This is a genomic window from Candidatus Methanoperedens sp. BLZ2, from assembly GCF_002487355.1.
Lineage (GTDB): Archaea > Halobacteriota > Methanosarcinia > Methanosarcinales > Methanoperedenaceae > Methanoperedens.
The window spans coordinates 1-57,671 of record NZ_NTMG01000068.1 but is presented as its reverse complement, the minus strand read 5'-3'; the positions used below and the strand labels follow the sequence as shown (position 1 = coordinate 57,671).

Annotated in this window: 60 protein-coding genes (1 of these 60 running past the window's edge); 31 read left to right on the top strand and 29 right to left on the bottom strand. The window is 40.9% G+C overall.

Annotated features, from left to right (window positions below; all coding sequences use genetic code 11):
* From CL181_RS13925 to CL181_RS13915, 3 genes are all read right to left on the bottom strand, one after another.
* On the bottom strand, positions 1-38 hold the beginning of the coding sequence (locus CL181_RS13925) for a hypothetical protein (protein ID WP_097299922.1). The gene continues 148 nt to the left of window position 1, outside the view; the window shows 38 of its 186 coding nt (coding positions 1-38); it begins with the start codon at positions 36-38; its stop codon lies off the left edge, out of view.
* 129 nt (positions 39-167) lie between these two features.
* The gene (locus CL181_RS13920; RefSeq protein ID WP_097299921.1) at positions 168-914 is read right to left on the bottom strand and encodes a dihydroorotate dehydrogenase electron transfer subunit; all 747 of its coding nucleotides are present in this window, start codon (positions 912-914) and stop codon (positions 168-170) included.
* Positions 911-1,801: a dihydroorotate dehydrogenase gene (locus CL181_RS13915; protein WP_097299920.1), complete on the bottom strand. Its 891-nt coding sequence runs from the start codon at positions 1,799-1,801 to the stop codon at positions 911-913. Before CL181_RS13915 ends, CL181_RS13920 begins: the two co-directional genes overlap by 4 nt.
* A gap of 110 nt (positions 1,802-1,911) precedes the next feature.
* Here CL181_RS13915 and CL181_RS13910 point away from each other — a divergent pair, with 110 nt between their 5' ends.
* A complete protein-coding gene (locus tag CL181_RS13910; RefSeq protein ID WP_097299919.1) occupies positions 1,912-2,703 on the top strand; it encodes a carboxypeptidase-like regulatory domain-containing protein in 792 nt (263 codons plus the stop codon).
* A gap of 44 nt (positions 2,704-2,747) precedes the next feature.
* Here CL181_RS13910 and CL181_RS13905 read toward each other — a convergent pair whose 3' ends face one another.
* Positions 2,748-2,954: a 4Fe-4S binding protein gene (locus CL181_RS13905; RefSeq protein ID WP_255251577.1), complete on the bottom strand. Its 207-nt coding sequence runs from the start codon at positions 2,952-2,954 to the stop codon at positions 2,748-2,750.
* A 44-nt stretch (positions 2,955-2,998) separates the two neighbouring features.
* Between CL181_RS13905 and aroC the strand changes: the two genes are divergently transcribed.
* The 5 genes from aroC to CL181_RS13875 all read left to right on the top strand — a co-directional run bounded on the left by aroC (position 2,999) and on the right by CL181_RS13875 (position 7,713).
* The gene (gene aroC / locus CL181_RS13900) at positions 2,999-4,099 is read left to right on the top strand and encodes a chorismate synthase (protein ID WP_097299918.1); all 1,101 of its coding nucleotides are present in this window, start codon (positions 2,999-3,001) and stop codon (positions 4,097-4,099) included.
* 287 nt (positions 4,100-4,386) lie between these two features.
* The gene (sepS, locus tag CL181_RS13890) at positions 4,387-6,003 is read left to right on the top strand and encodes an O-phosphoserine--tRNA ligase (protein ID WP_097299916.1); all 1,617 of its coding nucleotides are present in this window, start codon (positions 4,387-4,389) and stop codon (positions 6,001-6,003) included.
* Positions 6,000-6,590: a hypothetical protein gene (locus tag CL181_RS13885; RefSeq protein ID WP_097299915.1), complete on the top strand. Its 591-nt coding sequence runs from the start codon at positions 6,000-6,002 to the stop codon at positions 6,588-6,590. Before sepS ends, CL181_RS13885 begins: the two co-directional genes overlap by 4 nt.
* A complete protein-coding gene (locus tag CL181_RS13880) occupies positions 6,587-7,438 on the top strand; it encodes a shikimate kinase (RefSeq protein WP_097299914.1) in 852 nt (283 codons plus the stop codon). The genes CL181_RS13885 and CL181_RS13880 overlap by 4 nt, the downstream gene beginning before the upstream one ends.
* Positions 7,429-7,713: a chorismate mutase gene (locus CL181_RS13875; protein WP_097299913.1), complete on the top strand. Its 285-nt coding sequence runs from the start codon at positions 7,429-7,431 to the stop codon at positions 7,711-7,713. The genes CL181_RS13880 and CL181_RS13875 overlap by 10 nt, the downstream gene beginning before the upstream one ends.
* On the opposite strand, the gene CL181_RS13870 is transcribed toward CL181_RS13875, so the two are convergent.
* Positions 7,710-9,068, bottom strand: a complete 1,359-nt coding sequence (locus CL181_RS13870) for a PFL family protein (RefSeq protein WP_097299912.1) — start codon at positions 9,066-9,068, stop codon at positions 7,710-7,712. The genes CL181_RS13875 and CL181_RS13870 overlap by 4 nt on opposite strands.
* A gap of 175 nt (positions 9,069-9,243) precedes the next feature.
* Here CL181_RS13870 and CL181_RS13865 point away from each other — a divergent pair, with 175 nt between their 5' ends.
* The gene (locus tag CL181_RS13865) at positions 9,244-10,011 is read left to right on the top strand and encodes a hypothetical protein (protein ID WP_097299911.1); all 768 of its coding nucleotides are present in this window, start codon (positions 9,244-9,246) and stop codon (positions 10,009-10,011) included.
* Between the two features lie 181 nt (positions 10,012-10,192).
* Positions 10,193-10,507: a transposase gene (locus CL181_RS13860; RefSeq protein ID WP_255251576.1), complete on the top strand. Its 315-nt coding sequence runs from the start codon at positions 10,193-10,195 to the stop codon at positions 10,505-10,507.
* Between the two features lie 6 nt (positions 10,508-10,513).
* Here CL181_RS13860 and CL181_RS13855 read toward each other — a convergent pair whose 3' ends face one another.
* Positions 10,514-10,792 carry an ACT domain-containing protein gene (locus CL181_RS13855; protein WP_097299909.1) on the bottom strand — a complete coding sequence of 93 codons (279 nt, stop codon included), beginning with the start codon at positions 10,790-10,792 and terminating at the stop codon, positions 10,514-10,516.
* Between the two features lie 75 nt (positions 10,793-10,867).
* On the opposite strand from CL181_RS13855, the gene CL181_RS13850 reads away from it, so the two are divergent.
* Positions 10,868-11,104: a hypothetical protein gene (locus CL181_RS13850; RefSeq protein WP_097299908.1), complete on the top strand. Its 237-nt coding sequence runs from the start codon at positions 10,868-10,870 to the stop codon at positions 11,102-11,104.
* 2 nt (positions 11,105-11,106) lie between these two features.
* Here CL181_RS13850 and cfbB read toward each other — a convergent pair whose 3' ends face one another.
* The 3 genes from cfbB to cfbD form a co-directional block, all read right to left on the bottom strand.
* On the bottom strand, positions 11,107-12,534 hold the full coding sequence (gene cfbB, locus CL181_RS13845; protein ID WP_097299907.1) for a Ni-sirohydrochlorin a,c-diamide synthase: 1,428 nt from the start codon (positions 12,532-12,534) through the stop codon (positions 11,107-11,109).
* A gap of 536 nt (positions 12,535-13,070) precedes the next feature.
* On the bottom strand, positions 13,071-13,862 hold the full coding sequence (cfbC, locus tag CL181_RS13840) for a Ni-sirohydrochlorin a,c-diamide reductive cyclase ATP-dependent reductase subunit (RefSeq protein ID WP_097299906.1): 792 nt from the start codon (positions 13,860-13,862) through the stop codon (positions 13,071-13,073).
* Entirely contained in the window at positions 13,855-14,976 is a 1,122-nt protein-coding gene (gene cfbD / locus CL181_RS13835) for a Ni-sirohydrochlorin a,c-diamide reductive cyclase catalytic subunit (RefSeq protein WP_097299905.1), read from the bottom strand. The genes cfbC and cfbD overlap by 8 nt, the downstream gene beginning before the upstream one ends.
* Positions 14,977-15,674: 698 nt before the next feature.
* On the opposite strand from cfbD, the gene CL181_RS13830 reads away from it, so the two are divergent.
* The 8 genes from CL181_RS13830 to CL181_RS13795 all read left to right on the top strand — a co-directional run bounded on the left by CL181_RS13830 (position 15,675) and on the right by CL181_RS13795 (position 22,081).
* Positions 15,675-16,175 (top strand): hypothetical protein, encoded by a 501-nt coding sequence (locus tag CL181_RS13830; protein WP_141398918.1) that lies wholly within the window; start codon positions 15,675-15,677, stop codon positions 16,173-16,175.
* Between the two features lies 1 nt (position 16,176).
* Positions 16,177-16,869 (top strand): hypothetical protein, encoded by a 693-nt coding sequence (locus tag CL181_RS13825; RefSeq protein ID WP_097299903.1) that lies wholly within the window; start codon positions 16,177-16,179, stop codon positions 16,867-16,869.
* A gap of 446 nt (positions 16,870-17,315) precedes the next feature.
* Complete coding sequence (locus tag CL181_RS13820) at positions 17,316-19,385, top strand: helix-hairpin-helix domain-containing protein (protein ID WP_097299902.1); 2,070 nt, start codon at positions 17,316-17,318, stop codon at positions 19,383-19,385.
* Positions 19,386-19,502: 117 nt separating this feature from the next.
* Complete coding sequence (locus CL181_RS13815; protein ID WP_097299901.1) at positions 19,503-20,045, top strand: hypothetical protein; 543 nt, start codon at positions 19,503-19,505, stop codon at positions 20,043-20,045.
* Between the two features lie 10 nt (positions 20,046-20,055).
* Entirely contained in the window at positions 20,056-20,961 is a 906-nt protein-coding gene (locus tag CL181_RS13810) for a hypothetical protein (protein ID WP_097299900.1), read from the top strand.
* Positions 20,958-21,392: a hypothetical protein gene (locus CL181_RS13805; RefSeq protein ID WP_097299899.1), complete on the top strand. Its 435-nt coding sequence runs from the start codon at positions 20,958-20,960 to the stop codon at positions 21,390-21,392. The genes CL181_RS13810 and CL181_RS13805 overlap by 4 nt, the downstream gene beginning before the upstream one ends.
* 20 nt (positions 21,393-21,412) lie before the next feature.
* The gene (locus tag CL181_RS13800) at positions 21,413-21,664 is read left to right on the top strand and encodes a hypothetical protein (RefSeq protein ID WP_097299898.1); all 252 of its coding nucleotides are present in this window, start codon (positions 21,413-21,415) and stop codon (positions 21,662-21,664) included.
* Positions 21,665-21,760: 96 nt separating this feature from the next.
* Positions 21,761-22,081 carry a hypothetical protein gene (locus CL181_RS13795; RefSeq protein WP_097299897.1) on the top strand — a complete coding sequence of 107 codons (321 nt, stop codon included), beginning with the start codon at positions 21,761-21,763 and terminating at the stop codon, positions 22,079-22,081.
* A gap of 18 nt (positions 22,082-22,099) precedes the next feature.
* Here CL181_RS13795 and CL181_RS13790 read toward each other — a convergent pair whose 3' ends face one another.
* Both CL181_RS13790 and CL181_RS13785 read right to left on the bottom strand, forming a co-directional pair.
* A complete protein-coding gene (locus tag CL181_RS13790) occupies positions 22,100-22,303 on the bottom strand; it encodes a hypothetical protein (RefSeq protein ID WP_097299896.1) in 204 nt (67 codons plus the stop codon).
* A complete protein-coding gene (locus CL181_RS13785; RefSeq protein WP_097299895.1) occupies positions 22,300-22,863 on the bottom strand; it encodes a hypothetical protein in 564 nt (187 codons plus the stop codon). The genes CL181_RS13790 and CL181_RS13785 overlap by 4 nt, the downstream gene beginning before the upstream one ends.
* 271 nt (positions 22,864-23,134) lie before the next feature.
* On the opposite strand from CL181_RS13785, the gene CL181_RS13780 reads away from it, so the two are divergent.
* Positions 23,135-24,244: a TIGR04013 family B12-binding domain/radical SAM domain-containing protein gene (locus tag CL181_RS13780; protein ID WP_097299894.1), complete on the top strand. Its 1,110-nt coding sequence runs from the start codon at positions 23,135-23,137 to the stop codon at positions 24,242-24,244.
* Here CL181_RS13780 and CL181_RS13775 read toward each other — a convergent pair.
* From CL181_RS13775 to CL181_RS13760, 4 genes are read right to left on the bottom strand one after another with little or no spacing between them, the layout of a single operon-like run.
* The gene (locus tag CL181_RS13775) at positions 24,225-25,268 is read right to left on the bottom strand and encodes a coiled-coil protein (RefSeq protein ID WP_097299893.1); all 1,044 of its coding nucleotides are present in this window, start codon (positions 25,266-25,268) and stop codon (positions 24,225-24,227) included. The genes CL181_RS13780 and CL181_RS13775 overlap by 20 nt on opposite strands.
* Positions 25,261-25,920, bottom strand: coding sequence for a hypothetical protein (locus CL181_RS13770; protein WP_097299892.1), 660 nt, complete (start codon positions 25,918-25,920; stop codon positions 25,261-25,263). The genes CL181_RS13775 and CL181_RS13770 overlap by 8 nt, the downstream gene beginning before the upstream one ends.
* Positions 25,917-26,201: a DUF424 domain-containing protein gene (locus CL181_RS13765; protein WP_255251575.1), complete on the bottom strand. Its 285-nt coding sequence runs from the start codon at positions 26,199-26,201 to the stop codon at positions 25,917-25,919. The genes CL181_RS13770 and CL181_RS13765 overlap by 4 nt, the downstream gene beginning before the upstream one ends.
* Before the next feature lie 8 nt (positions 26,202-26,209).
* On the bottom strand, positions 26,210-28,291 hold the full coding sequence (locus tag CL181_RS13760) for a minichromosome maintenance protein MCM (protein ID WP_097299890.1): 2,082 nt from the start codon (positions 28,289-28,291) through the stop codon (positions 26,210-26,212).
* A gap of 88 nt (positions 28,292-28,379) precedes the next feature.
* On the opposite strand from CL181_RS13760, the gene cyaB reads away from it, so the two are divergent.
* The 4 genes from cyaB (at position 28,380) to CL181_RS13740 (ending at position 35,135) form a co-directional block, all read left to right on the top strand.
* Entirely contained in the window at positions 28,380-28,940 is a 561-nt protein-coding gene (gene cyaB, locus CL181_RS13755) for a class IV adenylate cyclase (protein ID WP_097299889.1), read from the top strand.
* A 32-nt stretch (positions 28,941-28,972) separates the two neighbouring features.
* A complete protein-coding gene (locus CL181_RS13750) occupies positions 28,973-31,804 on the top strand; it encodes a DEAD/DEAH box helicase (RefSeq protein WP_097299888.1) in 2,832 nt (943 codons plus the stop codon).
* 272 nt (positions 31,805-32,076) lie between these two features.
* Entirely contained in the window at positions 32,077-33,531 is a 1,455-nt protein-coding gene (proS, locus tag CL181_RS13745; protein ID WP_097299887.1) for a proline--tRNA ligase, read from the top strand.
* 374 nt (positions 33,532-33,905) lie between these two features.
* Positions 33,906-35,135: an oligosaccharide flippase family protein gene (locus CL181_RS13740; RefSeq protein WP_217993177.1), complete on the top strand. Its 1,230-nt coding sequence runs from the start codon at positions 33,906-33,908 to the stop codon at positions 35,133-35,135.
* Between the two features lies 1 nt (position 35,136).
* Here CL181_RS13740 and CL181_RS13735 read toward each other — a convergent pair whose 3' ends face one another.
* The 5 genes from CL181_RS13735 to CL181_RS13725 all read right to left on the bottom strand — a co-directional run bounded on the left by CL181_RS13735 (position 35,137) and on the right by CL181_RS13725 (position 38,814).
* Positions 35,137-37,302: a hypothetical protein gene (locus CL181_RS13735; protein WP_097299885.1), complete on the bottom strand. Its 2,166-nt coding sequence runs from the start codon at positions 37,300-37,302 to the stop codon at positions 35,137-35,139.
* A gap of 70 nt (positions 37,303-37,372) precedes the next feature.
* Positions 37,373-37,474, bottom strand: coding sequence for a type II toxin-antitoxin system HicB family antitoxin (locus CL181_RS19815; protein ID WP_141398917.1), 102 nt, complete (start codon positions 37,472-37,474; stop codon positions 37,373-37,375).
* A 35-nt stretch (positions 37,475-37,509) separates the two neighbouring features.
* Entirely contained in the window at positions 37,510-37,698 is a 189-nt protein-coding gene (locus tag CL181_RS21565; RefSeq protein ID WP_141398924.1) for an aldehyde dehydrogenase family protein, read from the bottom strand.
* Between the two features lie 190 nt (positions 37,699-37,888).
* Positions 37,889-38,506 (bottom strand): transposase, encoded by a 618-nt coding sequence (locus CL181_RS13730; protein ID WP_338140455.1) that lies wholly within the window; start codon positions 38,504-38,506, stop codon positions 37,889-37,891.
* Between the two features lie 56 nt (positions 38,507-38,562).
* Positions 38,563-38,814 (bottom strand): hypothetical protein, encoded by a 252-nt coding sequence (locus tag CL181_RS13725; RefSeq protein WP_097299883.1) that lies wholly within the window; start codon positions 38,812-38,814, stop codon positions 38,563-38,565.
* Between the two features lie 248 nt (positions 38,815-39,062).
* Between CL181_RS13725 and CL181_RS13720 the strand changes: the two genes are divergently transcribed.
* Positions 39,063-39,791 carry a Nif3-like dinuclear metal center hexameric protein gene (locus tag CL181_RS13720; protein WP_097300006.1) on the top strand — a complete coding sequence of 243 codons (729 nt, stop codon included), beginning with the start codon at positions 39,063-39,065 and terminating at the stop codon, positions 39,789-39,791.
* A gap of 42 nt (positions 39,792-39,833) precedes the next feature.
* Here CL181_RS13720 and CL181_RS13715 read toward each other — a convergent pair whose 3' ends face one another.
* The 7 genes from CL181_RS13715 to CL181_RS13685 form a co-directional block, all read right to left on the bottom strand.
* Complete coding sequence (locus CL181_RS13715; protein WP_176505231.1) at positions 39,834-41,402, bottom strand: ATP-binding protein; 1,569 nt, start codon at positions 41,400-41,402, stop codon at positions 39,834-39,836.
* Entirely contained in the window at positions 41,399-41,914 is a 516-nt protein-coding gene (locus tag CL181_RS13710; RefSeq protein WP_097299881.1) for a hypothetical protein, read from the bottom strand. The genes CL181_RS13715 and CL181_RS13710 overlap by 4 nt, the downstream gene beginning before the upstream one ends.
* A 9-nt stretch (positions 41,915-41,923) precedes the next feature.
* Positions 41,924-42,328 carry a type II toxin-antitoxin system VapC family toxin gene (locus tag CL181_RS13705; protein ID WP_097299880.1) on the bottom strand — a complete coding sequence of 135 codons (405 nt, stop codon included), beginning with the start codon at positions 42,326-42,328 and terminating at the stop codon, positions 41,924-41,926.
* Entirely contained in the window at positions 42,325-42,588 is a 264-nt protein-coding gene (locus tag CL181_RS13700) for a hypothetical protein (RefSeq protein ID WP_141398916.1), read from the bottom strand. Before CL181_RS13700 ends, CL181_RS13705 begins: the two co-directional genes overlap by 4 nt.
* Positions 42,589-42,649: 61 nt before the next feature.
* Positions 42,650-43,792 (bottom strand): DNA double-strand break repair nuclease NurA, encoded by a 1,143-nt coding sequence (locus tag CL181_RS13695; RefSeq protein ID WP_097299878.1) that lies wholly within the window; start codon positions 43,790-43,792, stop codon positions 42,650-42,652.
* Entirely contained in the window at positions 43,786-47,304 is a 3,519-nt protein-coding gene (locus CL181_RS13690; RefSeq protein ID WP_097299877.1) for an AAA family ATPase, read from the bottom strand. Before CL181_RS13690 ends, CL181_RS13695 begins: the two co-directional genes overlap by 7 nt.
* Complete coding sequence (locus CL181_RS13685) at positions 47,304-48,599, bottom strand: exonuclease SbcCD subunit D (protein WP_097299876.1); 1,296 nt, start codon at positions 48,597-48,599, stop codon at positions 47,304-47,306. The genes CL181_RS13690 and CL181_RS13685 overlap by 1 nt, the downstream gene beginning before the upstream one ends.
* A 164-nt stretch (positions 48,600-48,763) precedes the next feature.
* Here CL181_RS13685 and CL181_RS13680 point away from each other — a divergent pair, with 164 nt between their 5' ends.
* The 5 genes from CL181_RS13680 (at position 48,764) to CL181_RS13660 (ending at position 53,728) form a co-directional block, all read left to right on the top strand.
* The gene (locus tag CL181_RS13680; RefSeq protein WP_097299875.1) at positions 48,764-49,291 is read left to right on the top strand and encodes a DUF4382 domain-containing protein; all 528 of its coding nucleotides are present in this window, start codon (positions 48,764-48,766) and stop codon (positions 49,289-49,291) included.
* 66 nt (positions 49,292-49,357) lie between these two features.
* Positions 49,358-49,936: a DUF998 domain-containing protein gene (locus CL181_RS13675; protein WP_097299874.1), complete on the top strand. Its 579-nt coding sequence runs from the start codon at positions 49,358-49,360 to the stop codon at positions 49,934-49,936.
* 55 nt (positions 49,937-49,991) lie between these two features.
* Complete coding sequence (ala, locus tag CL181_RS13670; RefSeq protein ID WP_097299873.1) at positions 49,992-50,978, top strand: alanine dehydrogenase; 987 nt, start codon at positions 49,992-49,994, stop codon at positions 50,976-50,978.
* Positions 50,979-51,095: 117 nt separating this feature from the next.
* Positions 51,096-53,165, top strand: a complete 2,070-nt coding sequence (locus CL181_RS13665; RefSeq protein ID WP_097299872.1) for a NosD domain-containing protein — start codon at positions 51,096-51,098, stop codon at positions 53,163-53,165.
* Between the two features lie 329 nt (positions 53,166-53,494).
* Entirely contained in the window at positions 53,495-53,728 is a 234-nt protein-coding gene (locus tag CL181_RS13660; protein WP_097299871.1) for a hypothetical protein, read from the top strand.
* A gap of 64 nt (positions 53,729-53,792) precedes the next feature.
* Here the strand turns inward: CL181_RS13660 and CL181_RS13655 are convergent, their stop codons facing one another.
* Positions 53,793-54,053, bottom strand: coding sequence for a hypothetical protein (locus CL181_RS13655; protein ID WP_141398915.1), 261 nt, complete (start codon positions 54,051-54,053; stop codon positions 53,793-53,795).
* Positions 54,054-54,444: 391 nt separating this feature from the next.
* On the opposite strand from CL181_RS13655, the gene CL181_RS13650 reads away from it, so the two are divergent.
* Positions 54,445-54,657 (top strand): ferredoxin family protein, encoded by a 213-nt coding sequence (locus tag CL181_RS13650; RefSeq protein ID WP_097300005.1) that lies wholly within the window; start codon positions 54,445-54,447, stop codon positions 54,655-54,657.
* Here CL181_RS13650 and CL181_RS13645 read toward each other — a convergent pair.
* The gene (locus CL181_RS13645; RefSeq protein ID WP_176505230.1) at positions 54,654-55,358 is read right to left on the bottom strand and encodes a metallophosphoesterase; all 705 of its coding nucleotides are present in this window, start codon (positions 55,356-55,358) and stop codon (positions 54,654-54,656) included. The two genes, CL181_RS13650 and CL181_RS13645, sit on opposite strands and share 4 nt — an antisense overlap.
* Here CL181_RS13645 and CL181_RS13640 point away from each other — a divergent pair.
* Positions 55,347-56,363: a radical SAM protein gene (locus CL181_RS13640; RefSeq protein WP_176505229.1), complete on the top strand. Its 1,017-nt coding sequence runs from the start codon at positions 55,347-55,349 to the stop codon at positions 56,361-56,363. The two genes, CL181_RS13645 and CL181_RS13640, sit on opposite strands and share 12 nt — an antisense overlap.
* Positions 56,364-56,420: 57 nt before the next feature.
* Positions 56,421-57,524, top strand: a complete 1,104-nt coding sequence (locus CL181_RS13635) for a Glu/Leu/Phe/Val dehydrogenase (protein ID WP_097299867.1) — start codon at positions 56,421-56,423, stop codon at positions 57,522-57,524.
* Positions 57,525-57,671: the final 147 nt, after the last annotated feature.

The window sequence follows — 57,671 nt, the reverse complement described above, 5'->3', positions numbered from 1 at the left end:
CTTTTATCAAGCATTGTTCCATATATCTGTGCAGACATTTCTACCTCTTGGAAGAGATTTAGACTCTCAACCAATATATACATTTTCTAAGCAACTTCAGGATAGAAGGCATGATGTGTTGAAATCTTCAAATGTACCTTTCAATCATTCATCTGAGGTTCTTATTCTTAAACCCTCACCCTCTCCCCACACTCATTTCTCCTGTAAACCCCGAACTCGCTGTTCTTTAAAACCTCTCCACCAAACACAGGCCCATCCTTGCATACGCGCAGGCCATCCACGCAGCATGCCCCGCAAATCCCGATGCCGCATTTGATATAGCGGTGAAGGCTGAATTGTGCTTTTCCAGGGTCGACTTTATCAAGGACTTTCTTCATCATAATTTCAGGGCCGCAGCAATATATCCGGTCATAATTTTCCTGCTCAGGAATCAATTGGGTCACATATCCGTGTATTCCTTCTGATCCGTCATCTGTCGCGACCATCACCGATCCTGCGGCTTCAAAACGTTCCCTGAATACAAGTTCTTCCTTTGTCTTTGCGCCAAGAAGCGTTGTGACTTTTAGTCCTTCTGAACTCGCTTTTTCAGCAAGAGGCGAAAGCGGAGCTGCCCCGACCCCGCCTGCAATCAGCAAAATATGATCTCCTTTCAATTGGAACCCGTTACCAAAAGGTCCGCGGATGCCAATTGAGTCGCCTTCGCCAAGTTTGAACAATGCTGATGTTGCAGTCCCTACTTTCTGGACAGTTATCGCATTATTATATGAGAGCGCCATCGGGATCTCATCAACGCCGCGTATCCACGCCATCACGAACTGGCCAGGCTCCGGATTAAAAGAGGTATCAAAGAAAAAAGTCCTTACCGTTGGCGTTTCTTCCACTACCTTTGTTATTACGGCATTCACAGGTTTCATATTTTATGCGCCATCCCATAAATTTCATTGAATGTCCATTCTTTTTTTGCCAGGAATGTTTCCATACCCTTTGATATGTCGTTGAAAATATTGATGTTATTCCCCACAGCAGAGCCGATTTCGACTGCAAGGGCCCCTGCCATTATGAACTCTACCGCATCCTTCCAGTCCGAAATCCCGCCAACGCCAATCACGGGTATATCAAGAGCATCATAAAGATCATAAACACACTTTATTGCAGCTGGCTTTATTGCGCGCCCGGAAAGACCCCCAAACCTGTTTCCCAGTAGAGGATAACCGCTTTCGATATCTATTGCCATCCCCCTCACAGTATTTATCGCAACAACTGCATCAGCCCCTCCCCGCTGGGCTGCCAGTCCAATACTTTTTATATCTGTGACATTGGGCGTTAATTTTACCCAGACCGGCGCATCAGTTGCGGTTTTTACTGCCACCGTGATATCTTCCACAAGATTTGGGTCTGTACCGATATCTGCGCCATAACCGTGAGCATGCGGACAGCTTACATTCAGCTCAAACGCATCAGCATCCAGTGTTCCTGCGATTTGCGAAAAATCAAGAGCGCATCCCCCGAAAATACTTGCGATCACAGGCACACCCGAATCCTGCGCAATATCAATTTCCTGCTGGAAATTCTTATAAGAAGGATTTGGAAGACCCATTGCATTCAGGTAACCGCAATCCACTTCAATCATGCTTGGATTAGCGTGCCCGGTTTTTGGCTCGATCCCCAGGGATTTTGTGATGACCGCAGCTGCTCCATTATCCGCAATCCGCTTGAGTGAGCCGCCTGTTGTCCCCATGACCCCTGCTGCAAGAAGTAGCGGATTTTTTAGTTTCAGTCCTGTTAGAGTTAGTGAGAGCATCAGGGCTAACCATGTTAAGACCGTACTTAGCTTTTTTTATTTGGGAACTTTGACTCACAGATATTTTAAGGCCATGAAATTGATACCTATGTTCATTAAAATCATACAGTATGAAAAACAATACCAAATACATAATAATTTTATTCTCATTAACATTTATCACTAACCAGGTATCTGCCGCTGAAGTAAAAATCAGTCCAGTAAACCAGACAGTAACTCAAGGTGACATATTTAATCTGAATGTATCTATTGATCCATCAGGTACAGAAACTGCAGGTGTACAGTTGAATGTCGAATTTAACAATTCCATGCTTTCCTTAAATAATGTTATCGAAGGGGAATTTTTTAAACAAACAGGAGCCAGTACATTATTCAACAAGGTTATATTAAATAATTCAGGCGTTACATCAATAAGTGTTTACAGCGCTATTCTTGGTCCTTATAAAGTATCCACTCCCGGAACATTTTTGACTATCAACGTTACCGCTACAGGTTCGCAAGGACAGGCCGGAATATATCTTTCCAATGTAAATATTGTTGATCCGGCCGGGAATTACATAACTGTTAATGTAATTAATGGAAGTGTAAATATCGATAGATTTTCCAGTACACTTCCATTGGTAAGATATATCAATGGTACAGTACTTGACAGCGTCACTAAAGCAAGTATCATCGGTGTGAACATATTCACCAACACCAGCATTTCAACAACGACTGATGCATCAGGGTTCTATTCACTGGCTGTTCCTTATGGCACATATGATCTTACGGCTGAATTCGATCCGAAGTATTATTCGAATAGTACAACAATCTCAACAACTTCAAGCGCTGTTGTAATGCAGGATATTGAACTCGTTAAGAAGCCGACAGGAACTATAACCGGAATTGTTACACACAATTAACGATGGAACGGAACAAGAGCCTGGGTACGATTTGATGTTGATGTTTACCATCCTCGCTCAAGCCGGATCGCCTTTGGCATGCAGTATGTTAAGCATATTGTGCATCCGATACAGAAACTTTTGTCCACGATTTCTGCCACAGTCTTACCATTTTTCTCAACAAGCCTGTAAATCCTTGGCCCTTTCGGGCAAACTCTTATACATTCCCCGCATCCTGTGCATTTTTCATCATCAATGAATATATCTATCATGTTTTCCAAACACATATATAAACAATAATGCTAAATTAAAGCGCATGTCTGGAAATACTTTTGGTACACTTTTTCGGATGACAACATGGGGTGAGAGCCACGGCCCTGCAGTAGGTGTTGTCGTTGACGGCTGCCCCGCCGGCCTTTTACTTGATGATTCTGATATCCAGAAGGAATTAAATCGCAGGCGTCCGGGGCAAAGCGGTATAACAACCCCGCGCAAGGAAGACGATAAAGCAGAGATATTATCAGGAATATTTCTGGGGCATACCACAGGCGCGCCGATATCGATACTGGTGCGAAATAATGATGTCGATTCAAGCAAATATGAGGCTCTTCGTGACACTGTGCGCCCGGGACATGCGGATCTTACTTATGAATTAAAGTATGGATCCCGCGATTGGCGGGGAGGAGGAAGGTCATCAGCGCGTGAAACAGCTGGACGTGTTGCAGCCGGCGCAATTGCAAAGAAAATTCTTGGTATGAATGGCGTTGAAGTGTTAGGTCATGTAGTTGAAATCGGGGGTATTCGCGCAAAGACTGTGGATGTTGAACATATCCGTGAAAATACGGAGAAAAACCCTGTCAGATGCGCGGATATGGATGCTGCATTGCAAATGGAAGCAATGATCCATGCTGCCAGAAGCGAAGGCGATAGTGTAGGCGGGATCGTTGAAATTATTGGCCTTGGGGTCCCTGCCGGCGTGGGTGAGCCGGTATTTGATAAGCTGGGCGCTGAACTTGCAAAGGGATTAATGAGCATAGGCGCTGTGAAAGGCATAGAAATAGGCATGGGATTTAAGAGTTCAATTATGAGAGGCAGCCAGATGAATGATCCGATCGGGATGCAGGAGGGTAAGCCAAAGCCCCTTACAAATAATGCAGGAGGGATCCTTGGGGGCATCAGCAACGGTGAACCAATAGTTTGCAGGATCGCAGTGAAGCCAACACCATCGATTTCAAAAGAACAGTGCACAGTAGACCTTAAGGCTCTGAAGGATACCCGGATAAAGATAACAGGCCGCCATGACCCATCCATCCCGCCGCGCATCGTGCCAGTTGCGGAAGCGATGATGGCGCTTGTGCTTGTTGATATGATGATGAGAGGCGGGTTCATAAGAACATCAATTATAGGATCAGTATGAAAAAAATTAACAATGAACTCGGACAAACTCAAAACGAACTCATGCCATCTGAGTTCGTTCCAGTTTGTTTTAGTTCTTTGTTTTTTTCATGTTCATTTATGAACCACAATTCATGGCCGACTTTGCGTACATTGTGGTGTTTGATTTTATTAAAAAACAAACCGCAGATTCCGAGTCGCGCCTCGGAGGGACGCAGATGAACGCAGATTTGCTATATCGGATTTGGAAAATATTAACATTTTGCGTTATTTACGGTGTTCAGATTGTTATTTAGGAGAAAGCTATTCATGAAATTCAATCCCGATGAGATAAAAGAAGCAACAAAAGGAGATTTCGATGCTGCCTGGAACGAAGGCAAAAAGTACGTTCCAAACCCCGGCATCAATGAAAAATACCCGCGCATATCATTGAAATACGGCAAACCACACCCGGTTTTTGATACCATACAGAAACTACGTGAAGCATATATGAGAATGGGTTTTGAAGAATTCATGAACCCTATCATAGTGGAAGACAGGGATATCCACAAACAGTTCGGATATGAGGCGCTTGCAGTTCTTGATCGCTGCTTTTACATAGGCGGCCTCCCAAGACCAAACGTGGGAATATCGGATGAAAGAATAATCCAGATAAAAAATATCCTCGGAGACATTGGTGATGAGGGTGTGGAAAAGATAAGGCTGATCCTTCATTCATACAAGAAAGGTGAGATAGAGGGAGATGACCTTGTCCCCGAAATGGCCTCAGGATTAAAAGTCGCGGATTCCAAAGTTGCCATAATGATAGACCATGTATTCCCTGAATTCAAGTCACTTGTTCCCGTATCTTCACAGAATACACTTCGAAGCCACATGACATCAGGATGGTTCATAAGTCTTGGCGAAATGTGTGAGTACCGGAAAGTGCCGCTTCGCCTTTTTTCCGTGGACAGGGTATTCAGGCGCGAGCAGGCCGAAGATGCAACGCGCCTTATGGCGTATTATTCAGCATCATGCGTCATAATGGATGAGAACGTGAGCGTTGAGGATGGAAAGGCTGTGGCTGCGGGGCTTCTTTCGCAATTTGGTTTTTCTAATTTCACTTTCAGGCCCGATGAAAAGCGAAGTAAATATTATGTGCCTGATACCCAGACCGAAGTTTTTGCCTATCATCCGAAACTTGTAGGTTCAAAGACAAAATACAAGGATGGCTGGGTTGAAGTCGCAACATTCGGGATTTATTCGCCATCCGCCCTCTCACAGTACAATATACCATATCCTGTGATGAACTTAGGGATGGGGGTTGAGCGCCTCGCAATGATACTGCATGATTCTACGGATGTCCGCGCTTTGACATATCCGCAGTTCCAGTACAAAACCAATTGGGTCATGTCAGATAGCGAAATAGCATCAATGATATTTGTCGAAGATGTGCCTGTTACGGAAACAGGAAAAGAGATACAGGCTGCGATCGTCAGGACCTGTGAGCAGTATGGGAATACCGTAAGCCCCTGTGAATTCACAGCATGGGAAGGGGAGTTGTCAGGGAAAAATATCCTGGTCAAGGTCATTGAGCCCGAGGAAAATACAAAGCTTTGCGGACCTGCTGCGATGAACGAGGTCATTTCTTACAGGAACGACATTCTTGGACTCCCAAGGACTTCAAAGTGGGATGAGGCATTCAAGAACGGTGTCAGTTCAGGCATAAGATATATTGATGCATTCGCGGCACGCTGCGCAAAAGAGATAGAGGAAGCTGCAAAGAATGGAAGCGGCTGCGAAATAAGAGCCAGGATCATCAAAGTGCCCTCGGAGATCAATATCATGATAGACCCCATAGTACAGCGGTATATCACAGGATTACAGAAAAAAATAGATACAAGAGGACCTGTATTTACAACGGTCAGGATGGAGATCGTATCTTGAAATTACGAGCTGAACCTTTTACTTTAGAATGGCGGCCTGATAATAAGGAATCTGAACGAAATTTGCGTAATAATTTAAATCTTGAATGGTGCGATGCCGTACTATTTAATGTTAATGCAATAAAAAAAGGAACTGGAAAAGAATATGATGCAATTTTGTTGAGTGAAAATAAAGAGGCGATTTTATTTTTTGAGTATAAAGATTCTCCAACAACATATCGGAATTATAAAGGAAAAAAAGCTCAGCAAAAAAATAGTTATGCAAAAAATATAGCAAAAGCTTTTGGTTTCCGTTGGTATAATTTTATCGTAGTGGTTAATAAGAAAGGACAAAGTAATAGTAAAAAAGGAGATTCTAGAGTTATTCTAATGGATGAACTCAAAAATTATGTATTGCATAAAGAAGATGAAAAAGTTGTTTTTAGTAATGAAGAATATGAGATTGAATTACTCCAAACAAATGATGTACTTAATTCTATAGATAAGGTTATTAATAGATATAAAAATGAAAAAGGTTCAGTCGAATCAAATGAAGTATTTGAAGATTTGGTAAAAGTTAAAAGACAAATCGAACAGGTGAATAAATGAAGCAAGCTGGATACGCCATTGCATACGGCGCAGGAACAATAATCAACGCGATTTCCACGTGGAAAGGCGCTGCATTTGGTATTGACTTAAAAACACAAGCTGAGGTCATACTTACAGACAATAAGGAAATAATCGGCTATATGGAAGAAGGCGGTGACACAACCCTTATCGAACGCAGTGTTGAACTCACACTTTCACGCTTTGGCTCTAAAACCGGTGCCAAAGTGGCAACAAAATCCCAGATTCCCATAGCAAGCGGGCTTAAGAGCTCAAGTGCTGCCGCAAATGCGACTGTTCTTGCTACACTTGATGCGCTTGGCGAAAAGCTTGAACCTCTCGAAGTGATTAAAATTGGTGTCCAGGCAGCGCTTGATGCTAAAGTCACGATAACAGGGGCTTTTGACGATGCCTGCGCCTCTATGCTCGGGGGATTTGTGATAACCGACAATAAGAAGAAAGAGCTCATCAAAAGAGAAGAGCGGGATTCACAGGTGCTGATACTGGCCCCCGGAAAAAGAGTATTAAGCTCCGGGACAAATGTACTGCGTTCACGGCTTATTGGCAAGTGGGTGGAAATGGCATATAAGGAAGCAATTGCGGGAAATTACGAGAAGGCTATGACCCTGAACGGTTTCCTGTACTGCGCAGCCCTGGGCTTTAGCACAGATCCCATGATGATGGCGCTTGAATTGGGTATCGATGGAGTAAGTTTATCAGGGACAGGGCCCGCCTACACCGCGCTTGGAAGTCCTGAGTTGCTTGATAAGCTTGAACCCGTATGGGAGCGATTTGGCGGAAAAGTGATAAGGACAAAAGTCAATAATAGCGGTGGAAAAGCATGCCTCTGAAAGAAATAAGGGCAAAGATAGAAAGAATCGATGCACAGATACTGAGTCTTATCGACCAGCGAACTGCCCTTGCAAAGGATGTGCTTGATGCAAAAAAGGCAGAGTCTAAGCCGATCAATGATGTTGATCAAAACAAAGTGGTGCTGGAAAGAGTTGCGAACCTGGCAACTGAGAGGGGATTGGATGGGGAAGAAGTAAAGAAGATATTTGAGATATTGATCCGTATGAATATCGAGCGCCAGCATGAGATGAGAGGGGAAGGGAATTTGCCTTAATTCCTCATGCTCGTTACAGGGCCTGGCATCCTTCCGCCCCTTAAAATAAAATCATGCGAACTGAAAGTGCTAATGTTCATCACATAGGTCTCACCCAGGAGCCCGCCAAAATTAACATAATCTCCTGCTCTCTTTCCCGGAACCGGAATTAACCTTACCCCGGTCGTTTTATTATTGACCACTCCTATGGCAAGCTCATCTGCAATAATTGCTGATATTGTCTCTGCATTTGTATCCCCTGGAATTGCGATCATATCAAGCCCGACTGAGCAAACTGCTGTCAGCGCCTCAAGCTTCTCGATTGAAAGCGCGCCAACCCTTACTGCCTCGTTCATGCACGAATCCTCGCTGACCGGGATGAACGTGCCGCTTAACCCGCCAACGTTTCCTGATGCCATAGCGCCGCCTTTTTTCACGGCATCGATAAGAAGGGCAAGTGCAGCAGTGCTTCCTGGCGCTCCCATTTTCTCAATGCCCATCATCTCAACGATCCCGGCGACAGAATCGCCTACCTTTGTAGTTGAGGCAAGCGAGATATCAACGATCCCAAAAGGCACTGAAAGATTATGTGCAAGCTCTCTTCCGATTAGCTCCCCGGCTCTTGTTATCTTAAATGTTGTGCGCTTTATGACCTCAGAAAGCTCGGTGAGGCCGCAGTCCCTGTTCTTTTCAACAACACTTCGGACAACCCCGGGGCCGCTTATCCCGATGTTTAGCGAAAAATCAGGCTCTCCCACTCCATGGAAAGCCCCTGCCATGAAAGGATTATCCTCAGGCGCGTTCGCAAAAACCACGAATTTGGCGCATCCGATGCCGTTCTCTGTCCTGTTTGCTATCTCTTTCAAGGTTTTCCCGAGCCTTATCACAGCATCCATATTCATACCTGAAACAGTTGAAGCCACATTCAGGAAAGCACATACCCTTTCCGTACTTGAGAGGACCTGGGGAAGCGAGTTTATAAGCCTTTCATCAGCCTGTGTCATACCTTTCTGGACAAGTGCGCCGAAGCCACCGATAAAATCAATACCAACATCCTTTGATGCCTTATCAAGGATCTTTGCGATCTGGTAAGGTGCATCAGGCTCGGCGCATGCTTCGATGATAAGTGAGACCGGAGTTACCGATATCCTTTTATTGATAATGGGAATGCCGTATTTATCTTCAAGTTTCTGTGCTTCAAGGATAAGTCTTCGTCCATAGCAAGACACCCTGTCATATACGTTTTCCTTGAAAATATCAAGGTCTGAATTGATACAATCCTTAAGGTTTATTCCCAGGGTCACAGTCCTTATATCAAAATTATGATAAAGGGTCATCTGGACTGTTTCAATTACTTCATCAAGTGAATATTCCATGTATTACACCTTAGTATCATGGGGTGGAGAAATCTCCGCGCCTTCAAGAAGGGGATGAATCGTTCCTATTGAATGAGGACGATACTCACCCAAAAAAGCATTTGCTGAAACGGATTTTGGGGTGAGCATAAAATATATATGGTTTCCACAACAAATAAATCTTTGCTGAAACGGTATGAACAAGAATGAAACTATCAAAGCTACTTTGAAAGCTACTAAGAAAAAGAGAAAGAACCAGACGTGCAGAGTGTATGAGCTAAAGATAGACCAATCACATCTCAATAGTGAATCTAAAAAGAAATTACATGGATTATTCTTGGAAGCCAAATGGCTGTACAATCATATTCTTTCACAGGATAATGTTTTTGATCTGGATTTTGATGATAAGATTCAGGAAGTGCCGGTGAAGGTTAAAACGGATTTTGAGCTTCGTCCTCTTTACTATTTATCTTCTCAGATGAAACAAAGTTTAATCCTAAGAACCCAGGATAATATCAGAGGACTTCATAAACTCAAATTGAAAGGCAACAAAGTAGGAAAATTGCAATACAAAAGTTTAGTACAATCAATTCCCTTGAAACAGTATGGGAATACCTACAAGATGCTTGATAAGAACCATGTCAGAGTACAGGGAATCAAGCAAAAGATAAGAGTGAGGGGTTTAAAACAAATTCCTGCCAAATCCGATATTGCCAATGGTACTCTTATCTGCAAGAATGGCGAATATTACTTATCGATAACTACATATCAGGCCAAGAACGAAAAGGTCATTCCTAAAGGGGAGCTAGGTATTGATTTTGGTCTTGGTAAACAATTGATATTAACGAATGGCATAGCTATTAACTATTCTTATCACATCGAAACTCAGACGACTATGCAGACAGCTAAGCAAGCAGGAAGAGCACAGCAAGAACTGGTACAAGACCATAATCAAGATCAATAAAGAATATTCCAAAATTAATAATGTCAAAAAAGATATCAAATGCAAGATAGTTTCTCATCTAAAAGATAATAATAGAATAATATGTTTCCAGGATGAAAATGTAAAAGCATGGCAGAGGATATGGGGAAGGAAAATCCTATCAACATCAATTGGAGGGATAATCAGCACACTCAAGCAAAAGGTGCAAACTCCGGTTGAAATAAATAGAATGTACCCATCAACCAAAACATGCTCCGATTGTGGAAACATTCAGGATATAGCACTTGATCAACGAGTATATATCTGCAATAAATGTGCTAAAGTTATGGATAGAGACCACAATTCAAGCATGAATATCTTGAATGAAGGACTAAAACAAATAGGTACGGTGCGTACCGAATTAACGCCTGTGGATATTGAATCCTCTACTCTAATGTCCCTGAGATACCTAAACAGTATCCCATATGTTAAAGCAAGTTTGGTCTACGAATCAGGAAGCTTCACAGCTTTAGCGTGAGGTAGTTCACACCCTGTGCATGGTCTTAAAGATATTCTCATGCTGGACCTGGATCTTTAAGTCCATCTCATTTTCTATTACTGAAAGCTCTTTTTTCAATTGGGTTATGGTGATAGAAGAATCAGTGATATCGGCAAGCAGCGTCATCACAAAATATCCGCCCATTATTTTCTGATTTAAATCTTCGATATTGATATTATGAGCGAAAACAGCATTTGAGATCCTTGCGATTATTCCTTTCTGGTCTTTTCCGATCACTGTTATAAATACCTGTTCTTTTGTCATTGGAGCCTCATTCGGGATTGTTATCTTCTTCACACTTCTATTTATATTAATGTGAATCCTTATTATTTGACTGGAATGAATACAAAGAACGTAAAGCTACCTGATAATTCAAGAGAACTCCAGAATATCCAGCATTTCGTAGGCGGAACCCACAACATTTTATTGGTGTTAGTCGGCGTGTATTTCGGAAAAGACGATACCACGCTGGGTATTATAATAGCCCTTCTCACGTTCCTTGTTTCACGATTATCATCTGAAATATCATATCAAACATCTATAAAGGTTGTAGAAGAATATGGTAATTCCAGATAGGATCAGGATCCGCAAAACTCCACGAACGCCCCTGCAAAACCCGTATAAGAAGCTGCATGCAGGTGCGCATAGGCTGCCATTGTATTGTTGACAAGTATCCCGTCATACTCACCTTTTATTCCGATCCCGCGCTCAAGCTTAATTGCAAATTCAGTATTATCCGGCAGGTCAATTATCTCAGAATGATGGAATTCATGACCGATAAAAGAAGCCTGGGCTTTTCCGATCACATTATCTTTAATGAAACTGCCGATATTATAACTTACGACTCTTTTATGCCCCATCAGTGTCTTTCCGGGAAGCGCACCTACCATTTTGAAAGTCCCGCCTTTCATTTCTGCCATATTATAATTTCCGCTTCCGGAAACATTTGTTGTGATCTCCTGCGTCAGGTACATCAGTCCGCCGCATTCTGCATAAATCGGAAGACCGTCTTTTGAAGCTTGTTTTATAGCTTCACGCATGGAAATATTATCTTCGAGTTCATTTGTGAATAATTCCGGATAACCGCCCCCGATATACAACCCATCCACTTCAGGCAGAGTCCTGTCATTCACAGGACTGAAATATACAAGTTCGGCTCCTGCAAGTTCAAGCAATTCAAGGTTATCACGATAATAAAAATTAAATGCTTCATCAAGCGCCACTCCGATCTTTATCTTGTTTTTTTGAGGATGCGGCCTGAATATTTTCTCTGCTGGTTTTTCAAGCGTCCGGGCAGAATTAGCGATCGAAATAAATCTATCGATGTCGATTCCTTCTTTTATGATCTCCTTTATCCTTCCCAGGTTCGCATCAAAATCCGCTACTCTTCGCCGTCCTTCCATAGCAGGGATCAAACCAAGATGCCTCATGGAGATCTTCATCGAGTCATTGCGGGGTATTACTCCGATGACCGGGGTATTCGTGTAAGTCTCAATCGCGATCTTTGCTTTCTCGGCATGTCGCTGGCTTCCGATGTTATTCAGGATCACACCAACAATATCAACTTCAGGGTCAAACGACTTATAACCCGATACAAGCGCTGCGGTACTTCTGGTAATGCTTCTTGCATTGATCGTAAGAATTACAGGGCATTTTAATATTTTGGCGATCTGTGCTGTGCTTCCGATATCACTTGTTGCTTCAAGCCCTTCAAAAAGGCCACGTACACCTTCAATAATAGCAATATCTGCTCCACTCGTTGCATGGGAAAAAACCTCACAAACTGCTTCCTCTGACATTAAATAACCATCAAGGTTTCTTGAGAATCGGCCTGTCACTTCCGTATGGTAGCTTGGGTCTATGAAATCAAGACCCACCTTATAAGGCTGGACATTATAGCCCATATCCTTAAGAACCGACATTATGCCGATCGATATAGTTGTTTTTCCGGCTGATGAGCGGTCGCCTGCGATAAGAATTCTGGGGATATCAAGATTTTCGGTCATATTTTTTTAACTCTTTAGATGGTTGTATTGTAAGAATTCAATTGATGGTAAAAGTCAAAGCTTTTTATGCTCGTCTTTGCGGCCTCTGCGGTGGATTTAGTGCCTATCCGAAAAATCAATAAATAGTATATTTTCGAATGAACCACAGAGAGCACAGAGAACACAGAGACGTGTTTAAAAAATCTCTGTGCTCTCTGTGACCTCTGTGGTTTTGGCTTTTCGGATAGGTTCTTAGCCAAACACCGCAAAGAACGCAAAGCGTTCGATAGATATATTTCTAATATCAGGCGCTTGACTGTAAGATGAAAATTAAACCGCAGATAAACGCAGATAAACGCAGATGGATAACAATGGAACACGGATTGCACGGATAACGCGGATACGCACGGATCCGTGGAAATCCGCCCAATCCGTATCATCCGTGTTCTAAGTCGCTGTATGCTTCTGTACCATGCCGCCATGATTACTGATCCAATTTAACAAATCTGCGTTCATCTGCGTTTATCTGCGGTTCCATTACTAACTACCTCCAAAAATCAAATCCGTGTCAATTCCCTCAACCTGCTATCATCAAGCGGCACAGGGATTTTTCCTTCTCTTTTACCCATAATGCTTTTTGCGAGCTTACGGTACACCGCTGCGATCTGCGAATCGGGAGCTTTCTCAATAACCGAATAACCATCTCTTTCGCAGGTCTGCACCAGGACATCTTTTGGAATAAAAGCAAGAAGCTGGCTTCCGACCTCTTTTGCAAACTCGCTGACGATCTTTTCCTCATTCAAAGCGCCGCGCGAGTTGCATATCACACCATTAAGCGTCATTTCAAGGCGGGAAAGTCCTTTACAGATGTTGTTCGCAGCATACAGGGGCATGTATTCGCCTGAAGTGAGCACATATGCCTCGTTCACAAGCCCTTTCTTGACAGGCGCAACAAAACCACCGCATACGATATCGCCGGGCACATCATAAATAACAAGATCCGTGTCCTCGATGGCGCGTGAAATTTTCTTAAGAAGGCTGATAGCAACGATAATTCCCCTTCCTGCGCATCCGATGCCGGGTTCAGGGCCTCCGATCTCAAGACATTTTACCCCTTTATACCCTTTGAAAACGATATCTTCTTCCTTTATATCTATGCCTTCCCTCATAAGGTCCATTATTGTAGGAATGCGCCTTCCCTGCAATAATGTAATGGAGGAATCACTCTTTGGGTCGCATCCGATTATAGTAACGCGGTACCCCTCATCAGCACATGCGGCGGCAACATTTGAAGCGGTGCTTGATTTGCCGATCCCGCCTTTTCCGTAGATAGCTATCTGCTTAGGCATCTTTGACCATCTCCCTGAGCGTTGCCCCGAATTCCGATTCCACGATGTGGGATACTCCCAGTGTCTTGGGATGAAGGTCGATTTCTACCACAACATGAGTGTGCCCCATCTCTTTTAAGGGAATGACCTGGCGCGGTCCGTTTGTTACAGAGAATAATTCCATATTCTTTATATTATTCATGGGAAGCGCATGAGGAACACCTGATATGACTGCAAAATCATAATCACTATATTTCTCACCGATTATCTTATCCGCAGTATTTCCTGCCACAGGATACTCATCCAATCCTCCGATAATGTGGTGTATTTCAAATCCTTTTTCTTTCAGGTCATCCTTAATTTCCCGCGCATTTCTCCTGTTCTTTGGAAGTCCCACATTATCATCAAGGTTCACCATGTTCACGATATTGGAGCCATATCCCAGCTTTTGCGCAACCTGTGCGACTGCAAGGTTAATATCCGCGAACATGAAGGCGGTTTCTTTCTTGGCATTGAGGATATTGAGTCCTTTTTTACCCTGCTTTATTAATTCAAGCAATCTTTCTGCAACCTTGTATTTGAGATCGCCGCGGTTGGGTTCAAGATATTCCTTGCTGGCCGCGCCGTGACGCTTTTCAACCAGCGTAGCTTCTTTAAGAAGCGCTTTTTGTCTCTCAAATTCAGCTTCGCTGATAATTCCACTGGCAAGCGCGGATTCAAGAGCCATAACAACTCCTTTTGTGTTATCCCTGTAGCCAGCATGCACATCCACTTCAATCACAGGAACATCAGGCTGGACCTGGGTCACTGCCTCATGCAATTCCTCTCCGATTATCATGCTTGCGCATGTGCCCACGATCCCTATGCGTCTGGGATTAAAACGCTCTATTACTTTTTCAAGCACCTCAACAAGGGCATCATGCCCCCCGAAAACAAATCCAGTCTCATCAAGCGATGTAGTGACTACTCTCATGCCGTCCTCTTCAAGAAGCCGGGCATGCTTGAAACTGCATCCGGGAGGGCCATGCAGTATAACAACATCGGTATCAAGGTCTCTTAACGTGTACAATGCGGCTACTATTGAACTGGGCCGCGGGTGCATTATAAGTGGTTCTTTTTCTTTTTTAACAGGCATCCTTTTTCTCCGAATTTAATAGAATTATTAATTATTATGAAAACGATGGTTTTTATAGGGCACTTTATTGGATAATACTTTCGGATAAGAATTTGAATTACCTTCTGGATACGAGCCGGATCATCACAAGATCAGGAGGATCAAGAAGATCAGGAAGATCAGCAGAATCCCGATTTTCTGGAGTTTATACATAAATAGTCTTTAGGCAAGTCTGCTATTTCTGATATTCTGATGCTTTACCCACAGAAACTAAACCTTCAGAGTATTTTCTGATGGTTTTTCGGATTTATTATCCTGATAATTATTTATATAATTTTATATTGTCATTATTTCTATCGGAACATTCAGCTTTTTGTCAGTTTTGAGGTAATATTTATATTTTCAATTGAACAGTTTTATTTATGATGTATTACGACATAAAACATAAGGTAAATAACAGACTTAAATAAAATTGCCATGTCAAAGGCAAATATCGATCCCTTATGGAAAGCTATTCTCCAAACGCTCAATATAAATCAATTACATTTATACTGGATGTTTTTTCATCCGATATTTTCGAGATCATTACATGGATCAGACGACCAGTAGTCGGTGCTGCTGATTATTTGCGTTCAATGCGCAGACTTTATACTGTCCAGAATGAACTGAACCAAATTTTAAATGTGGATTATGAAACACGGGAAAGATTACTCAATGCTTTGACCGAAATTGTTTCCATTAATATTTATGAGGAAGATATTGATGAGATCGAAAAAAAATTGGAAGATAAAATCTCGGAATTGAAGGATTTTGATGAATCTTTTAAAAAGTTGAAAATATTTACAGCTAAACTGGATGCATATCAGCAATTTGAAATATTTAGATTATCTTTGATAAAACTTAATGGAAGAATCTCTTCTATAAGAGAAGAAATAAAATCGAAGATTTGGGATAAAAAAGAAAATACAGGTCAGTTACTGGTACTCGACCAGATGTTTTTCTTAATTCAGGAATTAATAAAGGAAGCTATAAAAAATCCGGAAAAAGTTGAACTCTGGACACGAACAGCAATATCATTGCTTAAACTTGAAGCTTTTCACAGGGGCAAAATCACCTTTGATGACCTTCAGGATTATATATCTGAATTAAGCATCCTAACTTTAAGAGCAGAGTCTATCCCGAAGAATTATAATGCCATTTTTGAAGTGTTAGAGGCATGAAATGAATTTTTCCATTGATACAAATATAATTTTAGGGATAGCCAACAATGGAGACCGGATTCATGAGATGTCAATTGCATTGATAGAAAATAAACGAAATGATCATTTGTTTTTATGTAAATCTGCAATAAAAGAATCTCATAATGTTTTTAGGAATAGAATTAACGAGGTTATTGTAGAAATTTTTAGATTTTTTCCGGATATTTATCATAAATCGAATCTTAGTTCATTGGATTGTCAGTTCTTAATTATAGAAAATTTCAAGAAAATGAAGAGCGAAAAACCCGGAATAACGAATTTTCTGAATCTGGTATTCCACGAAATCTCTCTTTTTCTAAAAGATAATGAAATGGAAGGTCTTCCTACCTTTTTATCCGAACTTTCATTAAATCTATCAAGATCAATTCTCATGAAAATAAGTGAAATCCATCGAAATTTTGAAGTAATAACATTAAAATCTGAGAATCTTTCTGATGTTAAGAAATCACTTGCTGAGATCCACTTCAAGGATTCTTATGATGAGCGCATTTTTCTGGAATTGATAACAAATCTATATGAGATCAAACCGATTGAGTTCTTTTTGGACGACAAGGAATTTGCAAAGAATTGCAAAAAAGGTTTTTCAAATATAGTAAGTGATATGGAATTCGAAATGAATGCTTTTTCCTGTAAACTGTTGAAGACGACTGTTTGATTGTATATTTTCAGTTTTTAGACCGAAAGTTTCGTGGTCTTATCTCAGCTTTCAGGAAGTCCAGAAGGTTCTTTTTCTCCACATTTTTCTCTTTATACGATTATGCATTCCGCCAGATGCGCGAGCAGGTTATATACCGTATTGCCTCCTGTGGTTCTATAGCCAGGCGCATGCTCACGAAATGTAGCAAATTATTATACTGTCCAGCGCTTCAAGAAATTGCAAGTACAGCGCATTTGCCTCATCAATAAGGGCGGCTGCGGCCGGAAGGGGTGGTGAAGGATATGTAGTTTAGATCAATCATACACATTTTTGCTGTGCTCAAAAACCCGACTCAATCACAAATTGTAAATAACTCACTGACAGGCCTCTCCTGAACAGACACCAACTTTTTTATAATCCACATACAATTAAGATGAAACATATATAATTCAAATTGAATTCCAATGATAACTACCCTGAAATCCATCCCCCGCATTGGCGAAAAAACCGCGCGCCGCCTTGTTGAGCATTTTGGCTCTGAAAAACAGGCCATTGATGCCATTATTAGCCAGGATATCGCCGCCATCAGCGAACTTGAGGGAATGACCGAAAAATCCGCGATATCACTTGTTCTGGAGGCTATTGCAATAGATGAGGGCGCAGGTGTCAGGGATTTCCTTAAAACAAATGAGGCATTTGATTTTTATGAACGGCTCCTGGAGCTCATCAAAGGTTTTGCACATACGGATCATGCAAGAAGCAAACTGAGCCTGTATTTCCCTTATCCTTCACGAAAGAAGGAAAAGATACTGCATATCCAGAAAGAGGTCCGGGGAATTCTGGAGATTGCGGGTAAACTCGATGAAAAAGAACTCTCCTTCCTGTTATCAAAAATAAAACCCCTGAAGACGAATTTAAATATACCTGTGATCAGGGACAGGGTAATCATCGCTACAAACACTGAAGAATTTGAAGCTGCTAAAAAATTCCCTGTTTCAGTGCAGCTTGTTTCTGATAGAAGGGAAATTGCCGATATAGCCCGCGGTTATTCGTATGTGATACTTGGTACAAATCTGGCCGGCCTTGATCTTCCGGAGGATATTGAAGTTGATTTTCTTGACATCAAAAAATTAGAGACCTGGCAGGTCGCTCCTGAAAAAGAACTGGCATTTTTTACAAAAAACCTTGAGGCCATCACTTGCTCAATTGGTGTCTTTAATAAGATCAGGCAGCATGCACCTTATTTTTGTGAAAAAATAAAACCAGGGGATATCCAGCAATTATCTTCGGGTATAATGAAACTCTCCGGAGAAACTGATATAAAAAGCGGGCTTGATAATGAAATAGACAGATGTAAATCAATTATCGACAGGCTAAGCGATACAGTTACAAATTCGCAGCAACAGGCAAATATTGAATTTGGATCTCTTATCGAAAAAAGCTCAATTACAGTCAAAGGCTTTGACATGCTCACTGCAATGGATGGGAGCATTAACAGGCTGCTTGAAAAAGAGATCAGGGAAAAATACAACACAGTGACTGCCAATACACTGCGAGGGATTGTGGCTGAACTCGATCTAAACCCGGCAGAGTCACAGTATGTCAATACTTTTTTCAATGAGGAAATATCTCACCCGATCAAAATAAACATACGCGGTGTTGAAGGATTGAAAAACCATCTGCTTCGAAGCATAGCGTCACGAAAGATCGTAATCCTGAGAAATAATGCCCGTTTTCTTTCAAACTTAAAAGAAACCGCATCCCTTCTTGTCCGTGAGGTTCTTGATTTTGATGTCGGATATGCGATCGCCTGTTTTTCAAAGAAATTTGCTCTTAACATACCACATATTCAGAGTGATAACGGGATAGGCATAAAAAGAGGATCGAACCTTTTCCTGGCAAATGCAGTCCCGATAGATTACGCAATCGGAAGATGCAGCATGAATTCCGGCATCGGTAAACTCAAAGATGCGCGTGTGGTCCTGTTAAGCGGCGTAAATTCCGGCGGCAAAACATCAACACTTGATCTTCTTGCCCAGGTTGCCATACTTGCCCATATGGGATATCCTGTTCCTGCGCAAGAATGCGAACTGGGTCTTGTTGAAGAATTCTATTATTTCGGCAAATCCAAAGGCACAATGGATGCCGGGGCTTTTGAAAGCACAGTCAAGGATTTCTCTGCGGTTTCGAACAATAAAACCAAGATCGTCCTTACTGATGAGATGGAATCTATCACTGAGCCCGGAGCTTCAGCTAAGATCATTTCAGGGATCCTTGAGGAACTTGATGATAATAATGGGATTGGAGTATTTGTTAGCCACCTGGCAGAATCGATACTGAAAAATACAACCCACAATATTCGGGTTGATGGTATTGAAGCAAAAGGTCTTGATGAAAACCTGAACCTTATAGTTGACAGGAATCCGAGATACAATTATCTTGCCCGCAGCACTCCTGAGCTTATTGTAGAAAGGCTTGCGCGAAAGTATACGGATATCGAATTCTATGGAAAATTGCTAAAGAAGTTCAAGTAAATGCTCATTTTGGTTTAAGACTGGCTTTATTTGTCTTGAAAACAATCTATTGATTATCATAACTATGATGCTCATGATAGCTTATGCGGTAGATGATCACGCTTTTATGGTGAAAAAATGATTGAAAATAAAGAAGAACCTGAATTTGGTTTTATGAAACTTCTTTCCGGGTATATATACCGCAGATTAAATTTCCAGCATTTTCTTTACTTTTGCGTTTTCATTACATTCGATATAGGAGACACAGTTACAGCTGCTATTATGATGGATTCAAAAGGATTGGGGGTTGAATATAATCCGATAATCCAGTATATCTATTTGAATTATGGACTCTCCGGGCTTATTGCAGCCAAGCTATGGTTGATAATCGTTCCTCTTATGATCGCTTCAACAAAGGTCAAAGACAGCTACTGGTTCATAAATGGGGTGCTGGGATCATTGATAGTATTAGGAATATTAGCCATCCAGGCAAATATCCAGGAAATATCAGGTATTGCGCACATGAGCCCGATGGAGATCAATACAATTTACCTGGTGGTTTTATTATTATTCACATTTGCAGGTACTATAATAGATAATTATACAAAGACAAAAGCACAAAATTCTTTTTCCAACCGGATCAAGGGATTGAATAAAAAATATTCATCTACTTTCAAGTGAATTATCCTTTGTGAATCTTGAACTATCTTATCCGGTTGATTGCTTATGTGATTTCACATATGATTTTTTCTGGCAGCACAGGGGCAGCAGGCTTTCTCCATCCTCTGTGATACCGCACCAGACCGGTACATCATATACCTATCAAGACCTTGTTTTTGCATTAAAGAATGGAGAAGATGTGAACTTAAAAGGCAATGCAGGCAAAAGGCTTGGAAGCAGCCTTGGAGTTGATCTTAAGTTTTTCGGGGGCACAGGAAAAGCCATTAAGTCCGGCTCAATAATCGTTGATGGGGATATTGATACGCGGATGGGTATCAGTATGGTTTCCGGGGCGATATATGTAAAAGGTAATGTCAAACAACCAGCGGGAAACGTTGTGGAGGTTGGATCTGACCGCCCAGGATATCGAAAATTCGTATCTATTACAGATATCCTTTCAGAAGTATCAAATGAAAAAATACTTCCCCCGAATGTTATGGAAAATGGCTGTTTATACGTTAGAGATGGGATTATCCGTGATACGATCGCGGCCCGCCTTGATGCTGACAGGAAGGTCATTGTGGAAGGCGATGCAGGGATGAGCACAGGGATCCTTATGAAGCGCGGGTTTATCAGGATAGAAGGGAATGCAGGCTTGAATACTGCCGTACTTCTGCGTGGTGGGACGATCATTACAGGAAATACGGGAGAGTTCGCTGGTGCATATATGAAAGATGGCGTGCTTATAATAAGCGGGAAAGCTCAAGGTTTTTTGGGTGCAAATATGAAAGGTGGGACGATTTTTTATAAAGGGGATTCCGTGGTCCCGGGTGTTCCGGCTGATGAAAAAGATATAAAGATGCTTATCAGGATGCTTGATATCAGCAAGGTGGAAGCAATGATGTTTAAGAGATATGGGATTAATAGAGTGCTATGAAATTCATAACAACACTTGCATTGACAGCAATAGCATTGATCATAATTACAACTGGGTGCATTTCCAAAGAAGTTCAAGGGGCAAAAATATTTGTAGATGCTGGGTATGCTTTAGGAGCTATTGGTGAAAATCAAACCGATATTCAAAAAATTTCCTGGAATGTAAGCATTGCAAATATCGGTGTTAAAACAGCAGAGAATGTCACAGCCTATATAATTCTGAATCCTGAAATCGTTTCAAGGCAAATTAATCTTGAAGATAATATTGTACAGCTTGGAGACTTGAAGCCTGATGCCGGGAAGGGGTTCAAAGGCAATGCAACATTTAATGCAAACGGCATGAGTAAGCAGGAAATTGCAGCATGGGAGCCATATGCTAAGATAAAGGTAACATGGATTGAAGATGGAAAGCTCACAACCTTTGAAAGTTAATAATAAAAAAGGCGATATATATGGTAGAAACAAAAAGCATTAATGTTAATAGCCGGGGATTTGTCCCTGGCTTATTAATTATTTTTTTCAGTTTAGCTTTAAGTGTCCTGGTTCCTTTTATTGCACCAGCACTCAGAGTTGTGGAGTTAGTAACCGGTGTTTATATTTACAGGCACACTACAGATATTGCTAAGCATAGTATTGCTATGGCAGCTATAACAAGCGGTATACTGATATTCTTGATTATAATTATACGGTGGATTTTTTTATGACATCGAATATAAATTAGAACTCCTCTTGAGAAGTATCATAAATCAGAGAAGCAGGAAAGAAATATCATGATGTAACTCAAATTCTATGGTCATATCATGAAAAAGAAAGAAGTAACTGCGAAAAGCTCCATACTCAAAGATAGAAAATGCATTGTGTGTGGTAATAAATTCGATGTAAAACTTGATGAAAATAATGTTATCCCGATACAGTATTTCTTTTCTAACGAACTTATTAAAAATTTGACTGGTGAAGATGGTGAATACTGGGAATGCGAATATTGCAGTGGTTATTTTGAGGAGAGAGTTAAAGAGTATATGGTCAAGAATTGGGGAACCCGATGTCCGGATTATGAGGAAAACTGCCCATGCTGTAAAGCATGGAAATATTATGATTATCTGTTTAAAATCGAAGAATAAACCAGCAGAATTTCATAATTATTTAGGTGTATCTAACTTCCTTAGCTGTCTTATTTTCTCAAGTCCACCCTCTGTTTTGGCAAGGCGCTCATAGAAGGCATTTGCCATGATTATCTGCGAGTCTATCAGTGGGCCAACCTCCCTGATCCAGATTGAGCGGGAATGCGTTTTTACAAATTCAGCCCATCGTATCACCTGTTCATCGTGAGTCCTGTCTCTCATGATAGCCTCAACCTGCGGATATCCGCTTTTATTTTTGTGATCTCTTTTTCATCAAGGACATCAGAATAGATGATCCGCAAATGCTTTGCATCATCCATGTCCTTTTCTGATTTTAGCAGTTCTTCCTTAAAAGCAATATTCATTTCAATACTTGAAAAATATAGATCAAGCCCGGTAAGAGGCAATTTTTTTCTTGTCTGGATTTGATAATCATCAAGTTCATCTTTTGCCATTTTCAATTCCATTTCAGGAATAAAACGTCCTTTTCTTACATATCGCACACTGGTTTTGTCGCTTAAATAGTCATCATAAATAAGTTCTGGGTATTCTGACTGAATACATTCAAAACCTGCCTCTACAAGATCATTATGCATTTTTATGAATGTATCTTTTTTGATCTTTTCGATTATCAGATCCACATCTTCCGTTCCCCTGCTTCTCCCATGTGCAATTGCCACAAAACCTGAAACAATGATATATTTTGCATGTTTTTCTACTACATCAATAAAATCTTGCGCAAACCTATCAAGAATTGTCCGCTCTTTTACTTCTCGACTCATTCAGGTTATTCAATATATTTGCGTGATAATATATCTTTCCGCAAAAAAAGAGGCGTGCCAGCAAACGTAAAAGAATCAAAAAACTTCACCGTAAAGTCGGTCAAGAACCAAAGTTCATAAATGAACCTGAAAAAAACAACGAACTAATACAAACTGTTACGAACTCCGGTAGCGTGAGTTCGTTTCAGTTCATACAAGGGGATATTGCCAGATGGTGATGTATCCATTAATCTTAAGTCAATTGGTTTTATTGTTAAGTCAAAAACAAGCAATGAACAAAACCACTCAAGTTAATTTCAGGTTCTTCAGGAAGAACATGCAAAGCATTGCTGTCCTGATGCCTCTTGTGCCGGGATCAGATACAAAAGAAAAACCCTGCGACGGCATAATGATCTACAGCTTTGCAACACAGCAGGCGCCATCGATATTCAGGGAAGTGTCGCAGGCAGCAACAAGCTCGGTATTCATTGCCGGAGGACCTCACCCTTCTGCCCGGCCGGAAGAAACGCTGCGATTTTTTGACTATGTAGTAATAAGCGAAGGTGAAGAAACATTGCCTGAATTGATCGATGTAATTCAAAATAAAGGAGATATTTCATCAGTTAAAGGTATTGCTTATAAAAATGAGACGGATGATATTGTTTTCACCGAAAAGAGAAGCCAGGTTGATTTAGATAAATATCCGCCTTTTGATCCGGGGATCATGCACAATACAATTGAGATCACTCGCGGCTGCCCATATAATTGCACTTACTGCTCGACCCCGCAATTATTCGGCCACAGTGTGAGACACAGGAGCATTGATGTCATCTCAAAATATTCAAAGTTCCTCAAAGATATCAGATTCACGTCCCCGAATGCCTTTGCCTATGGTTCGGATGGCATACATCCGCGCATTGAAAAAATTGAATCACTTCTTCGCGAATTGCAGCCCGGAAGGATTTTTTTCGGGACGTTTCCTTCAGAGGTGAGGCCGGAATTCATAGACGACAGAATCCTTGAACTTGTATCGAAATATTGTGAAAATACCACAATCAGCATGGGGGGACAATCAGGAAGCCAGAGGATGCTTGAAAGCATAAATCGAAAACATACCGTAGAAGATATTATCACAGGGGCTGAGAAATGCCTGGAACATGGTTTTACTCCGGTCGTTGATTTCATATTCGGGCTTCCTGGTGAAACTGAATCTGACCAGCTTGAAACTCTAAAATTAATAAAATGGCTGACAGGAAAAGGAGGAAATGTCCATTCTCATTATTTCATGCCGCTTCCAGGCACACAATTTGAAAATTCAACGCCTGCTCCGCTATCCAGAGAAGTGAAAAAGGTAATGGGGGAGATGGCGCTAAAAGGAAAAACTACGGGCGTGTGGTCTTAAGCTTGATATCCTCATTCTCAACAAGCAGCCTGAACTCATCAAGGCTCAAACGTCCGTCTTTCTTGAACTTCTTCCTGGCTTGCTCACGTTTTCCAACATTTTTCTGCTGGTCGCGGTCAAGCTGGTATTCTTTCATCTGCTCAAGATAAACTCCAAGTTCATCACGAAGATTCGGAATTTCCGCCTTCAGTACGCTTATTTTCTTTCGAAGAGGCGCAATGCCTTTGAATTTTTCATTCAATTGGGCATGATAAGAGTCAGCTTCCTTACGCAACGCGTCTATTTCATTGTAAAGCTTTATCATTTCTTCATGGAACTTCTGGGATTCCTGGGCAAGCGCCTGGATCTTAGCATGCAAAGTATCCATATCAGTGTAGATTTCTTTTCCCTTAATATATTCAAGTGAGATCACAGAATGTATCTCATTGGCTTTCCGGGTGGCTTTCAATCTATCGTTTAACTCATTTAAACGGTTGAAAATATTGATCTCATGCTCAAGCGGAATGTCTGCCGCCAAAAAGAGGTTTAACTCCTCTTGATAAGCCTTTTCAAGGGTTTCAAATCTTCCCCTGGCTGTAAGGTTCAATTCATCGCGTGATTTCTTAAGTTCACCTATTCTCTCACTGAATTCTTTCCCCTTACCCCTCATCTGGTCTCTCTGTGCTTTTAATTCCGCGATCTTTGCGTTTGTTTCATCCCTCTTTTTTCTAAGGTCAGCAGCTTTTGGTGACAGTTCCTTGACTCTTGCATTTAAGCCGTCGCGTTTGGCTTTAAGGTCATTTCCTCCCTGGCTGTGAAGGGAAATATCCCTGAATATTGTTTTTAATTCCCTTTCCTCCTGCTCAATCCGCTGTCGCAGGAGATTGATCTTCTCTTTCAGATCACGTTCTGATAATTTTGGATAAACTTTTGGCTTTTCAGTATTACTTCCAGTAATAACTTCAAGATGGCTTTGAGGCTGGACTTCACTGGTATCTACATGGGTCTCAATCTGCGGTTCCACTGGATTTTCAATCTCACTCAACTTTTATTCCCCCTTTTTGTTTCTTCCAGTAATCTAAAGCATTGGTATGGCTTTCGATCCTTCTTTTGAGCCAGTTATGCCTTCCTTCTAATTCTTCTGCCTGTTTATCAAAATCCTTTGCAGTTCCCATATCCTGTTTTGGTTTATTCTGGATCGATATGAATTCTTTATGCGATTCATTCGCCTCATTTAATTTATCAATTATTGCTTTTGAGGTTACGGATATTCCGGCTTTTCTGGCCTCGGTTTCAAAATCATAAAGAAGTTTCTTGACTTCAACTATCGATTTTTCTTCATCATCAATATTTCTTGAATTCTGGAGTTTCTTCTCATGTTCTTCAATTCTGGCTGAAAGACGTGTTACTTCATGTACATTGGGTGATCTGGCCTGCTGCATCTTTTCGATCACTTCTTTAAAAAGGTCTTCCCTTTGTTTTTTCGCCTGGTGGAAATAGAGGAAATATTTTTCATTAAGAACAATTATTTTCGTTTCGTTGGTCTCTATTTCCTTTTTAAGATCATCGGTTTGCTTCTTAACAGTTTCGAGCTTATTTTCAAGCTCGGAAAATTCACTTTTAAAAGCTCCAAGGAACTTATTATGTTTTTCAATAACAAGATCCATTAATGTATTATTGTCAATTATTTCAGTCATATTTCTACCATCTGTGCATGGGGTATCCCATCAATAAAGATCACGGTATCAGGATCGACACATCCGCACTCTACAGCGCATGCAATGGATCTCTTACCGGCGATATTTGCGATATTTGCGCATGAAAGTGCTTCCTTTACCTCATTTTCGCAAACTTCTTCACCTTTATAGAAGCTTTCTTCAAGTTTGAGAACAAGTTTTCCTTCTTTGAATTTCTTACCAAGAATATCCGTATCACAGACTGCCACGATCAATTTGCCGTCCGTATCATATCTTTTCATATACATGTTCAAACAACCCTGAACCTATCATTACTAGACTCAATTATCTCTCCAGCGCTCTTTAACTTTTGTATCATATCCTCAACTGTCTCTTTTTTGATACCTGATTCTTCAGCCCTTGATATAATCTCTTCTATTGGTGCAGCACCCATTTCTTTCTGGAGATCCCTGATTATTTCCCTGAGTACCTTGATCCTGTCCCTCTGGCTTTTACCCATTCCCACATTAACGATATCTGCATCAAGCCTTCCAGTTTCCGGATCTGTCATGACCTGTTTTAAGCTTGCCATCACAATCCGGATGATCCTGCTTGTGTCATCTGTGGTTATGACATTACTCAAGCGTACGCGCGCGCTTGCTTCAGCCAGGCGTATCAGGGCCTCAAGCTGGCGGGCCGTAACAGGAACAGGAGAATCCGGGGCCTCACCCTGTTTCCTCAAGCCAAGATAAAAGTCGATCAAATGTTTCCTTGCATCGTCCTGGATAATCGGGAAGATATTCCTCTTTGTATATGCAATATATTTCCTGAGCTTCTCTGCTTCCAGCACAGGGCGGATGATCTCCATGGCTTTCGTAATATCATCTGTGCTGATACCCGAATTTACTATGTTTTTTCTCCTGGTTGAAAGTTCACCTGCATAATGGGCTTTCAGTATATGTTCTGCGATCGCAGTATCCCTGTTTACCGAAGGCTCATCAGTAAGTATAAAGATCAGGTCAAAACGGGAAAGCAGAGCTGGCGGCATGTTTATTTGTTTTGCAATGGGTTCGTACCTGTCAAACCTTCCGAATTTCGGGTTAGCAGCACCAAGAAGAGCGCAGCGTGATTTCAACGTAGCCATGATCCCTGCTTTTGCTATACTTATGGTCTGCTGTTCCATTGCTTCGTGCATGGAACTCCTGTCGTCCGCTTCCATCTTGTCAAGTTCGTCAACACATGCAAGACCCATATCAGCAAGCACAAGTGCGCCAGCTTCAAGCGTCCAGCGGCCGTCTCCGAACTCATCCTTGACAGCCGTGGCAGTAAGACCAGCAGATGTTGAGCTTTTACCGCTGGTGTAAATGCCGCGCGGTGCAAGTTTTACGGCGTAACGCAGCAACTGGGATTTGGCCACGCCAGGATCCCCCACAAGGAGAATATGCATATCCCCGCGAATACGTGCGCCATCAGGTAAGTGCTTTGCCATGCCAGAAAAAAGCTGAAGCGCCATGGCTTCCTTCACTTCCTCATAACCATAGATCGAAGGAGCAATGGAGCCGATTATCTTTTTATAAATCTCCGGGTCTTTTCCGAGAGTAACGATTTCCTCGATGTCCTCTTTTGATATCTCGATATCCTCGAATTCCTTGTCTTCAATATCGATAGAATTCCCGTCAAGCAAGAGATCAAAAAATGTGCTTTTCCCCTCCCTATTGCTCCTCTGGAATGAGCGCAATACCCCTGATAATACAATGCGATCACCCGGTGATACCAGTCCGGCCAGGTCATCATCAACATCCACATCAAGGGTCTGGGGCTGCTCACCGCCTCTTAAGTCGTCAGGGGACTCCTGTATCCTGAGTTTTTGCGCATCAATGAATTCGGATTGGTCATGGACAAGCTTAAAAGCGCCTTTTCGTCCGCATACATCATTCTCGCACTCAAAAGGCTCAACGAACTTTCCTTCACCCTGGGGCATGAACGTTATTTCACCGCATTTCTGGCATTTAAAAGCGCCATTTATGATCTTTGGTCTTACTTCTGTTGCTTTCCTGATCAGGCCAGAGACTGCTATGAATTTGTTAATATTTTCACTCCGAAGCTCCCTTATCTGGATACGCTCAGGGATTTTGATGATCCTTACGTGCGTCTCTGTAAAAACAACGTCAGCAGGAAGATCAATACTACTGAGAGCTTCGTTCGAATGTTTAATTACAAGGTCGGGATGCTCAAGCAATTCCCGGGCAAGTTCCATATCGAATCGTTCAATATCAGGAAATTGAACAACAAGACTTCGTTTTTCCGGAAAATTCTTTGCCAATTCAAGGATGTTCTCCCAGTAATATCGTTTGAAGAAGTCTTCCCAGACCTGGATAGATGATTGTACCATTTTTTACTACTTAAGCCCGAGGGTATTTCAATGTTTCGAACCGGATTAAATAAACAATTTGATATAACGGGGAGATAGATTAACATGCATGATAGAGATAGAAGTGAAAGCACCTGTTGAAGATCCAAAACAAATGGAAAGATCAATAATTGAGCTGGGAGCTACGCCAATCGGGATAGAAGCGCAGACAGATACATATTATAATGCGCCGTACCGTGATTTCGGAAAAACCGATGAGGCTTTGAGGATCAGGGTGCAGGATGGGAAATCCACTTTAACGTATAAGGGGCCTAAAATGGATAAGGTTTCTAAAACAAGAAAAGAGGTGCAAACCGAAATAAAGGATCTGGATAGCATGGGTAATATACTTTCATCTCTTGGTTTTTCTCCTGTTGCTACCGTATCAAAGAAACGAAAAAATTTCAGGATAGGGGATTTTTATATTTCCCTTGATGAAGTTCGAAACCTTGGAAATTTTATAGAGGTCGAGATTGTGGTAAAAGACCCAAGGAATTACCAGGAAAAGGTTGAAAGCATTTTTAAATTCATCGCCAAATTAGGGATAAAGAGAGAATCAACTATTCGCAAATCATATCTGGAAATGATCCTTGATGTGGATAATAATATTTGTTCGTCTGTAGTAGAATAGATTTATATATTGAATCCTCTTTTTTAAGCAATATGAACGTATTCGGTTTACTTGATCTACGGATCCAGGAAGCCCTGGCTAAGCAGGGATTTACTTTCCCGACAGAGCCGCAGGTACAAACAATACCATCCGTAATGGCAGATGAGCATGTTCTTCTGATAGCACCCACAGGTTCAGGGAAAACCGAATCGGTTGTACTTCCGGTTTTTCACAGGATAATGCAAAAAAAAGCCGGGGAAATGACGGAAAAAAAACGCGGGATTTCTGTCATTTATATCACGCCTCTTCGCGCTCTTAACAGGGATATGCTAACCCGTCTTGAGTGGTGGGGAAAGGAACTGGGATTAAAGGTTGCTGTGAGGCACGGGGATACTACCACATACGAGAGACAGAAACAATCATTAGAACCCCCGGATTTTCTTGTCACTACACCTGAAACCTTACAGATAATGCTTACCGGAAAGAGGCTCAGGAATAACCTCAAAACGGTTACACATGTGATAATTGATGAAGTGCATGAGCTTGCTTCCTCAAAAAGAGGCGCACAGCTTTCCATTGCCCTTGAGCGGCTTGTGGAAGTCGCAGGTGAATTCCAGAGGCTTGGTCTTTCTGCAACTGTGGGAAAACCTGACCAAATCGCTCATTTTCTTGCAGGAACAGATCGGATCGCCAGGATTGTTGAAGTTTCGCTATTAAAGCGGCTTGAGTTCAATGTTGTATGTCCAAAACCCGCAAAGGAAGACCACGAATCTTCCAGAAAACTGATGTGTACGCCTGAGATGGCATCGCATCTTCGGATCATTTCCGGAATTGTGGAAAAACACAAATCCACCCTCATATTTGTTAATACCAGGGAATCCGCTGAAATGCTTGGTTCAAGATTCAAGATGCTTGGACAATTAATCGGCGTGCATCACGGCTCTTTATCAAAAGAAACGCGCATCGAGGCTGAGACTAATTTTAAGAATGGCAGTCTCAGGGGGCTTATCTGCACATCCTCCATGGAACTCGGTATCGATATTGGTGATGTTGACAATGTTATACAATATATGTCACCGCGCGAGGTTACCCGCTTGATACAGAGAGTGGGAAGAGCGGGTCACTGGGTTGGCGAGAAATCAAGCGGGACAATAATAACAACAGGTGCGGATGATGCCGCAGAATCATCAGCCATCACGCGCAGGGCAAAATCGGGCGAGATAGAAATAATCGACATACATGAGAACAGCACTGACACACTCGCAAACCAGATATGCGGCCTTGTGCTTGATTTTGGGAAGATATCTGTTGACCGTATTTTTTCAATTGTGACAAGGGCATATCCTTTTCGAACGCTTAAGATCGAACTTTTAAGGGCAGTAATTAAACAAATAAACGACACCCGATTGATATGGTTTGAGAACGATATGGTCGGCAAAAAAATGAGGAGCTGGCAGTATTATTATGAAAACCTCTCCATGATCCCGGATGAAAGACGCTTTGAGATCTTTGATATCGTAAGCGGCCGAACCGTGGGTGCGCTTGATGAGGCTTTCGTTGTTGATTTTGCAGAAGCTGGAGCCGTATTTATCACCAAAGGTGAAATGTGGCGCATCATTGAGGTGATCAGTGAAAAAAGCATGATCAAAGTTGAACCAATAAGCGACCCTGGTGCTGATGTCCCTAACTGGGTCGGGGAGGAGATACCTGTTCCTTATGCGGTTTCCCAGGAAGTGGGAGCAATAAGAAAGCGTATAATGGAAAAAATCAAGAGCAAACAAGCCGACCAGAAAATAATCGAAGGTTACAGGAAAGATTACCCAACCGATGATGAGGCAGCAAATGAGATCCTGGAATTGGTGAAGAGACAGGTCAAAAAAGGTTTCATAGTACCTTGTGATGATATCGTGGTCATAGAACAGGAAGGAACGTCGATCATCATAAACATGTGCGGCGGGCACAAAGTAAATGATACCCTGGGCCGGGTCCTTACATCGCTTCTTACAGCAAGGTTCGGGGCAAGCGTTGCAATGGAAATAGACCCATACAGGATAAAACTTGAACTTCCTAAATTGTTCAATGCCGAAAAGATCAGGGAATTACTCCTTACAATCAATCCTGACCACATTGAGCCCATCATCGAGATGACGCTTAAGAATTCGATGCTCCTTAAATGGAAAATGGTGCATGTTGCCCGCAAGTTCGGGGCCATCAGCAGGGATGTGGATTATGAGCGTATAAGCATGAAAAAGCTGCTTGATGTTTTTGAGCGCACACCGATGTATGATGAAGCGGTGCGTGAAATATTCCATGATAAGCTTGATATTGCCCGTTCCGTGGATGTCCTTAAAAGTTTACAGGGCAACAGCCTGAAGCTTGTAATCCAGCCTGTAAGCCCGATAGGCGAGGCAGGTTTCATGGGAGGGCGGGAATTGATGGCGCCTGAGAGGGCTGACAGTTCCATAATCATGGCCTTAAAAAGCAGGATTATGGAAGACAGGGTCATACTTTTTTGCATAAACTGCAAGAAATGGCGCTCGACAAGGGTTGTAAAAAGCGTGCCAGAACGCCCGGAATGTCCATTGTGCGGCAGCAGGATGATAGCTGCGCTTAAGCCCTGGGAAGAAGAGGAAATAAAGATCGCAAAAAAGAAGGAGAAGGACAAATCAAAAGAGGAGAAGAAAAGAACTGCGCGTGTTTTTAAGAACGCCAACCTTGTTCTCTCGCATGGGAAAACTGCGGCGATAGCACTTGCATCAAGGGGCATCGGGCCTGAGACTGCTTCGAGGGTTATCGGGAAACTGAGGGAGGATGAGGAGGAGTTCTACAGGGATATTTTGATCGCAGAGAGGAATTATGCGAAGACAAAGAGGTTCTGGGAGTAAGGGAGGATTTGAAACATCATATAGAAATCATTTTATTTCACCTGAGCTTATAGGGATTGACTTAGAACCTATCCGAAAAGTTGAAACCACAAAGAACACAGAGAGCTCAGAGATTTTTAAACATGTCTCTGTGTTCTCTGTGACCTCTGTGGTTCATTCGGAAATGTAATATTGATTGATTTTTCGGATAGGCTCTTAGACTTCTATAAGTAGCTACTATACAAATATCATATCCCTAAAATAATATTAGCACAATCCAACCGGTGACACCCATGGCAGAAACAAAAGATAAAGCATTACAGGACAAAAAACCTGTTCTTCCCACAAAATCAAATTTCAGTGAATGGTATAATGAATTACTTCTAATGGCGGAAATAATGGATGTCAGGTATCCTGTTAAAGGGCTTTATGTCTGGTTCCCGTTCGGGTTCGATGTGCGAAAACGAACTTATGCGATAATCCGTGAACTACTGGATAAAGACCATAAAGAAGCTCTTTTTCCACTCCTTATCCCTGAAAATGAATTCATGAAGGAAGCAGAACATATTAAAGGTTTTGAAAATGAAGTTTACTGGGTCACGCATGGCGGAAAAAACGAACTCGATGTAAAACTTGCTCTTCGCCCGACAAGTGAGACTGCTATTTATCCGATGTATAAAGTATGGGTGCGCTCACATGCGGATCTTCCCATAAAGATTTACCAGATCGTAAATACCTTCAGGTATGAAACAAAGCATACGCGCCCGCTTATTCGTCTTCGTGAGATAACATCTTTTAAAGAAGCGCACACGGTTCATGCAACATGGGACGAAGCTGCTGCTCAGGTAAAGGAAGCCACAGGGATATACCAGGAATTCTACAGGAGACTTGCAATCCCGACAATCGTCTCAAAACGCCCGGACTGGGATAAATTCCCTGGCGCTGATTATACAATGGCAGTGGATACACTGATGCCGGATAATAAAACCTTGCAGATCGGGACAGCGCATCACCTGGGAAGCAATTTCGCAAAGACATTTGATATCAAATACGAGGATATAAACGGCGAACAGGTGCTTGCGCACCAGACATGCTACGGGATCTCGGAGCGAAGTATCGCAGCGTTGATATCATTACACGGGGATGATAAAGGATTGGTGTTCCCGCCGGAGATAGCGCCCATCCAGGTCGTCATTATCCCGATATTATTCGGGAAGAGCGATGAGACACTGGATGCATGCCGCGATGTTGCACAGCGATTAAAGGCAAAAAATATAAGGGTCACCCTTGATGAGACCGATGAGCGCCCCGGGGCAAAATATTACAAATGGGAAATGAAAGGCGTCCCTCTAAGGGTTGAGATCGGCCCGCGCGACCTTAAAAATAACGCAGCCACAGTTGTGAGAAGGGACACAGGGAACAAGGAAAACGTACCCCTGGCAGATATCGAAAGTGAAATCGAAAAACGATTTGTGGCGATCCATGAAAGCCTGTTCAAGAAGGCGCAGAAATCCCTGGAAGGACGTTTGATCGCATGTACGACCATTGAAGAAGTAAAAGAGAATATCTCCAATGGAATCGTTAAGATACCGTGGTGCGGTGTCCGTGAATGCGGCCTTGCTATGGAAGAAGCAGTCGGCGCAGGGATATTAGGGATACCTGAGAGCGAACTTGGGAAAGGAACCGGGATCTGCCCTGTGTGTAAGAAAGAAACGGAAAATATTGCTATAATGGCAAAAACGTATTAGAGTAAGGGCGCTTGCGGCACCTGCAGCACTCGCGGAACTCGCGGCGCTTGCAAACGACCCTACACTTTTACTGAAAAATGCATCTATTTTTTCATCCACTTAAAGTACATTGCGATCAGAATAATGATAACTAATATTATCAATATTGCAGACCATGTCGATATCCCTGAAGAACAATAATAAATAAAACTAATTTATAACGTGGGGTAGAGGGGTAGAGAATAAACCGGACTTGTCCGGTGGATGAATCGTACCCCCTTTCATTGTAATACCTAACCCAAATATATAGACTGTTTAAGATATATATAATTCCCTGATCTGGCTTTTCTTAAACAACATTTAAGAGCATGGAACAGGAATTTATGTATAATTTTATGAGTTTTATCAGGCTTTTCAGTTTTAAAGGCAATGAACTTTTAAAACACAGCAGTATCCTGTTTATAGCTTCTATTATAGCAGGATTATTGAATTATTTATTCCAGCTTTATGTAGGAAGAATGCTTGGACCATCAGATTATGGTATTTATAGTTCGCTTGTAGCGCTGCTCTATATAATGTCCGTACCTTCGTCCACGATACAGACATCTGTAGCAAAACTGGTGTCGGATCACAGCTCTGAGCCTGAAAAAATAAAATACCTGTTGAAGTATGTGTTCCGGAAACTAACTCTTACAGCATTACCGGTATCTGCCCTGTTTTTTATTTCGAGTATCTACATAGCAGATTTCCTGAAGATAAATTCAAATATGTATTTTTTTATTTTATCAATTTTATTGTTTATTTCCTTTCTCGCACCAGTATTGATCGGCACTTTACAGGGTATGCAGATGTTCGTACATATGGGAATTAACAGTGTTGCAGGCACTTTTTTCAAGTTGCTTTCCGGTGTTATTTTAGTTTATTTCGGGTTTGGGATAAACGGCGCATTACTTGCATTGTTCATTGGATCTCTTCTGGCGCTCTTACTTGCTTTTATGCCATTACACTTTCTAAAAGAAAGTAAAGAAGTGAATGGTAATATCAGGTTATTAAATTACTCGATGGTAGTACTTTTAGCAACCATCGGGCTTACTTTTGTGACGAATGCGGATATGCTCATCGTAAAACACTATTTGAGCGACAAAGAAGCGGGATACTATGCCGCGGCAGGCCTTCTGGGGAAAATTATATTATTTGCTACCGCGCCTATCGCAATGGTCATGTTCCCGAAAGCAACCGTGATGGATCAAAAAAATCATAATGGAAGTAATCTGCTCAGGAATAGTCTATTGTACACAGGCAGCATATCATTTTTTATCGTTGCATTATTCATACTTGTCCCGAATTTCATTGTGAAACTATTATTTGGTCCTGAATTCGTGGAGATCAACAGTCTTCTTGTTTATTTTGCAGCGGGCACTGCTTTGTTTTCGCTTGCGAACACTTTTGTTTTCTATGACCTTGCAACACGCAAATACAGGTTTTTGTATGTTCTGGGCGCTGTTTCGGTCCTGGAAGTTGTATTGATTTCCCTGTTTCATGATAGTTCATTAACTGTTGTCAGGATACTTTTTGCCCTGATGGGAATATTGTTCCTCGGTTTATGGTTCTCTGAAAAGAGATAAGCTATAAACCAATTTTTGTGCGGATTTTTTCATTAAAATATAAGATAATCAAAAATATGAATGCAATTCCTGAAATTAAATATCCAATTAAATAAATATTAAATCGTTCATAGTATAATGTGTTTCCTTTAATGCCGGAAGTATCATAAGCGTTCGTTACTCCAAAGTTCGCAAAAGGAGTCTTTCTTTCAAGCTTCCAGTCTTCTGAGTACCTCCGGGAAAAAATAATATAGCGTTTTGAAGGCTGATCGAGTAAATACTTAACAGGAGACTCAATAGTATAATTAAGAGCCTGACCCTTCGATGCTTCTATATTTGTATTTGTCTCATTCCCGGCAACAATGGCAAAGGAAGTTATGTCCCGGGTCTTGCTAATCTCAAGCAGATCCTCCCAATCTTTTATGGTGATCACCCCGTCAGCCTCGTAAAACCTTGAGACAGGATGCCTGTTCCTGAAAACTACAAGATTTTCAGTGTCCCTTACCAGCTCCAGATCTTTTTGTTTATATAGAAAATAATATTGTCCATAATCAACTTCTTTTGTGAGAATTATATATTTCACATTAAGCGGCGCAACAAGTTCACCGAAATTCTCTATTTTATCTTTCTTCCATAACAGGAACTCAATGTACCCTGTAACCGGGTTCGAAGAAGAACTATAGATCGGCCCAGCCTCCATATTCTCCCCCTGTATTACAGGCTTATCAAAAAAGGTGCTTGCCGGATTTGCAATGCGTTTCTGGGGCGTTGGAAGCCATTTGAAGTCCATATAAAGATGCCATGGCATGAACAATATATTAAAGTCCTGTTTATCCTCGTTAAGATAATCGTTCACAGCATACCAGTCCTTCGGATAATCAGCGGTTTTAAGCTGGCCTTGGAAGCCGTCGAATATAGTGAAGGAATAGATGAAAGGAGTTGAAATTGCAAGAACGATCAGGAGCAGCGCTGCGAATTTATTATATACGTTATATGCATTGCTTCCTGGACTTTTTGTTTTTGCGATTTTTTCCAGTTCTGCAACTCCGAGACCTCCGAGATATGCATAAGCCATTACAAGAAGCGCTACAAATTTCTGGGGTTCCCTGAATCCTTTAAAGAAGAATACGTTATTAAAGAGAAATTCAAATACGCTTCCGAATGGACCGGAAATACCAGCGGCAAGCAAGGCAGATAGGACAGCAACTATTCCGAATGCCCTGACATAGACCCCATGCTTCGGATGCCTGTAGTTTAAAGTGAAACCGTGAACTGCAAGAAATAATATAAAGATGAAAAAGAGGTACCAATACGGCAGCAGGTCTTTTGCATACAAGTAGCCGCCGCGCCAGAAACCGTACATGGAGGCTGTTGTAAAGAGAGTGTTGAAGTTAATATCGTGCTTGGTTGTAAAAGTATAAAGATCAGAACTTGTGATCTCACCCAGCAAAGTGTTATTTCCTGTAAAACTCGGGACAAGCCAATACGAATTAAGCAATAGCAGGAATAAACCGATCAAAAGCGATCCTTTTGATATACCAATGACTTTTTGCGCATTTTTTCCGGATTCCAAAATTTTTAAAATATAAAAAATACCAAAAACGATCAACAAAAGGAATGGCGTATGAGTCTCAATAAAAAATACAACCGTTATAAGAAATGCTACGTATAATGATCTTTTAGCGGAAAAAGAAGAAGGGGAGGGGAACTCGAAAAAATCCATGAAAGATTTAATAACTATTGGTGAGACAGCATAAGAAAGCAGGATCAGCCAATGCCCTGCCAGGAACCTGACATAGATAAAAGGATTGATCATGTACAAAAAGCCGGCAAAATATCTTCCTATCCCCCATTCTTCAGGACAGAGTTTGTACATAGAGACACCTGAAACAAAAAAAACAAGGAAAAAAAGCAATTTCTGGATTATTTCATTTGAGAAAAAAATACCGAGGAAATCAAGAAATGCATATATAGGCAAAGTAGAATATTGATTGCCCAATCCATAAAATGGGTCCGATATTCGAAAAGTATCCGGGGTAAATATCATATCCAGGGTTAAAATGTAACCCGGAGAAAAAAAGTTCATGACCAGCACAAGGGAAAGTATTGAAAAGACAAAATAATAAAAATAGTGTTTAGAGAATAGAATTTGCTTTTTCTCTAAAATAGAATCTATCCAGCCTGCCATTCTATTAAAACTGCTCTACAATCATGATATAGTTTACGCCTGTATTTTAATTAGAATCATTCTGCAGCAGTTATGCTTTTGCCTGTGTATGGCATCCTTCAAGTTCGGGCACATATGCTACATAAATGCCATCTTCATCCCGCTCGATTATTATGGTAAATTCTTTTTTCATAATTTTCCACTTATCTAATTTTCATTGATTATATACTACTTCTTAAAAGAGAGATAAAGCTTTCCAGTGGTTATGAGCGTCCTCAGTTTCTGTGATCTCTTTAGAATCTCGTTCCCTATTCGGATAAATATTTTTGCTCTTTCGTTTATGTCAGTCTTTTTCCAATTCTGCTGGGCTAATTTTGCTTCCTCTACAGCTTTTGTTACTTCTTCACTGCCTGCAATACATGCTTATCCAATAATATCGCATGAAGCAGGATTCAAAGATTCGAATTTCCTACCATAGTTTTTCCATTTTCCTCCAATCAATAGTTTTCCATCAAGCACGGCTCTTACCTCATATGTCCTAAAATTTAAAATTATTTATACTATCCTTCCTTCACCAGAATATACATACATACCCCCCTCTCTGGACTTACATCTCTGCAAGCTCTCTGACACCTATATTGAACAATTTGGAGGTTCCAATGAGCTCAGAAGTTAAATGGAAGGTTCGAATAATCTTCTTTCCTACACTTTCCTTGGTGAATTGATGAACTTTATTCAATCTTACGCAATTTTTTGCCACATTGAAAAAAAGTTCAATGTTTGATCTAAGTTCTCTGAAAACTTGCCAGATTTCAAGTATTTCAACAAATTCTTTCACAATTTTCTTCCAAATATCTAATAAGTATTTTTTTCCATCCCAAATACTAATCAGAGGAGTTAATGTTGATAAAATTCTTTTTATATCCGTATTTTTCCTTGCAAATATCATCGGAACTAATAAAAATCTACTAATAAGAATATGGTAGTTAATCTTAGATGTGAAGCCTCTATCACACATTATGAAGTCTCCCATTCTCACTTTTCTGGAATTGCAGAGTTTTTCAACAAATTTTTCCAGGATTTTAGCATCATTTGGAGATCCCTCGAATATTTCAAAACCAAGTACTTCAAACGTCAGTGCATCGATTGCCAAGATTACTTTGTAACCCACATAATAGCCTCCGGATGAGGAATGTGACCATTTATACTTTTTACCCTTACCGATTTTATATCTTTTTCTCCATGTATTAATGTCAACAGGAATCGAAGTTGTATCAATTATTACATATTTTCTACCGATTTTATGCGTATTCTTGGAGATTTTAAAAATATTTCTGAAATAACATAAGAATAGTCTTTTTCAAAGGTATCTGCAAGAACGAGTATCTTTATGTAATCTATAGAAATAGGAATGTCTTGTATTTTTAATCGGCTCGCAATTTTTTGTGACCTCTTAGAACCGATCGTTTTAAGTATTTGCTGAATAATTAACCACTTTAGATTGGATAAATCCGGTATTAAAGGTATATTCATATTTTATTCCACAAAATACCTTTAATACCTTATTATTTATTAATATTTCGATTTTAATCGATTATTTTACTAAAATATCTTCATATTGAAGTTTCCTTTTAATTTTCAGATATTAGAATTACTTAGAATTTGAAATAAGATGACGATAAGGTAGATAGTATGGAATAGCTAAAGAGGGGGGTAATGTAAAATAAATTAGGTTCTTGACTATAATTACCCTTAAATATCCCTCAAACCAACAAACATCCATGCATCTCAGCGAAATTATCCAGCTGCTTGAAACCATAGCTTCTCCCTCAATTGCCGAAGATTTCGATAATGGCAGGATCGGACTTGTGCTTGACAGGAGCAACGATATTAAAAAGATCGCAGTCGCGCTTGACCCGACCGACTCAGTCCTTAAAGAAGCAGCACGCATCGGCGCCGACCTGCTCATAACCCATCATACTCTTATATTTGATCCGATAAATCTTATTTCGAAACGATTGTCAGATACCCTGAAAATTGCAATCGATAACGAGATTTCAATCTATACGATGCACACTAATTACGACAAAGCAGAGGGCGGAGTGAATGATGTGCTTGCCGGATTACTGGAATTGAAGAATACAGTTCCCCTTCCTCTGGGAAGAATCGGTGAGATAGAACCAATGAAAGCGCCTGCATTCGCAGCTTTTATCGCAAAAAAACTGGGTACTCATGTCCAGTATAAAGGAGATGGACAGATAAAGAAGGTCATGGTGGTCGGTGGAAGCGGCTTTGGGCGCGAATACATCGATATTGCAATAAAGAACAGCGTTGATGCTCTTGTTTCGGGGGAAATGCGCCATGATGCGATACGATATGCTGGAGGATTATGCCTTTTTGATGCGACCCATTATGCAACAGAGGCGCCAGCGATGAGAAGATTATGTGAGAGGTTGCCTGCTGGATCTGTTTTCATAGAGGATAAGCCAAAAATATTCGTTTTTCCCTGAATCAGTATCAATAGTATTTGCGTTGCGTTCCCACAGATAGACTTAAACCCCCACATCTATCTCCTCATCTGCCTTCACTTCCGGCGCCCTGTGCTTTTCCTCATACTTCCTTTCTGCCGCCCAGATAGATGGCGCATCCTTGCTCCTCCCTTTCGTATCACTCGTGATCCTCTTTCGGATCTTTACCAGCGCAGGCGTATTTATCGCCACACCTGAAATGATCGCCTGGCCTTTTGCAAGAGATGGCAGCTCTGATATCAGGTCCCTGCTTGCGGATTCTACACTCTGGGCTATCTGCTGCTGGTCTGTGGGATTTACTATTCGCATCGTTATCTGGGTCATGCATTGCGAAAGGGAATCTGCATCCAGCTTGCTGGGGCGCTGTGATACGAGGCATACGCCTATCCCGAATTTCCTGCCTTCGGAGAGAATGGTCTTTAAGATGCTCTTTGATTTTGCTTCGCCGCTTTGCGGAGCGAACCTGTGCGCTTCCTCGATCACCAAAAAAACAGGATAGGGGAGGAATTTATCAACATGGGATTCATTGTACCTGTTGTTCTCTGTGCCCTCGCGTGCATCAAACAGGCGGCGCAGCATTATAGAAGCGATCAATTGCTGGAATGTCTCTTCTATGCCTGAAACATCCATTATCGTGAGCTGCCCCACTTTAAAATAATCAGCAAGGGGGATTGTCTGGAAATCATCGAAAATGGGTGCGTACAGTTTTCCGAATCTCCAATTGATGCCTTCGATCGTGGACTCGTTATTCTTGTCCCGGAGCAACTCTATTTCCTGTTTCAATTCATTGCGGGTGAATTGTTTCTTACTATTATTCTTAAGGCTGTGATATGCCGAACGGAACAGCGTCTTCATCTTATCAGACATGGTGCCGTCATCCATAATGCTGATAAAATCACTGACATGAAGATCACTTACCCTGATCTTGATATCTTTTGGTTTAACTATCCTGACTTTCGGACGGTAAGTTGGAGTCACAAATTCTGCGTTGTTTGAAATTTCACCAAGGGAAGAGTATTCCCCGTGAGGATCAAAAATAAGAACAGGAGCCATGTTATAAGGTTTCAACAGCTCTTCGACCAGAACGCCGACAGTATATGATTTCCCCGCGCCGGTTGATGCGATCACAGATATATGCTGGCTCACGATGTCACGTACGGATAATACGATCTCTGTCTTTTCACCAAGCACGTTCCCGATTAATGCAGAACCGGAATCTCCTGCTTTTACTTTACTTATATCTTTCAAGACATCCTCGCCCGCGCGGTCGATTTTCACGCCGCTGGCAGGATTTGTCCTGGGATTTATGAATTCACCCATCAATGCATCAAAATATCCAACGACTGATGTTGAATATGAATAATATTTGAAATCCTGCATGTCAAACCCATAAAACGCCGAAACGTCATCAGGAGAAATCTCCATATCCATAAGAAATTCCTGCGGATACTGTTTGAGCGGCTCCCCATATTTCACCCTGCACAGGATCTTTCTTTCTCCTTCAAGATAGAATGCGAACATCCCTGCAGGAAGCCGCTCACTTGAAATGAATGAAAATCCCTCTTCACCCGAATGATTGACAATTCCGATCATAAATTTCTCTTGATATATTTTCGAACAAGCGCAAACATGGCTCTGCATTCAGGACACTGAGCCTCGATCTGGTCGACCATCGCGATAAGGACATTTTGTGAAAGAGCATCGCAGTTTGAGTGAAAATAAGCGATGCTTTGCTTTCCGTCAATAGTATGGAAGAACTTTAATTCTTCAGGATTTAACATTTCCACTTTGTCCCGTACATCAGGTGGTGAATCGATATCGTATTTTACGATCCCGTTACGGATCGTTCCAAGCCCATGAAGAACATAATAGCTGTTCCTGAAATCCTCATTAAAAGGAGCATACTTGGGCGCCAACTCATGGTTAATATACGGAATAAGGTCTTCGCGTATTGAATTTGTGATGTTCTTTATTACTCCTACAATCAACCCGTCATCTTTTTTTATTTTGACGAAACTTCCTATGCGTTCTTTTTTAGCATCGGGCGGAATTTTTGCCACATATGCGCGCGCGTCTTCAACCCTGATTATGTCTCCTAATGTCATTTTATCCTCTTATCCAATAATACTTATGATTCCATTAAATTCTAAATCATATGTAAAAAGCGTATCAATCTCATGCCTTTCCATAAGTGCGATATTCGTACAATCTGTAAAACTGAAATTCTTGTCTCTGTATTGCAGATAAAGCTCCCATGCCCTCTCAAAGTCGATCGGCTCAATGAACCGGAATATGATTGGTCTGGTTCGCGCAAATCGTCCCAGGTCTTCTGAAAAATTCTTATTGCCGGTCCTGATATAAGCAATGGTCACTGCCTCATCGAAAATATAATCGCTGATATACAATTTACCAAATTCGCCTTTTAAAGCCCTGGTCATGATATCAAGTGCTTTATTATGGTTTCTATCATCAGCATTCCTGGCTGCAACAAGCGCAGAAGTATCAATAAGAAGGCTCATGGATTCCCATAAAGATAGCGGTCAATATCTTCCGAAGAATCTGCAACCCCCCAATACACTGGTTTTTTCAACATTAAGAGGGCTGTATTATCTTCTTTTTTCAGCAATTTTTTTATAGTAGCAATATCGGCATTTGATATTAGTGTATCGAGGATCTTTTTTTCTGTAATTTTAATTCCACTGTTGCGTAATTGTTGATACATAGTATCAAGTATTATTTTTGCATCTGAACTTATTTTAACGCTCATGTTCTCAGTCATATAAGTCTACTTTCTACTTTCTACCAGATAAATGATTTGTCTGGTTCCATTTCTTCAGAATTCATAACCTCTTATGAAAATCTTTTGCACTTCTATGAATCTTTATCCCATGGACATTACAAAAATTCTCAAGCATCCCATAAAAAAGCTCATGTTCATTCGTCCTTATCACAGCCGCATCATGCGCCCGCATCACTATATCGGGATAATTGCCGCGAATGATACATTCTGCCCTTATCATGTCTGCGATCTTATCAACCATATCTTCTTTTTGAACCCATGCAGGAAATTCCACACGTGCGGGAAGACCATTGCCTGTCCTCATGTAAAAAAAAGCGATGTCCTTACTGAATCTTCCGTAATTATCAAGAACAGATTTTGCCTCATCGCCACGCCTGTCATCGCGATCACAAAGAAAAGCCGCTGTCCGCTCGCCCCATAACATATCTGAAAAAAGATGCGTATCTGAAAGTTTACTTTTCCTCAAACCGAAAAGGAAATGCATCATAAGCGTAATGTCCCGTGGCATGGTAGTATCAATAAAACCGATCACGGGGCTTCTGGTTTTTTCTGAAGTTTCAAACAGTTTCATTATTGCTTTTATATAAATTTCCCTCGTATTCTTGTTCAGTACGTTAATATGCGAAAGAATAAGCGCGCCATCAAGCAGGACAAAGATGCTTTTATATTCATTCATCAGGCGGACAATTCCATCGCATTCCATGGAAAAACGGCGTGCATCGACATATTCTTTGCCGAAGGAATAAACGCTTGCTTCTTCAAACTCATCCGGCGTGATTATAATTGCATCTGTCTCCTGCTTATAATCCATATTTTCTGTGTGCCTGTTAAAAATACGTGATATCTGGATCACCGCAAGAGGTATCTCATGATTCTTATCCGAATATATCTGGCTACCATCCACAGCACCCACAGGAACCCCTGAAAGGACAGAATCCATCCATTCCATCGCATCCCTGCGGTTTTTCCAGTTAAATGGGAACGGACGGATGAGTTTTCCCGGCTCAAGAAGCTTCGCGCCGCTATAGGGTGGAAGGTTCTTATTAAGCTCCATGTTTATTATTTTCAGTTTGTCAAGTTCAGTTCTGTACTCTCTGGTCAATTCGGAGAGTTCGAAGTCATAGGATTTTATTGCGGAAAGCTTCTCATCGAATTGAAGGCAGATATTTTTTAAGTCTAACATGATTCAACCCTGCTTTCACCATTGATCTTCTGAACTTTTACTACGTGCGCGTATTTTTCGTTGAAAGTGTCATCATGGGATATGACGAAAACCTGCTTGAAACCTTTGATCCTGGTTATCTGTTCTGACAGGTTCTCCCGCCTTATTTCATCCATATTCTGTGTGGGCTCATCAAGGAATACAAAGTCACAGTTAGAGATATTCTTTAAAAGCGCAAGCCGTACAGAAAGCGCGGCACTCATGCGTTCCCCGCCGCTTAACTGCCTGAAAGAACTTATTTCCCCGCCGGACCCGATCTCAATATCATAATCATTTGTCCATCGAAGAGATGCGCTGTGGTTACCCATTATTTCACAATAGATATTGTTTGCCTCGCTGCTGATCTCCCCGATAAATTCATTTATGACGAATTCCGAAGAAGATTTAATAGTGTCGCGGATGAAATTTGAGAATGACAGGAAATCCCTTTCTTTTTCAAGATTTCTCTGGTTTTCCTTTATTTTGATGAGAATGGATTCCATCTCCGAAAGTTCCTTTGCCATTTTTTGAAGGTTCCTGTTCTTCTGTTTTACGGCTTCGGTTATACTGCTTGCGGTTTTTCCAAGTTCATCAAGCTGCTGGATAGTTTCATTAAGTTCAGATTCTTTGAATTCTTTTGAAAGTACCTCATGGTTACTGACCGATATGTTTAAAGAAGCACCAGCTGAAGCGATGGTATTTTCAAATTCCACCACTTCCGATATACATTCATCAAATTTGGACGCAAGCGGGAGGGCTTGCAAATATTTACTATGCAGGGGTTCAAGTTTATTTATTTTTTCCTCAAGCAATAAGATGGTTGCATCAAGCCCTTCGAATTTTGAAAGATCTTGTATCAATGCATCTCGTTCTTTATTGCTCGAATCCATAAGTTCCGGTACTTTTTCAAGTGTTTTCAGTTCCTTAAGGTTTTTCTTGATATTTTCATTCAATGCCTCAAATTGCTTATCCGGAGATGCTAAAGATTTCAGATCCTGCTTCTTTTCTTCCATCAAATTGTTAACAAGTTCGATTTCTCCCTTTTCGCCTTCTAATGAATCTTTCAAATGGAACCTTTGATTGAGTTCATCAAGCTGTTTCAAACAACTATCTATCAATTTCGGTACATCTTTGCGTGAATCAATATCTGACCTCTTTGAAGCAATGAGGTTTTCAATTATGGCAATTTGCTGTGAGGGACTATTGAGATCTTTCAGGTCTTTTTCGCTGGATGTGATCTCTGAAACAATATTCTTGATATGGTTATTGATAGAATTGATCTCCACATTAAGGTTGAATTTTTCGTTAATCTCGGATAATTTTTCCTGTATTCCAATAAACGCGGCAGGAATATCGGGTAATTCTTCAAGGTCTTTATTTTTTGAATCTGCCAATGCTGTAATATTTTGAAATTCAGTGATGGATTTTGTAAAGTCATCAAATTCCTTTTTCTTAGATTGCAGGTTTTGTGATATCTCTTTGAGTTCTTCGTCGCTTCCTGTTAATGTCCTGGTATATGATGAAGATAAAGAATCCAGTTTTTCCCGGATTGCATCAATTTCCTCTTCTATTCCTTTATACAATTCAAGGTCCTTCTTTCTTGATTCGGCCAGCACACGTTTTTCCTGTGTCTTTTTTTGTGGATCATCGAGTTGGGAAAGTTCCTTTATATTGTTTTTCAAACTTGTTTCTAACTCACCTAATTCCCAGTTCTTCTGATTTATCTCATCATTGAAATAGGTATTAAAATCACTTACTGAGGGACATTTGACGCCATTCAATATTGGACAGATGCCATGCGTTCCTGCAAGTTTCATATTTTTCTTTGTCTGCGTAATCAATGATTTTAAAACTGCACTCCTGCTGTTAAGCTCCTGCTGCGCCTGTTCAAGAGCAGTCTGTTTTTCAGTAAGCGGAATAAGAGACGCGATCTCAGTTTCAAGATTTATTAACTCTGCCTGGATGGTTTTTGCACGCTCTTTTTTTTCATGAGCCGTCCTTAATTGAAAATTAATAGCAGTGAATGATTCAAGCAGGGTTGACAATTTTTTTATTTCGTCAGAAATGGCTTTTTGCCTTTCAATGACCGGGAAAAGTTCATTTTTTCGTGATTCGAGACGTGCGATCTCATCGCGCAATTTTCTGGCAAGAGCTTCCTTTTCTTTCAAAGAAGATATTTCCAGGGACAGATTCTTCAATGATATTTCGATATCTTTCAATTCTTTAATCCTGTTCTCAAACTTGACCTGCCTGCCTTTCATTGGTAAAAGCGTCGACATCTTCTGGTTTTGCTGCAATATCTCCTGTTTCATATTCTCAACAAGCTGCGCTTTTTCCCTAAGGTTTGAGAGGCGCGAAATGAGTTCGGTCATCGGGTCTTTTAGTTCTTTTTGAAGGAGTTGTATGGATTCTTCAAGTTTTCGCGCTGTTTCTATCTTTGGAATAAGAAGTTTCTTGTTTTCTTCAAGTCCCTCATTTTCAATAAAAAGCGTTCTTCTGCGCTCAAATTTTTCAATAAGGCGGCCAATTTCAAGATCTATCTTTGCACACTTTTCTTTGAGTCTATCTCGTTCTGTGCGTGATGTATTGAGTTCTTTTAGCTTCCCCGTCTCTTTATGGAACTCTTTTTCAGCAGGCTCAAGTTCATTTTTGATATCCCTTGCGGATTTAGCCCGCGCAAGGTCAGAGCGCGCCTTTTCAAGCTGCTTTGAAAGACCTGCAAGATGTATCCGTTCATTTGCAATCTGAGTATTAAGGGCATCAAGATGTGCCTTCTTTTCTGTAAGATCCTTTTTTTTCAGGGTAAGTGCAGAAATTCTCTGATTTAACTCGTTGATCTCTTTTTTCAATCCTTCTATTTCAGTTTGTAATGCCACTTTTTCACTTTTCAATTCAGGATACTTCTCAGTGCGAGTTGCAAGCGGGATGAGATCTCTTTCCATTTCCTCGATCGTCTTCTTTATCGCATTCATTACAGGAAGCAGATTATCAAATGCTGTCTTGTATTCTTCAACTTTCAAAATATTATCAAATATATTCTTTCGATTTCTTGCAGCCTCAAGAAATGCAGTGGTAAAAGTGGCCTGCGGTACCCCTATGGCGTTCTCAAAAAGCGCTGGCAGTTCTTCTTCTGACCTGATACTCCGGAACATATTGCCTGCAAGCCATGCCTGGACATCTTTTTTTCCTTTTATCTCCCCAACGGGCGTCCTGATAAAATAATCGCTTCCACTTCCGATTTTCCTGTGTATCGTATATTCTATCTCGTCTTTTCCCTCCACTGTCACGGCAACAAAGCCTGATTTTTCACCATGGCGCAGGAAATCCCCATGATTAAACGGCAGGAAATCAAAGAGCGCATAGCCTATTGCCTCAAGTATTGTTGTTTTCCCGTGCCCATTCTCCCCGCAGATGCCGTTTATGCCTTCAAAAAAATCTATTGTTTCTTCTGAATAAGATTTTATCTTTTTAAGTTCCAGGGATTTTATGAGCATTATTCCCCCATGCGGGAAAGCAGGGTTTGCTGCTGTGCCTGGCGTTTGCCGTTATTCTTGACAGTTTCAGATGTATCCGGACGTATTTTTTCAAAGCACCATCTAAGATCAGTCCTTATTTCACTTTCTTCAATTCCCGCAGCAGCCTTCTTTTTGACATCGATCATGGTATTTACTATTGCATCGACGTTATCCTTGAATCTGGCGTCAAGTTTTACTCGTTCAGAAAAAACACGTTGTTCGATCTGCTCACGTGAAAGCCCCCTTACATCACCCTCATTGATGGTATATTGTGAATTGCTCTTCTCTATTTTAACCTCGCAGGCGAGGGGCTTGAATTCTTTTTCCAGCATCTTCTTTATATGGTCTATATCGATATCTGATTTCGGAAAGTTCAACTCGCCATACAATAAAAGTTCAACAAGAGGTTTATTATCAGAAAGGTTTGCAGGCTGTTTCTTTAGAATATCTCCAATATTTGAATAAAGCGCATCCGGGTTGGCAATACCCCCGATATCCAGCTTAATTCTCCTGACTGGCCGGGTCATCGGTGTTATGAGTTTTGCGCCGCTGTCTTTTACGTGATAGAAACCCTTGGGCAGCCCGTACTCGTTCATGGATATCATTTCAATGCTGCCGGGATTGAATATCCAGCTATCTACCTCATACTGCATATGGTAATGCCCGAGTGCAAGGTAATCCACAACTTCTTTTAACGGTATAAGCGAACTGTAAGGAATTTCACCGGCTTCTGCCTGCTTTACCTGTCCTTCCATCCCAAAATGCATCATCAGAACAGTAAATTTTTTCCCGCTGGCGGATGTAATTTTTCTTATCTCATCTGCTATCCGGGGAATTATTGAGCTGGTATTGGAGCCAAGGTATCTTACTCCAAAGATCCGGACATTTTCAAGTTCGATACAATCCCCCATCAGCTTTACACCGTTACTTTCTTTTAGCCTGATGAGTCTTAGCAAATCCTGCGAATTCAGTATCTCAAGCCAGCTATTCTTATCCGCGTGATAAGCAAGGTCATGATTTCCTTCGATGGCATAAACCTGCGTGGATGGACTTCTTTCTTTGAGTTCACGGAGAACTTTATATGCCTGTAAATAGGTAGGCGCATTTATATTTCTCTTGTGAAAAAGGTCGCCTGATATGAGAATGAATTCAACCCTGTGATCGATGGCATATTTTATGACAGATTGGAAAGCACGAGCATAGTCACGGAAGCGTTCTTCAAGGCCATATTGCGCATACCCCAGGTGGAAATCGCTTGCATGGATGAAGTTCATGTGGTGTTAAGATGGCGTTGGGGGTTAAAAATAGTTGTGGGAGCGGGGTGAAGGTGAAGGACTTTTTCTTGATCAATTTATTTATCTTTATTAAATTCCATTTAACAGCCAGCAAAAGTTTAAGTTCTTGAAAATCCTATATATAATACGACAGTGATAGAACTATGAATAAAAAACTTTTAGCAACAATTTTATTTCTTGGAATTGTCGGATTAAGTGGTTGTGTTCAAAAAGATACTGGGACATTAGCCATAGAAATCACAGATGCTCCTTCCGGTTTAAACATACAGAAGGCTTTAGTGACAATATCTGATGTAGAAGTACATTTAGCCGGCTCTGGCGAAGATGAGAATACAACAACTGAAACAGGATGGGTCACAGTAGTTAAAGAAGAAAAGACATTTGACCTGATAGCAATAAAAAATGTAACAGAGTTTTTGGGAAGTTCAGAATTAAAGGCAGGTAAATATACTCAAATAAGGCTGAATATCAACAAAGCTCTGGTGACAATTGATGGAACAGAACAAGACCTTACAATCCCATCTAAGACAATTAAACTGATTAAACCCTTTAATATTGTTGCAAACCAGACAACAGCATTAATCCTGGATTTTGATGCAATGGAATCTATCCAATCAACAGGAAAAGAGAAGTATGTCATGAAACCGACTATTAAAGTAATACAAAAATAATTTTTTTTCCATTTTTTCCGTCTCTTTGTAAAAGCCTTTATATTCACAAACGACTATTTTCATTTCATGGACAACAGGGGCCTGGCTGGCGCATTCATGTTCGTTGGCGGAGTGCAGTTTGCAATAGGAATGGTTCTTGCAGAAATTTTCTATCCCGGGTATAACGTATCCGGGAATTATATAAGCGATCTGGGGGCTACGTGCCGCGAAACTTGCACGATCTATCAGCCCTCTGCTTTTATCTTTAACACATCCGCCATTTTCCTTGGAATATTTATTCTCCTGAGTTCGTATTGTACCTGGCTTGAATTTAAAAACTATTTAATATCCATTCTTATTGGCCTTTCAGGGCTGGGAGCGCTCGGTGTCGGGTTATTCCCTGAAACAGCAGGTACTCTTCATTTGATCGTATCGCTCATTACTTTTCTCTTTGCAGCTTTGTCAGCAATAGCAGCCAGGAATTTTGTAAAACCGCCATTTAACTTTTTCTCAGTATTCCTGGGGTTCGTATGCTTAGCAGCTCTGGTTTTATTCGGATTGGAATTTTATCCGGGGCTTGGTCCCGGAGGAATGGAAAGAATGATCGCCTATCCTGTCCTCCTCTGGGCGATCGGGTTTGGAGGATATTTGATGCATGACCAATAATTCATTTATAGCAGAAATAAAAATAAAATAAAAATAGATATAAAAAGGAACTATCATGGAAAACCACATAATATGGCTTAACAGGAAAGAAGTGGAGTCACTTCTTGACATGAAAGGGACACTAAAAGTCGTGGAAGAAGCATTCAGGCAGCATGGATTAAAGAAAGTGCAGATGCCTCCGAAGCTTTATCTTTATTTTAAGAATCACAATGGAGACCTGCGGACAATGCCGGGATATCTTGAAGAGCAGGATATCACTGGAGTAAAGATAGTGAATGTCCATCCCGATAACCCCAAAATCGGGCTGCCAACAGTGATGGCGCTTGTGATCCTGAATTCTACTGAAACAGGCGCGCCTCTTGCTATTATGGACGGTACTTATCTTACCGATATGAGAACAGGTGCTTCCGGGGGTGTAGCCGTGAAATATCTTGCCCGGAAGAATGCAAAAACAGTGGGTTTTGTGGGAACCGGGAACCAGGCAAGAAGCCAATTGATGGCGATAAATGAAATTATAGATATCCATGAGATAAAAGCCACAAGTGTCGATGAAAAGCAGACGCTTGCATTCAAGGATGATATGGAATTAAAAGTAGAATGTGAAATCACACCAAAAAAAACCATCAGGGAGGTGTGCGATTGTGATATTCTGGTGACTACCACTCCTTCAAGAGAGCCAATTATAATGAACGAATGGATATCAGAAGGGACTCATATTAATGCGATAGGCGCAGATGCACCAGGGAAGGAAGAGCTTGACCCGTTGATCCTGAAGCGGGCAAAGGTCATTGTGGATGATATCGGGCAGGCATCACATTCAGGAGAGGTCAATGTACCAATATCGAAGGGATCGCTCTCTGTAAAAGATATTTTTGGGGAACTTGGCGAGGTGATTACCGGGAAGAAGAAAGCAAGGACGAATGATTCGGATGTTACGGTATTTGATTCGACAGGATTGGCTATTCAGGATGTAGCGACTGCGGATATGGTGTACAGGAAGGCGCTGAAAGCCAATATGGGGATGAAATTGCAGCAATTCTGATAGAGAATTTTGCCAGGCATTTCGCCTAATCCGAATATTTTGACCTCAAATTTGATAAAATTGACGAATAGATTTAAAAGGATTGAGCGGGTATTATAGAGTGGAAAAGTGGGAAAAATGTTAAGAAATAAAACATATCGTAGATATTATTTTGGAACAGTAGTTGAAATAACGGTATTAGCGATTCTTTTACTGCTAAGCATTGGAATGGTTGGAGCACAGACAGGAACTCAAGATTTAAATATTACGCTAGACAGTTCCGAACCTGTTAACCTGAACATCGAATCTCTTCCTGGAATGGTTACCATGCGCCTTGGATCATCATCTAGCGCCACTACAACAAAGATAATCATGAAGGGATTTGCCCCGAAGACAACTTACCAAAAATACCAGGATGACTATCACAATCTTGTGACTTTTACTACAGACGATAGTGGAAGCTATGCTTATACTCAAGATATATTAAAGCCGCATTTTATATTCATCCAACCGGAACCAGGCAAGATAAGCAAAACGGGTGACATCGTCACTATTGCCGCTGATCCTATATCCAGTACAATATTCATCAGTGATGATGCAACAGGTGGTGACTGCACCTTAGTAGGTACATGGGACAATAGCACAAAGACATGCACCCTGACAACAGATCTGGCTGAAACAGTTCAGATAGATGATGACGGAATAACCTTAAACGGCAATGGGCATATATTAACGGGCAGCGGCACAGGTAGCGGCGTGTATCTTCCGGGAAGGAGCGGTGTCACAATCAAGAGTCTGACTGTCAAAAACTTTACGGATGGAATTTACTACAATAATTATCCACCGGACATTGGTTTTGAAAATACCTTAATTGATAATAATGCAAATTCAAATTATCGCAATGGTATTTACTTTTACTTTGGCGAAAGAAACAACCTGACTAATAATACCGCAAACTTGAACCTGGACGGGGGAATTGTTCTAGAACGTACTGGGTACGACACTTTACTCTACAATAATGCCTCTTACAACAATATATCCGGAATTTATCTGTATCAATCCAGCAATAATATGTTGATTGGCAATAATGCCTCTAATAACGTCTACTATGGGATCTTATCTTACCAGAGCTACGAAAATACATTAAAAAACAATATCGTAAACACAAATTCCTTTGGGATTTTTTTCAGAAGTGGTTATAGAAATACCTTTATTAATAATATCGCAAACTCGAATTATGGAGATGGGATTTTCCTTTATTATTATACTTTTGAAAACAACCTGACTAATAACACCGCAAACTTCAACCGGGGCAATGGGATTGGTCTAGGATTTGCCGACAGCAACAATACACTGCTTGGCAATAATGCTTCCAACAACAATAATAGTGGCATTTATGTGGCCTATTCTCTAGACAACAACACAGTGACTGACAATACTGCCTCTAACAACTCTTATGGCATACATCTATATTTTTCCAGCAAAAATATAATTTATAACAATATCTTCAACAATATAAACAATTCTTGGATAGATGATGATCGGATGAACACCTGGAACATAACAAAAAAGATGGGGTCAAACATAGTTGGTGGCCCTTATCTGGGCGGCAACTTCTGGGCTCATCCTAACGGCACAGGCTTCAGCCAGACCTGCCCGGATAATGATAGAGATGGTTTATGCGATGTTCGATATACGCTTGATGAAAACAATATCGATTACCTGCCACTTGCACTTGCAGTGGAGGTAGAACCCAGCAATCTCATCAAGAATCCTGGATTTGAATCAGGAACAACTCCCTGGATGTTCTATACGGACGGAACCGGAAAATTCACCTCAGCTTCCCCAGGTTATGATGGGAATAATTCTGCAAACATTGTCCTGTATACTGGTGGTACGAATATTCAATTGTATCAAACAGGAATATCCCTGGAACCAATAACCCGATATCGATTAAGTTTTGCAGCGTATTCGACGACAGGACATAATCTAAAAGTAAGATTAATTAAGCACGTTTCACCGTATACTGGTTACGGTCTGGACCGAACCTTCGATCTTAGTGCCAGATGGCAGGAATTCTCAACTGAATTTACCACAATCGGCTTCACTGGTGCGGTAAATGATGGACGGTTGATGTTCTTCCTTGCACCATATGTAAAAGCAGGAGATAAATACTACATAGATAATGTCCGGTTGGAAAAAATCTAATGAGGAAATAAAAAAGTGCTGGATTGTTTCCAGCACTTTTATTTTCTTTGAGCAGGTAATGGGGTATTTAACATGCCAAGTCGGCCTTAAGTCGGGGTAGCATTTGCAATTATCAATAATTACTTATTAAAATTTAACAATACGAATCGAAACTGTCCAATAAAATCTACTATGTTGAATATATGCTTCTTGATCGATATGCTTTGGCACAATTATAATTTGCACTGATGTTAATAAAATCGATACAGATAAACCAGACAGTTTGGAATTATTCAACATAGCAACAAAACCGGAAAGTTTATGTAAGATTTATTATATACATTTTTGACATGAAGAAAGATTCCTTACAATATATCTTAATGGTATTGACACGCAACCTTGAATTACATGCAACATCCGAACAGGTAACCAAATTCAAGAAAAAACATTGCGGGGTAAGATGGGGGAGGTCTCTGGAAAAAGACCTGTTGGATTATGCGAGAAATGCGTATAATTTAAAGCGCTGGATTGAAAACGTTGTAACTTTTATGGTAGAAAACAATATCAGTATATCAACTCGATAAGTAATCGGACTCAAATTACAAACATCATCAACGACCAGATACCTGACCTGCTATTCGCAGGAATCTAAGTATTAAGATGGCTTACGAGTTCGGATTTGCCTGCCCATGTAAAAAACCGCTTTAGCTTGACCTTGCAGATTTGTGCTCCGGCAAAACATTCATTATGTTTTTCCAGAATATACTTATTCACATCGGTTTTATCCCACTTTTCGAGCGACTTCTGCCTGTTAATGTTCTTTAAAAATTTACTATAGTCCATTACGGTTTTCTCTGCCGTACCATTGATTTTGAGATCCTGGAGGAATTTATCGATTATATTTACCATATTCATCAATATGTAAGTATTAAGCAATAAAGCCATGATACAAAAAAATTACAAATTTTTTATCATTTCAGTGGCAAAGTACAAATACACGCATAAATACACTTAGGAATATGTCACACAAAACATTAACAATTCCCTTGATAGCGATTTTCTAATCTCTATACTCAGAGGCAAAGATATCTCACAAATAACAGTGGATATGATAGAGGATCCAAAAACAACTATGATAAATGTCTTTGAACTATATTATTAATGAATTCAGGAAAAACACTGGACATCCAGGACGTTCTCATAGCAGGGATTGTAATATCAAATAAAGAAGAACTTTTTGATTCTTGAACCAAAACCTTTAATCTTAAATAATAACACTAATCGAAATGGAGTAAAAATCATGGTAGTTAAGAAATATAGCGAAGGCGCCATAACAATTGAGATTGATGAAGAAAAGTGCAATGCTGACGGAGAATGTGTAAATGTTTGCCCCACCAATGTTTTTGAAATCGTGGATGGCAAATCAAAAGCCCTGCGCATTGCTGACTGTATCGAATGCTGCGCATGCGTGGATGCATGCCCCACAAAGGCTATCAAGCATCATTCCTGTTAAGTTCCATTTCGAAGCCTAATCTTAAGTTTTTCTGGAAGATGTGCTTTTTGCATATCTTCTATTACTTTTTCAATATCATACTTTTTTCGTTTGAGTTGTATTTTCATTGTATCGGTATCAAGAATCGCAAAAGCAGAATCCAGGTTCAGGTCCCTGGGCTGCCCGACTGAACCCGGATTTACTACTATGCCTTCAGGAAATTCCTTCTTGAATTGTATATGTGTATGACCAAGGACCAAAATGTTAGAATCTGTAATTGCGAGAAATCCAGATTCAACATTCTCAGGATACACATACGCGTCAAAATCTTTCGGGCTTCCATGAACTATGACTATTTTTGTATCCTCTACCCTTATTGCTTCAATATCTTTAAGTTTTGAAATAAATCCAAGATTCTCACAAGTTATTACCTTTCCAGTCCATTCAAGGGCCGCTGCAGCATATGGATTAAATCCCGATGTATCTCCCGTGACCAGCGCCCTATCATGATTTCCCCGGATTGACATGATCTTTCTTTTTTTAAATAATCCAATCGTCTCATTCGGGTAAGGATTATATCCGATTATGTCTCCTGCATGCAATATTTTTTCAACGCCCAGTGCATCCATTTCAGAAAGTACGGCTTCAAGGGCAATGACATTTGAATGGACATCTGCGATCAACCCGATGAGCATATCAATAAATATACTATGGTTTCCCAAATAGTTGACTGCATGAAAAAGGTCAGGGCTTCAATGGGAACACTTGGCGTACTTGGGCTTGAACTTGTACAGATGGATACGCCTCCTACTACGGCATATCTTCAAATATACACCGAAAAACGCTGCATGGCAAATTGCCAGTTCTGCGCCCAGGCATCCGGCTCATCCGCAGACATAACACATATTGCACGCGGCATGTACATGCCTTTTGACCTTGAAGCAGTTGTCGGGCGGTTAAAAATTGCATATGAACGCGGGTACCTTGCGCGCGCCTGTATACAGACGGCGCTTTATAATACATGGTGGGAGGACACGGTTTATCTTATTAAAAGGATTCGCGAAGAAAGCCAGATCCCCATTTCGCTGTCAGTTTTCCCCTTGAGTAAAATCAGGTACGAAGAATTGAAAAAACTTGGAGTCAATGAACTTGTAATTCCCCTTGATGCCTGCACACCCGGATTATTCGATAAGATAAAAGGAAAAACAACAGGCGGACCCTATTCATGGGAAAAACACATTGAAGGGATAAAAACTGCGTCCCTTGTGTTTGAAAAAGTCGGAACCCATTTGATAATAGGCTTCGGGGAAAGCGATGAAGATGCTATAAAAGTTATTTCTGATCTGTGGAATAGTAACGTTAATACGGCACTGTTTTCATATACCTATATACCCGGGACGCAATCAAAACCATCTGATAAAACAGAAAGTGAAACTATAAAACACTATCGAAAGGTGCAGCTGGCAAGACATTTGATCCTGGAAAAGCTTGCATTTTATTCTGATATGAAATTCAAAGATGGAGCGCTCATTGATTATGGAGTACAGGAGGAAGTTATCCTTAATATCATTGAAGATGGAAAAGCTTTCCAGACTTCCGGATGTCCTGGATGTAACCGACCGATGGCGAATGAAACGTTTTCAAAAATATTCAATTTTCCGAAAAAACCTGCCGATGTTGAAAAAGACATTATAAAAAATGATTTGGGATTACAGTCAAAAATATAACCACAATCTTAATTTGCATCCCGGACAAGATTATATATTGACAGGGAGAGGAATACCATGGAAATGTACGAACAAATATTCGAAATAACCGATGAAATAGGTCCTGAAAAGATCATTCATTTGTATGAACCGCGAACAAAAATGAAAGCCATCGTTGTTGTGGATAACGTGGCGGCAGGCCCTGCTATCGGTGGCGTGAGGATGGCTCCTGATGTAACACTGGATGAGGTCAGGAGGCTTGCGCGTGCTATGACCTACAAAAACGTTATGGCAGGTCTCCCTCATGGCGGTGGAAAATCCGGGATAATAGCTGATCCTAAAACCGTGAACAAGGAGCAGGTTATCAGGACTTTTGCCCGCTGTATAAAAAATATCCTGGAATATATTCCGGGACCGGACATGGGTACTGATGAAGCAAGCATGGCTTATGTTTATGATGAAACTTCCCGCGCCGTGGGACTTCCAAGAGAACTTGGAGGTATCCCTCTTGATGAAATTGGTGCAACCGGGTATGGGGTAGCTGAATGCACGGATGTGGCAAAAGATTACATCAATCTTGACCTGAACGGGGCACGCGTTACAATAGAAGGATTCGGGAACGTGGGAAAACCCGCCGCGCGTTTTCTTGCAGAGAAAGGTGCTGTACTTGTCGGAACAAGTGACTCAAAAGGTACGATCTATAATTCAAAAGGATTGAATGTTGAGGAATTGATACGCATTAAGGAATCCACCGGTTCTGTAATTAATTATAAAGACGGGGAGATTTTAAAAACAACAGACCTTTTGCTGATAAATACGGATATCCTTATTCCTGCAGCAAGACCTGACGTGATAAATGATGCAAATGCGGATGTCGTTGATGCAAAACTGATTGTTGAGGGTGCAAATATCCCTATTACCGAAAGTGCAGAAAAATTGCTGCACGACAGGGGAATCCTGATAGTTCCTGATTTTGTGGCAAATGCAGGCGGTGTAATAACTGCTTCAGTCGAATATCACGGGGGAACAGAATTGATCGCGCTTGACAGGACAAAAAGCATGATCAGAAAGAACACAAAAGAACTCCTTGATAAAGTGTATAGCGATAAAACATATCCCCGTGAGACCGCTGTCGGGATCGCAAAACAACGTGTCATGCGAGCTATGAAATACAGGAAGTAACTTTACTCCGCACTTTTAAAGTGCGGAGCATTATCACTATGTTCAGTATCAATTCCCTTACGGGCTTCAACTTCATCACATGCGATGTACGGTTGAGTTACAGGCAGCCTGCCGTTTCCAGATATACCGAGAACGGCAATATTCCGA

Coding starts and splice junctions, on each gene's coding strand:
- CL181_RS13640 (WP_176505229.1), top strand. CDS start 55,347: ATGGTTTCCCAAATAGTTGACTGCATGAAAAAGGTCAGGGCTTCAATG.
- CL181_RS13770 (WP_097299892.1), bottom strand. CDS start 25,920: ATGACTGAAATAATTGACAATAATACATTAATGGATCTTGTTATTGAA.
- CL181_RS13915 (WP_097299920.1), bottom strand. CDS start 1,801: ATGCTCTCACTAACTCTAACAGGACTGAAACTAAAAAATCCGCTACTT.
- CL181_RS13720 (WP_097300006.1), top strand. CDS start 39,063: ATGCATCTCAGCGAAATTATCCAGCTGCTTGAAACCATAGCTTCTCCC.
- CL181_RS13800 (WP_097299898.1), top strand. CDS start 21,413: ATGGTAGAAACAAAAAGCATTAATGTTAATAGCCGGGGATTTGTCCCT.
- CL181_RS13875 (WP_097299913.1), top strand. CDS start 7,429: ATGCCTCTGAAAGAAATAAGGGCAAAGATAGAAAGAATCGATGCACAG.
- CL181_RS13850 (WP_097299908.1), top strand. CDS start 10,868: ATGAATACAAAGAACGTAAAGCTACCTGATAATTCAAGAGAACTCCAG.
- CL181_RS13690 (WP_097299877.1), bottom strand. CDS start 47,304: ATGCTCATAAAATCCCTGGAACTTAAAAAGATAAAATCTTATTCAGAA.
- CL181_RS13685 (WP_097299876.1), bottom strand. CDS start 48,599: ATGAACTTCATCCATGCAAGCGATTTCCACCTGGGGTATGCGCAATAT.
- CL181_RS13750 (WP_097299888.1), top strand. CDS start 28,973: ATGAACGTATTCGGTTTACTTGATCTACGGATCCAGGAAGCCCTGGCT.
- CL181_RS13785 (WP_097299895.1), bottom strand. CDS start 22,863: ATGAGTCGAGAAGTAAAAGAGCGGACAATTCTTGATAGGTTTGCGCAA.
- cfbD (WP_097299905.1), bottom strand. CDS start 14,976: ATGCCTGTTAAAAAAGAAAAAGAACCACTTATAATGCACCCGCGGCCC.
- CL181_RS13910 (WP_097299919.1), top strand. CDS start 1,912: ATGAAAAACAATACCAAATACATAATAATTTTATTCTCATTAACATTT.
- CL181_RS13905 (WP_255251577.1), bottom strand. CDS start 2,954: ATGATAGATATATTCATTGATGATGAAAAATGCACAGGATGCGGGGAA.
- ala (WP_097299873.1), top strand. CDS start 49,992: ATGGAAAACCACATAATATGGCTTAACAGGAAAGAAGTGGAGTCACTT.
- CL181_RS13655 (WP_141398915.1), bottom strand. CDS start 54,053: ATGGTAAATATAATCGATAAATTCCTCCAGGATCTCAAAATCAATGGT.
- CL181_RS13880 (WP_097299914.1), top strand. CDS start 6,587: ATGAAGCAAGCTGGATACGCCATTGCATACGGCGCAGGAACAATAATC.
- CL181_RS13705 (WP_097299880.1), bottom strand. CDS start 42,328: ATGAGCCTTCTTATTGATACTTCTGCGCTTGTTGCAGCCAGGAATGCT.
- CL181_RS13790 (WP_097299896.1), bottom strand. CDS start 22,303: ATGAGAGACAGGACTCACGATGAACAGGTGATACGATGGGCTGAATTT.
- CL181_RS13650 (WP_097300005.1), top strand. CDS start 54,445: ATGGTAGTTAAGAAATATAGCGAAGGCGCCATAACAATTGAGATTGAT.
- CL181_RS13780 (WP_097299894.1), top strand. CDS start 23,135: ATGAACAAAACCACTCAAGTTAATTTCAGGTTCTTCAGGAAGAACATG.
- proS (WP_097299887.1), top strand. CDS start 32,077: ATGGCAGAAACAAAAGATAAAGCATTACAGGACAAAAAACCTGTTCTT.
- CL181_RS13635 (WP_097299867.1), top strand. CDS start 56,421: ATGGAAATGTACGAACAAATATTCGAAATAACCGATGAAATAGGTCCT.
- CL181_RS19815 (WP_141398917.1), bottom strand. CDS start 37,474: ATGAAAAAAGAATTTACCATAATAATCGAGCGGGATGAAGATGGCATT.
- CL181_RS13700 (WP_141398916.1), bottom strand. CDS start 42,588: ATGACTGAGAACATGAGCGTTAAAATAAGTTCAGATGCAAAAATAATA.
- CL181_RS13715 (WP_176505231.1), bottom strand. CDS start 41,402: ATGATCGGAATTGTCAATCATTCGGGTGAAGAGGGATTTTCATTCATT.
- CL181_RS13795 (WP_097299897.1), top strand. CDS start 21,761: ATGAAAAAGAAAGAAGTAACTGCGAAAAGCTCCATACTCAAAGATAGA.
- CL181_RS13660 (WP_097299871.1), top strand. CDS start 53,495: ATGAAGAAAGATTCCTTACAATATATCTTAATGGTATTGACACGCAAC.
- CL181_RS13710 (WP_097299881.1), bottom strand. CDS start 41,914: ATGACATTAGGAGACATAATCAGGGTTGAAGACGCGCGCGCATATGTG.
- cfbB (WP_097299907.1), bottom strand. CDS start 12,534: ATGACCGAAAATCTTGATATCCCCAGAATTCTTATCGCAGGCGACCGC.
- CL181_RS13870 (WP_097299912.1), bottom strand. CDS start 9,068: ATGGAATATTCACTTGATGAAGTAATTGAAACAGTCCAGATGACCCTT.
- cfbC (WP_097299906.1), bottom strand. CDS start 13,862: ATGCCTAAGCAGATAGCTATCTACGGAAAAGGCGGGATCGGCAAATCA.
- CL181_RS13805 (WP_097299899.1), top strand. CDS start 20,958: ATGAAATTCATAACAACACTTGCATTGACAGCAATAGCATTGATCATA.
- sepS (WP_097299916.1), top strand. CDS start 4,387: ATGAAATTCAATCCCGATGAGATAAAAGAAGCAACAAAAGGAGATTTC.
- CL181_RS13740 (WP_217993177.1), top strand. CDS start 33,906: ATGAGTTTTATCAGGCTTTTCAGTTTTAAAGGCAATGAACTTTTAAAA.
- CL181_RS13760 (WP_097299890.1), bottom strand. CDS start 28,291: ATGGTACAATCATCTATCCAGGTCTGGGAAGACTTCTTCAAACGATAT.
- CL181_RS13765 (WP_255251575.1), bottom strand. CDS start 26,201: ATGAAAAGATATGATACGGACGGCAAATTGATCGTGGCAGTCTGTGAT.
- CL181_RS13820 (WP_097299902.1), top strand. CDS start 17,316: ATGATAACTACCCTGAAATCCATCCCCCGCATTGGCGAAAAAACCGCG.
- aroC (WP_097299918.1), top strand. CDS start 2,999: ATGTCTGGAAATACTTTTGGTACACTTTTTCGGATGACAACATGGGGT.
- cyaB (WP_097299889.1), top strand. CDS start 28,380: ATGATAGAGATAGAAGTGAAAGCACCTGTTGAAGATCCAAAACAAATG.
- CL181_RS13920 (WP_097299921.1), bottom strand. CDS start 914: ATGAAACCTGTGAATGCCGTAATAACAAAGGTAGTGGAAGAAACGCCA.
- CL181_RS13855 (WP_097299909.1), bottom strand. CDS start 10,792: ATGACAAAAGAACAGGTATTTATAACAGTGATCGGAAAAGACCAGAAA.
- CL181_RS13725 (WP_097299883.1), bottom strand. CDS start 38,814: ATGAATATACCTTTAATACCGGATTTATCCAATCTAAAGTGGTTAATT.
- CL181_RS13680 (WP_097299875.1), top strand. CDS start 48,764: ATGAATAAAAAACTTTTAGCAACAATTTTATTTCTTGGAATTGTCGGA.
- CL181_RS13825 (WP_097299903.1), top strand. CDS start 16,177: ATGAATTTTTCCATTGATACAAATATAATTTTAGGGATAGCCAACAAT.
- CL181_RS13665 (WP_097299872.1), top strand. CDS start 51,096: ATGTTAAGAAATAAAACATATCGTAGATATTATTTTGGAACAGTAGTT.
- CL181_RS13675 (WP_097299874.1), top strand. CDS start 49,358: ATGGACAACAGGGGCCTGGCTGGCGCATTCATGTTCGTTGGCGGAGTG.
- CL181_RS13735 (WP_097299885.1), bottom strand. CDS start 37,302: ATGGCAGGCTGGATAGATTCTATTTTAGAGAAAAAGCAAATTCTATTC.
- CL181_RS13865 (WP_097299911.1), top strand. CDS start 9,244: ATGAACAAGAATGAAACTATCAAAGCTACTTTGAAAGCTACTAAGAAA.
- CL181_RS13815 (WP_097299901.1), top strand. CDS start 19,503: ATGATTGAAAATAAAGAAGAACCTGAATTTGGTTTTATGAAACTTCTT.
- CL181_RS13695 (WP_097299878.1), bottom strand. CDS start 43,792: ATGTTAGACTTAAAAAATATCTGCCTTCAATTCGATGAGAAGCTTTCC.